The organism is Haemophilus sp. HN_Hi10 (assembly GCF_049821985.1).
Lineage (GTDB): Bacteria > Pseudomonadota > Gammaproteobacteria > Enterobacterales > Pasteurellaceae > Haemophilus > Haemophilus influenzae_D.
In genome coordinates, this window is sequence record NZ_CP187495.1 from 401,967 (window position 1) to 459,471 (window position 57,505).

The following is a 57,505-nucleotide window of genomic DNA, read 5'->3' on the forward strand; positions in this document are numbered from 1 at the left end:
AGTAGGTGTACCATATATCATCGTATTCTTAAACAAATGCGATATGGTAGATGACGAAGAGTTATTAGAATTAGTAGAAATGGAAGTACGTGAACTTCTTTCTCAATATGACTTCCCAGGTGACGACACGCCAATCGTACGTGGTTCAGCATTACAAGCATTAAACGGCGTAGCAGAATGGGAAGAAAAAATCCTTGAGTTAGCAAACCACTTAGATACTTACATCCCAGAGCCAGAGCGTGCGATTGACCAACCGTTCCTTCTTCCAATCGAAGATGTGTTCTCAATCTCAGGTCGTGGTACAGTAGTAACTGGTCGTGTAGAACGTGGTATCATCCGTACAGGCGATGAAGTAGAAATCGTCGGTATCAAAGATACAGCGAAAACTACTGTAACAGGTGTTGAAATGTTCCGTAAATTACTTGACGAAGGTCGTGCAGGTGAAAATATCGGTGCATTATTACGTGGTACCAAACGTGAAGAAATCGAACGTGGTCAAGTATTAGCGAAACCAGGTTCAATCACACCACACACTGATTTTGAATCAGAAGTATACGTATTATCAAAAGATGAAGGTGGTCGTCATACTCCATTCTTCAAAGGTTACCGTCCACAATTCTATTTCCGTACAACAGACGTAACTGGTACAATTGAGTTACCAGAAGGCGTGGAAATGGTAATGCCTGGAGATAACATCAAAATGACAGTAAGCTTAATCCACCCAATCGCGATGGACCAAGGTTTACGTTTCGCAATCCGTGAAGGTGGCCGTACAGTAGGTGCAGGCGTTGTAGCGAAAATCATCAAATAATTGATGGATTCCTGAATGTCTTAAAGATAAAAGACAGAAAAAACAAAAAGAAAAGTGTGGGGAAAATTCTCCGCACTTTTTTATTTTATATATGTAAATATTTACTAAATTATTTGATTTTTATAGTGATAGTTGTGGTAAATAATTCTCAGTGATTCCAACAAGTTCTTCTATTGAAATTAATTTTATCTTGCTGCTTTGAGGTAAAAGTGCGGTAAGATTTCTTGCTAAAATATCTTGTTTCAATATCATGCAATTCCCTTTACATTTGACAAAATAATCAGGGTATTTTACTGCCAATAACACACCATCTTGCCATAATACTACCGCATCTTTTTCTGTGATGTATAAAAAGTAATCATCTAGTTCAGTTTTGGGATAATCTGATTGAGAAAATGTATAAAGCATAATATTCCTTAGAAAGTAAATAATTTTTCTGTTTGATTAAGCTTTTCTATCAATAAAGAGCGGTCAATTTTTTCACAAGATAGGATGAGTTGTTTATCCTCTAGCTTAAATTTCTGTAAAGACGCTGTGCAGATAAAGCGTTGTTCTACATCATATAAATCTAATAATTTAAAGGTTCTAATGAAGTCTTTCTGTTGAATGATCTCAGGTTGTTGATGATTAATAAGATTTAGTACTCCATCATCTATAAAAAATACGCCAATGTCATCTGGATCACAAAAAGCTGTTGCGGCAAGAATTGCATCTAAGCCTTCTCGTGAAATGGATGTGCCATGTGGAGATGTGCGAAATAAAAAGGCTATTTTCATAGGGTTATCACTCGATCTGCGTTTAAACTCGCTGCCATAAATTCTCCAAGACCTGCAATTATGAATTCTTTTGCAAGATTATTCTGACCTGTAGTTGGTGTAGTTAAGTTATCAACAACACCTCGTCTTTGAGATGCTGCAACACATAAATGCAAAGGAACATTGTGGGTAATGGAAAAAACTTGCCAATGTTTTTGTAAATTAACTTCATCATTGGCTGGATACACTAATGCATTTCCGTTACTCACTCCATCTTGAAAGAAAAAAATCTGTGAGATTTCGTGTCCTTTTTTGATTAAGGCTTCTGCAAATTGATAAGCTAAAAATGCCCCTTGTTTTCCGTAAATAGGGCTTTTGACGGCGATAACATAGCGCATTATTCTTGCTCTTGTTTGATTTGTCGGATGTACAGGTAAACCGTATGTCGGGAAATATCTAAACGTTCTGCGACTAAATTAATCGCATCTTTAATATCAAAAATACCTTTTTCGTAAAGAGAAAGGACGATTTGTCGGTTTTTAGTATTATTGGCAACAGCGCGATCTACATTGACTTCTTCTATTGTTTTTTCAATAGTCTGCGCAACCAAGTCTTCCACTGAACTGGCAAAATTAACCGAAGATGTTTCATTCGTATGCTCCGTTGGCATAAAGCATTGTAAAAATTGAGACACGGGTACATCTAAATTGATATTGATACAAAGCAAACCAATAATACGTTGAGTTTTATTACGAATGGCAATAGTGACTGATTTCATCAGTACGCTACCTTTTGCTCGTGTAAAATAAGGCTTTGAAACACTTTCGCTTTGCATATTTCGTAGCGAACGTAAGGCAAGATCGGTAATTGGCGAACCAACTTGTCGATTCGTGTTATGTCCGTTGGCAATACAAATAGCAGAATGTTCAATATCTTCTAAAGAATGAAGCACGATTTCGCAGTGCTCACCAATCAGTGCGCTGACACCATCAACGACCGCTTTGTAGGAATTTATGATAGCGTGATCTTCGTCAGTGAAAGGATATTTATCGTTTAATGTCATAGCTTTAGGTTAAAAGTGCGGTAAAAATTTCGCTCGTTTTTATAATAAAAAGCACGCATTAAAGAATGCGTGCTGTTAAACTTATCCGTTATTTTTCTGCTTTTGGATTGACGTCTAATACTTCTACATCAAAAATTAATGTTGAATTTGGTGGAATAGATGCACCAGCACCTTGTTCGCCATAGCCTAATTCAGGGGCAATAACTAATTGAATTTTTCCGCCTTTTTTCACTAATTGAAGACCTTCAGTCCAGCCTTTAATCACTTGATCAAGTTGGAATTCTACAGGTTGTCCGCGCTCGACAGAGCTATCAAATACTTTTCCATTTGGTAATTTACCCGTGTAATGTACTTTAACCGTATCTGTTGCTTTGATTGCATCGCCTTTACCTGCGTTTTCAATTTTGTACATTAAACCAGATTGCGTCGTTTTTACATCTTTACCTTTAGCAAATTCAGCACGGAATTTATCGCCTTCTTCTTTTGCTTGTTTAGCAATCGCTTCTGCTTTTGCTTTTGCTGCAGCCGCTAATTTTGCTTCAATAGATTCTAAGGTTTTTTGGATTTTTTCATCTTTACGCACATCCACTTTGCCTTCTAAAGCATCTTTTAAGCCATCTAAAATACGAGTATTATCATATTTGATAACATCTTTATGGGAATCAACAAGATCTTTCATTTGACTGCCCATTAACGTACCTACAGCATAAGATGCCGCTTTTTCATCGAATGTGTTATCTTCTGCAAAAACTTGACCAGAAATTACCGCACTTACCATTAATGCTGCGATAGATAATTTTTGAATTTTTAACATATAAGTTAATCCTTTATAATGAATGAAATACTACGGGGAATAGATTAAATTGCTTTCTATCTATTCTCAACTTTTTTTTAGAATTTAGAGAAAAATTTATGCAAATTCAACAAATGTTAGAAAATCGCATTGAAGAACTTGAAATGAAAATTGCATTTCAGGAACAGTTATTAGATGAATTAAATCACGTTTTAGTTCAACAGCAATTTGATATAGATAAAATGCAAGTCCAATTGCGTTATATGGCAAATAAATTAAAAGATTTTCAACCCTCTAATATTGCAAGCCAATCTGAAGAAACGCCACCGCCCCATTATTAATTTCTGTAATGTAAAGAATGAAAAGTAATTGTAGGCTGGGCGTAAGCCCACGCGGGATATAACAAACGCGTGGGCTTATGCCCACCTTACGGAAATTATATAAAAATATTCTGACATCACGCCTTAATGAGTGGGTCTGAGACCTTTTACAACAGGCTACAGCTGCTACTCGCATTTCCATATTTTCCTTACATACTCGATATTGTTTTTCTTCTTGCCATTAAAAATTATCGGCTGAATTATGCATAAAACTATGGTATAGTCCAAGCCATTAATTCCATTCTTTGAAGTTAATTTTTCCACAGGGAAAATCGAATGAATATCCGTGATTTAGAATATCTTGTTGCCTTATCTGAATATAAACATTTCCGTCGTGCTGCTGATTCTTGTAATGTGAGCCAACCCACATTAAGTGGGCAAATTCGTAAGTTAGAAGATGAGCTTGGTATTATTTTGTTAGAACGTACTAGCCGTAAAGTATTATTTACTCAATCTGGAATGTTATTGGTTGAGCAAGCTCGTAAAGTGCTTCGAGAAGTAAAACTATTGAAAGAAATGGCAAGTAATCAAGGTAAGGATATGACAGGGCCGTTGCACATTGGTTTAATTCCAACTATTGGGCCTTATTTACTTCCTTATATTGTTCCAACATTAAAAGCGGCATTTCCTGATTTAGAAGTTTTTCTTTATGAAGCACAAACGCAGCAATTATTAGAACAATTGGAAACAGGGCGTTTAGATTGTGCGATTGTTGCTACAGTGTCAGAAACAGAATCTTTTATTGAAGTGCCTATTTTCAACGAGAAAATGTTACTTGCCGTATCAGAGCATCATCCTTGGGCTGTAGAAAGTAAAGTGCCTATGAATCAATTAAATGGTCAAGAAATGTTAATGCTTGATGATGGCCATTGTTTGCGTAATCAAGCATTAGATTATTGCTTTACTGCTGGTGCAAAAGAAAATTCCCATTTCCAAGCAACTAGCCTTGAAACTTTGCGCAATATGGTAGCGGCAGATGCTGGTATTACGTTTATGCCTGAATTGGCGGTACTTAATGAAGGTACGCGTAAAGGTGTGAAATATATTTCTTGTCATTCGCCAGAACCATCACGAGCTATCGTTTTGGTTTATCGTCCCGGCTCGCCATTACGTAATCGTTATGAACGTATTGCAAGAGTGGTAAGTGATGAGGTTAAATCTATTCTTGGTAGGTTGAAATAATGGCTGGTGTTCGTGCTGTTCAAAAAGAAAAGACTCGCCGCGCTTTAGTGGATGCGGCATTTAATCAACTTAGCGCAGAAAAAAGTTTTTCTAATTTAAGTTTACGAGAAGTGGCGCGCGAGGCTGGAATTGCGCCTACATCTTTCTATCGTCATTTTAGCGATATGGATGAACTTGGCTTAGAAATGGTGGATGAAGCAGGTTTGATGTTGCGCCAATTAATGCGTCAAGCGCGTAAACGTATTGATGCGGGCGGTAGCGTTATTTCTGTTTCTGTGGATACGTTTTTTGAATTTATTACTAATAGCACGAACGTTTTTCGCTTGTTATTACGCGAAAGTTCAGGCACTTCCCAAGCTTTTCGTACTGCGGCAGCACGAGAAATTAAGCATTTTGTTGATGAGTTAGCAGAATATATTTCCTACAAACATCAATATTCGCAATATGTTGCTTATGTTCAAGCGGAAGGCATCGTAACAATCGTATTCACTGCAGGGGCGAATGCTTTAGATATGAGTAAAGCTGAGCGTGAGCAACTTAAAGCGCGTGTGATTTTGCAATTGAGAATGCTTGCAAAAGGTGCTGATTTTGCAGCGAATAAGGAAAGAGGCAAGTAAGATAGTTTTTATATCTAGTCAATTAATTTTTCTTTGTGCTTAGGTATTTGCTATCTTTTATTCTTCCAAGTTATTTTTCATACCAAATTTTATTTATATAAAGGGTAATAAAACCTGATGGAGTTTCTACCCGCACTTCGTCGTCTAATGTTTTTCCGATTAAAGCTCGAGCAACTGGGGAATCAATGGAGATCCAATTTTTCGCAGGGGCAAATTCATCACAACCGACGATACGATATTGCTTGATTTCGCCTTCTTCATTTTCTAATTCCACCCACGCACCGAAGAAAACTTTTCCCTCTTGCTTTGGGTTGTAATCGACAATTTGTAGCATTTCCAATCTTTTAGTTAAAAAACGTACACGACGATCAATTTCACGTAAGCGACGTTTACCATAAATATATTCGGCATTTTCGCTACGATCGCCTAGTGCGGCTGCATCTGAGACGGCTTGAGTAACTTTTGGGCGTTCTTCTTTCCACAAAAACTTGAGTTCTTGGTCAAGCGTAAGCCAGCCTTGACGGGTAATATAATTTGATTTTGCCATAATAAAATAAAAGAATGTTTTTTGAATTATATTTGAGCCAGCCCGCTAAAACCAGTATTCTATCTTCGTTTTTTTATAATAAAGAAGTACGACAATGTTAAATCAACAAATTAGCCAAATTATTGCGGCAGAATTAACCGTTCAACCCCAACAAATCCTTGCTGCTATTCAATTATTAGATGATGGCAACACCATTCCATTTATTGCACGTTATCGTAAAGAAGCCACAGGTGGCTTGGATGACACCCAACTTCGCCATTTTGAAACCCGTTTAATTTATTTGCGTGAATTAGAAGATCGTCGTCAAACCATTTTGAAATCCATTGAAGAACAAGGGAAATTGAGCGATGAATTGCGTGATAAAATCCATGCAACACAAAGCAAAACCGAATTAGAAGATTTGTATTTGCCGTACAAACCTAAACGCCGCACCAAAGGGCAAATTGCCATTGAAGCAGGTCTTGAGCCATTGGCTGATTTACTTTGGAGCGAGCCAAAAAATGATCCAGAATTAACCGCACTTTCCTTTGTTGATGCTGAAAAAAGTGTAGCTGATAGCAAAGCTGCGTTAGACGGTGCACGTTATATTTTAATGGAGCGTTTTGCTGAGGATGCAGGTTTATTAGCGAAAGTCCGTGATTATTTAGCGAAAAATGCGGTTATCTTATCGAAAGTGATTGAAGGCAAAGAAACGGAAGGGGCAAAATTCCAAGATTATTTCGATCATCAAGAATTATTGAAAAATGTGCCTTCTCACCGTGCATTAGCCATGTTCCGTGGACGTAATGAGGGTATTTTACAATTAAGCTTAAATGCTGATCCTGATGCAGAAGAGGGAACTCACCAAAGTTATTGTGAAGAAATTATTCGTGATTATTTAGATGTACGTTTCACGGGGCAGCCTGCGGATAAATGGCGTGAGCAAGTGATTGCGTGGACGTGGAAAATCAAAGTGTCGTTGCATTTAGAAACGGAATTAATGGCGAGTTTACGTGAAAAAGCGGAAGAAGAGGCCATTGATGTTTTCGCTCGAAATCTGACCGCACTTTTAATGGCTGCACCCGCTGGCGCGAAAAGCACCATGGGCTTAGACCCAGGCTTGCGTACAGGGGTTAAAGTTGCGGTGGTGGATAACACAGGTAAATTATTAGATACCACCACTATTTATCCACACACGGGGCGTGAAGCCGAAGCACAAGTGGCTATTTTCAGCTTGATCCGCAAACATAATGTGGAATTAATTGCTATTGGTAATGGTACAGCTTCTCGTGAAACCGAACGTTTTGCGAAAGAAGTCATTAAAGAAATTAAAGAAAATAAACCGCAAACTGTTGTAGTGAGCGAAGCGGGCGCATCGGTTTATTCTGCTTCTGAATTTGCCGCAAATGAATTCCCGAATTTAGATGTATCTTTACGTGGTGCAGTCTCTATTGCCCGTCGTTTACAAGATCCATTAGCAGAATTAGTGAAAATCGAACCGAAAGCCATTGGTGTAGGGCAATATCAACACGATGTAAACCAAACCCAATTAGCACGTAAACTTGATGCGGTGGTGGAAGACTGTGTAAATGCGGTGGGGGTGGATTTGAATACGGCATCCGCGCCATTACTCGCTCGTGTGGCTGGAATGACAAAAACCTTAGCACAAAACATTGTGGAATATCGTGATGAAAATGGGCGTTTTGAAAGCCGTACAGAATTAAAAAAAGTGCCACGTTTAGGGCCAAAAGCCTTTGAGCAATGTGCGGGCTTTATGCGTATTGCAGGCGGGAAAAATCCACTTGATGCTTCAGGTGTTCACCCAGAGGCTTATCCTGTGGTCGAAAAAATATTGCAAGCTACCGCGCAATCTATCCAAGATTTAATGGGTAATTCGGGTGTGGTTCGTCAGCTTGATGCGAAACAATTTATTGATGAACAATTCGGTTTACCAACGGTTCAAGATATTTTTAAAGAATTGGAAAAACCGGGTCGTGATCCACGCGGCGAGTTCAAAACTGCTGTATTTGCTGAAGGGGTGAAAGAAATCACGGATTTAAAATCTGGAATGATTTTAGAAGGAACTGTTACTAATGTAACCAATTTTGGCGCATTTGTGGATATTGGTGTTCACCAAGACGGTTTAGTGCATATTTCATCATTAAGCGATAAATTCGTGGAAGATCCCCATCAAGTGGTAAAAACAGGCAACATTGTAAAAGTCAAAGTGTTAGAAGTGGATGTGCCACGTAAACGCATTGCATTGACGATGCGATTAGATGAAAGTGCGGTCAAAAATGACAGTAAATCTGACCGCACTTTATCTGCCAGACCTCGTGGAAATACGCTGCGAGAGGAGCGTAGTTCAAGAGGTAATAATGCGATGGGCAATGCTTTTGCTGATGCGTTAAAAAATTGGAAAAAATAACAAGTTATGGGGCGAAATTATTCGCCCTTTTTTTATAGCTTTCCTTTCCCGAAAAGCATCGCCAAAACGGCGATTTTTTGCTATAATCCCGCCCAATTTTTATTTACAAAAGAATGAGATAAATTATGTCAGAAACGACCAATGATAACTATGGTGCATCGAGCATTAAAGTATTAAAAGGCCTTGATGCAGTGCGTAAGCGTCCTGGTATGTATATCGGCGATACCGATGACGGTACTGGTTTGCACCATATGGTATTTGAAGTGGTGGATAATGCCATTGATGAAGCCCTCGCTGGCCATTGTTCCGATATTATCGTGACAATTCACGATGATAATTCTGTGTCGGTACAAGATGATGGGCGTGGAATTCCTGTGGATATTCATCCTGAAGAAGGCGTTTCTGCAGCAGAAGTGATTATGACTGTGCTTCACGCTGGCGGTAAATTTGACGATAATTCTTATAAAGTATCGGGCGGTTTACACGGCGTGGGCGTATCTGTAGTGAATGCGCTTTCTGATAAATTACAATTAACTATTCGTCGTCAAGGTCATGTTCACGAGCAGTTCTATCATTTAGGGGAGCCACAAGCACCATTAACTGTAATTGGTAATACAGAAACAACAGGTACAACAGTGCGTTTCTGGCCAAGCTCAGATATTTTTGCTATCACAACCTTTGATTACAAAATCTTAGCAAAACGCTTACGTGAGCTTTCTTTCTTGAACTCAGGCGTATCTATTCGTTTAATTGATAAACGTGATGGCTCTGAAGATCATTTCCATTACGAAGGCGGTATTCAAGCATTCGTCGAATATTTGAACAAAAATAAAAACCCAATTCATCCTAAACCATTTTATTTTACCGCTGAGAAAGATGGCATTGGCGTAGAAGTTGCATTGCAATGGAATGATGGTGTAAATGAAAACGTGTATTGCTTTACCAATAATATTCCTCAGCGTGATGGCGGTACTCACTTAGCAGGTTTTCGTGGGGCTTTAACCCGTAGCTTAAATAGCTATATGGAAAACGAGGGTATGCTGAAAAAAGAAAAAGTGGCGACTTCAGGCGATGATGCACGTGAAGGTTTGGTGGCGATTATTTCAGTTAAAGTGCCTGATCCAAAATTCTCATCGCAAACTAAAGACAAACTTGTGTCTTCAGAAGTTAAAAGTGCGGTGGAATCTGCGATGAATGAAAAAATGCAGGAATATTTATTGGAAAATCCTGCAGATGCAAAAATCATTGTAAACCAAATTATTATGGCAGCTCGTGCGCGTGAAGCAGCACGCAAAGCCCGTGAAATGACGCGTCGTAAAGGGGCATTAGATATTGCAGGTTTACCGGGTAAACTTGCAGATTGCCAAGAAAAAGATCCTGCGCTTTCTGAACTTTACTTGGTGGAGGGGGACTCCGCAGGCGGCTCTGCAAAAGTTGGTCGTGATCGTAAAACTCAAGCAATTTTGCCATTGAAAGGTAAAATCTTAAACGTAGAAAAAGCACGTTTTGACAAAATGTTGTCTTCCCAAGAGGTGGGGACATTGATTACTGCCTTAGGCTGCGGTATTGGTCGTGATGAATATAACCCAGATAAATTACGCTATCATCATATCATTATCATGACCGATGCTGATGTGGATGGTTCTCACATTCGTACGTTGCTTTTAACGTTTTTCTATCGTCAAATGCCTGAGCTTATTGAACGTGGTTATGTTTACATTGCTCAGCCACCACTTTATAAAGTGAAAAAAGGAAAACAAGAACGCTACATTAAAGATGCGGATGAAATGGAGCAATATGAATTAACGCTTGCTTTAGATGGCGCAGAATTACATATCAGCGCAAATGCACCAGCAATGAATGCCCTTGTATTTGAAAAATTGGTAGCAGAATATAACAGCGTACAAAAACTTATCGGTCGTTTAAGCCGCCATTATCCAACCCCAGTGTTGCAAGGATTAATTTATCAGTCGCCAATTTCTGTTGAAATGATGAAAGACGAAAGTGCGGTGGAAAATTGGGGTAAATCTTTTGTTGAACAACTGACTGCAAAAGAAACAGAAGCGCATCAATATTCAGTGCGTACACAATTTAACGCAGAACGCCAAGTGTATGAAGCGGTGATTACGGTTCGTAAACACGGTATTGATACCGATTATTTCTTGAATTTTGATTTTGTTCACGGCAATGAATACGCGAAAATTGTTTCTCTTAATAAACAACTCAATGGTTTATTAGAAGAAGGCGCTTATGTTATTCGTGGCGAAAAAGTACAACCAGTGCGTACTTTTGAACAAGTCGTTGAATGGCTAGTGAAAGAATCTCGTAAAGGTCTTGAAGTACAACGTTATAAAGGACTTGGGGAAATGAACGCAGATCAACTTTGGGAAACCACAATGGATCCAAATTCACGTCGTATGTTGAAAGTTTCCATTAAGGATGCCGTTGCAGCGGATCAACTCTTCACAACCTTAATGGGAGATGAAGTGGAGCCACGCCGTGAATTCATTGAACTGAATGCTTTGAGAGCAAATTTGGACGTGTAAATTTCCGTCTATTTATATTCATAACTGAAAGGGCACCAAAGTGCCCTTTCTTCGTTTATCTTGTTATTTCATCTCAGGATGGCTATTGGTTTTTTGAACTGAAGTGAGTAAACTAAGTGCAATCATTTTCTCAACGGAGAACCTTTATGAAACCTTATCTTATCGCTCCCTCAATTCTTTCTGCTGATCTTGCACGTCTTGGCGATGACGTACAAAACGTACTTAACGCGGGCGCGGATGTTATTCATTTTGATGTTATGGATAATCATTATGTACCTAATCTCACTTTTGGGCCTGCAGTATGTCACGCCTTGCGTGATTATGGCATTACCGCACCGATAGATGTGCATTTAATGGTAAAACCCGTCGATCGTATTATTCCCGATTTTGCTAAAGCAGGTGCAAACTACATTACTTTCCACCCAGAATCTAGCGAACATATTGACCGCTCTTTGCAGCTTATTCGTGATTGTGGTTGTAAATCTGGATTAGTTTTTAATCCTGCGACGCCGTTGAGTTATTTAGATTACGTTTTGGATAAAGTGGATGTGGTTTTATTAATGTCAGTGAATCCCGGATTTGGCGGACAATCTTTTATACCAGCAACGTTGAAGAAATTACAACAGGCTCGTAAGATCATTGATGAAAGTGGTTATGACATTCGTCTTGAAGTAGATGGTGGTGTGAAAGTTGATAACATCGCAGAAATTGCCGCGGCTGGAGCAGATATGTTTGTAGCAGGTTCCGCAATTTTTGGTAAGCCAGATTATAAACAAGTTATTGACCAAATGCGTATACAGTTAGCGAGAGTTAGTGCATAACTGTCATTTTAATGGAATAGGATTGCAACAAAATAGAGAAAAACAATGAATACACAATTTAAACTTATTGGCTTTGATTTAGATGGCACCTTGGTAAATAGCCTGCTTGATTTAGCACTATCCGTAAATTCTGCTTTGGCTGAATTTGATTTACCGCAAGCACCTGAAGAATTAGTTTTAACCTGGATCGGCAATGGTGCGCCTGTATTAATTGCCCGAGCGTTAGATTGGGCGAAAAAACAAACAGGAAAAGTGCTAACTGAAACAGAGGTTAAGCAAGTAACGGAACGTTTTAATTTTTATTATGGCGAGAATTTATGTAATGTTAGTCGCCTGTATCCGAATGTAAAAGAAACCTTAGAAACCTTGAAAGAAAAAGGCTATGTCTTAGCGGTTGTTACCAATAAACCCACAAGACATGTTCAACCTGTGTTGGCAGCGTTTGGCATTGATCATTTATTTAGTGAAATGTTGGGCGGTCAATCCTTACCTGCAATTAAGCCACATCCAGCTCCACTTTATTATTTATGCGGAAAATTTGGTTTTGAACCACGCCAAGTGCTTTTCGTGGGCGATTCTAAAAATGATATTATTGCGGCTCACGCTGCGGGCTGTGCAGTTGTTGGTTTAACTTACGGCTACAATTACAATATCCCTATCAGCGAATCCAATCCAGATTGGGTGTTTGATGATTTTTCCCAGCTATTAAGTATTCTTTAAGTTTTCTATCTAATAAAAAGTGCAGTTAATTTTTACCGCACTTTTGTTATCTACTTAATTGATTTTAAAGAATGTTTGAAAATTCTTCTAACATTTCTTTTGGCCATACGCTTGATTGCACTTCACCGATATGTTTTTTACGAAGTAAAAGCATTGCTAAGCGAGATTGACCAATACCACCGCCGATAGTTAATGGTAATTTTCCGTTTAATAAATCTTGGTGCCAATCCATTTTTAAACGGTCTTCATCGCCCGTTAGATCAACTTGTAAGCGTAATGCACTTTCATCTACTCGGATACCCATTGAGGAGAGTTCAAAGGCTTTGCCTAATTGGTCATTCCATACCAAAATGTCGCCATTTAAGCCTTTGTAGCCATTTTCAGATTCTGTTGTCCAGTCATCATAATCTGGTGCGCGGCCATCGTGAGGTTTGCCATCTGAAAGTTTGCCACCAATTCCAATCAAGAATACTGCGCCGTATTCTTTACAAATTGCGTTTTCACGTTCTTTACTGCTTAAATCTGGATAGCGTTTGACTAAATCTTCGCTATGCACAAAGGTAATCTGTTTTGGAAGAATGGAAGGAATATCAAAACGTGCTTCTACGGCTAATTCCGTTAAACGAATAGCACGATAAATAGAATTTACCGTTTCTTTTAAGTATGTGAAATTACGATGACCTTCAGGAATCACTTTTTCCCAGTCCCATTGATCCACATAAACAGAGTGAGTTGGGTCAAGAGAATCTTCATCTGGGCGTAATGCTTTCATATGAACAAACAAGCCTTCGCCTTCTTTAAAGTGGAAGCGAGCCAATGTATGGCGTTTCCATTTCGCAAGAGAATGCACAACTTCAAACACCGCATTTGGAATACATTTCACATTAACCTGTACGGCTTTTTCAATGCCTGATAAGTTATCTTGCATTCCGTTACCCACTTGGCTCAAAATTGGGCCTTGCACTTCAATAATGCCAAGTTGCTCAATAAGATTTTGGGTAAAAGTGTTCTTTACAAAGCTAATTTCTTGTTGTTGTAAAATAAATGTCTTTTTCATTTTGATAACCTTTTTTAACGAGGAGTAATATTTTTGAGTATTATTCAGTAAATGATGATTTTATTTCAAGTATTTTGTTTACTTTCTTTTTCTGGTTGAATATTATCCAATTCATTGGGAAAAAATTAAATAAAATCTAAAGGAGAAGGTTTTATGCACAACATCGATAGTTTAGATCAAAAAATATTACGTGTACTCACTAAAGATGCGAGAACACCATACGCAGAAATGGCTAAAAATTTTGGAGTTAGTCCAGGAACGATTCATGTGCGAGTAGAAAAAATGCGTCAATCGGGCATTATTAAAGGCACAAAAGTGATCATTGATGAACGCAAATTAGGCTATGATGTATGTTGTTTTATCGGCATTATTCTAAAAAGTGCAAAAGATTATGAAAAGGTAATCAAAAAGCTAGAAAGTTTTGATGAAGTAGTGGAAGCCTATTATACAACGGGCAATTACTCGATTTTCTTAAAGGTGATGACGCACACAATCGCAGAACTACATTCTGTTTTGGCGACCAAGATTCAGTTAATAGATGAAATTCAATCCACTGAAACCTTGATTTCAATGCAAAATCCAATTTTGCGAGATATTAAACCTTAAAAACACAGAAAGTGCGGTAAAATTTTATTCAAATTTATCTTGATGTTTAAATTTCAATAAATCTCTCCGCTCTTTTTTATTTGGGCGACGATCAGGATGGGGCATTGAAAGGGAATTATTTTTTCTTGCCCACGCGATTTCTTCTCTTTTTTTCATGCTACTTTCGGTTTCTTGATAAAGTAATTGCGCTTCTGGCACACCTCGGCGTTGATCGCTTAACGCAAGGATTTGAATTTCTTTTTCTTCGTTTCCTTGACGAAGTTTTAACATTGCACCCACTTCTACAATTTTACTTACTTTCGCACGTTGATTGTTGTAATGCACTTTACCACTTTCAATCATCGCTTTAGCAATGCTCCGTGTTTTGTAAAATCGGGCAGCCCACAACCATTTATCTAAACGAATACCTTCTTTTTCTGCCATTATTTTCTCCTTATTTTGATTCGACAAAATAGTACCACAAAGTATGTTGATGAACTGTTATTAAAAATTTTATTCTTTAATAGGATTTTTATTAAATGAAAAAAAATTAAAACAGGTTAATTTAAATATTTTTCAATAAAACAAATTTTATGTTAAAAAAACTTGAAAAATGGTCAAGTTTTTGACAAGGTTGAGCGGTTTTCTTTTTTAAGCTCAAGGAACAATTTATGCATAACGAAAACTTAAAAGAATTGACCGTTAGAGGAATTATCCTCGGCGCATTGATTACGGTAATTTTCACTGCATCCAATGTGTATCTCGGTCTAAAAGTGGGGGTGACATTTGCGTCATCTATTCCATCTGCTGTGATTTCTATGGCAGTACTCAAATTTTTCAAAGATTCTAGCATTCTTGAAAATAATATGGTGCAAACTCAAGCATCTTCAGCTGGTACGCTTTCTTCTGTGATCTTCGTCTTACCTGGTTTATTAATGATGGGTTACTGGCAAGACTTCCCATTCTGGCAAACTATGTTGATTTGTTCTGCTGGTGGTACATTGGGTGTCTTGTTCACTATTCCACTACGCCGTGCGATGGTGGTAAATAGTGATTTACCTTATCCTGAAGGTGTAGCGGCTGCAGAAATCTTAAAAGCGGGTAATCATACAGATGGCGACAGCGGAGTGAAAGATATTGCTTACGGTGGTGTTTTAGCGAGCTTAGTTGCATTTTTAACTAACGGTTTACGCGTTATGGCTGATGGTGCAAGTGCTTGGATTCAAACGAGTAAAGCAGCGTTCCAATTACCAATGGGTTTCTCTCTTGCATTACTTGGTGCGGGTTATTTGATTGGTATCGTGGGCGGTATCGCTATGTTAGTGGGTGTTATTTTGACTTGGGGTGTGGCTGTGCCATATTTCACAATGTCAGGAGATATTGCCGCGGATGCAAGTTTAATTGATGCTGCGATGACTGTTTGGAAAACCAAAGTACGTTATATTGGTGTGGGTACAATTGGTATTGCTGCGATTTGGACATTGCTGATTTTAATGAAACCAATGATTGAAGGGATGGTTCATTCTTTCCGTATGCTGAAAGGTGGACAAGAGGCATCGGAAAATCGTATTGATATTGACCTTTCTCCAAAAACAATGATTTATATCTTAATTGCGACGGTTGCGTTAATTGTTATTTCATTACATCACTTTATTGCAGCGGCACCAATTTCGCCTGAGCTTTCCATTTTATTAGTGGTAGTTTGTACTTTCTTAGCTGTATTTATCGGCTTCTTTGTGGCAGCGGCTTCTGGTTATATGGCAGGTTTAGTAGGCTCATCTTCAAGCCCAATTTCTGGTATCGGAATTATTTCTGTTATCGTGATTTCATTAGTATTGGTGTCAATCGGTAATGCCTCGGGCTTATTTGAAACCGTAGATGGTCAGAAATTTTTAACCGCACTTACATTGTTTACGGCATCTATTGTAATCACTACCGCCTGTATTTCTAATGATAATCTACAAGATTTAAAAACAGGTTTATTAGTTGAAGCGACACCTTGGCGCCAACAAGTCGCATTAATTATCGGCTGCTTTGTAGGTGCGCTTGTTATCGCACCAGTATTGGAAATCTTATATCACGCATATGGTTTCAGCGGTGCATTGCCACGCCCAGATATGGATCCGTCACAAGCCTTATCTGCGCCACAAGCAACGTTAATGACCACCATTTCTCAAGGTATTTTCACAAATAAATTGGAGTGGACTTATATCTTAACTGGTGTAGGTTTAGGTGCAGTGTTAATTACGATTGATGCATTCTTGAAAAAAGTCAGCAACAAAGCCTTTGGCTTTCCAGTCATTGCTGTGGGGATTGGTATTTACTTACCGCCATCAATTAATATGCCTGTGATTGTCGGGGCATTCTTAGCGTGGATTATGGCCCGCCATATTGCAAAACTTGGAAACAAAGAAATGTCAGCTAAAGCAGAACGTTTCGGTACGCTTTTCTCTGCAGGTTTAATTGTAGGCGAAAGTTTAATGGGTGTCATTTTAGCATTTATTATTGCGGCTTCTGTTACCACCGGTGGTTCTGAAGCGCCATTATCCTTAAATCTTGAAAATTGGGATACGATTGGCGAGTGGTTAGGTTTAATCGTATTTATCGTGGGCATTGTGATTTTTGCATCTCGCGTATTACGTGCGAAAAAATCTGATTAATCCTTAAATTTATTTTAGAATAGGTTATCTTCTGGATAACCTATTTTTCATTATGAAATTTTACTTAAAAACACTTATTTTTTTCCCTCTGATTTTACAGGTCATCGTTACCGCACTTTTGATTTGGTTCGATGATGATTCAAGTGGTGTTATCGTTCCTTTTTCTAGCTATGCTCTCACAGCATTTCTTCTCGCCACAATTCCCGCATTTTTAACCGCACTTTTAGCCGCAAAATTCCGTTACACACGTTATAATATTGCCTCGATTGTATTAGTTTCATCGATCATTTCATTTGTTTATTGCAATATGGCATCTTATTTTTATTTGTTATTGCTCGGCGAACAAGAAACGTCCTTTTGGGGCTGGTTGACCGAAGGGGGGTTATCTCTCGGATTAGTGAGCACATGCGGAATGGTATTTTATGCTCTATTTGTTATGCCGTGGTTGCTGCCAAAAACAAGAGAATGATTTTATGCTGACGTTAAATGAACATTTACTCAACCAAATCTTGCTGATTGCTTATCAAGCAGGTAAGCATTTGCAACAGTTTTATCAAAAACAGGTTCATGTTGAATTGAAAGAAGACAACACGCCTGTGACGGAAGCGGATCTTTTTGTGAGCCAATTTTTAACAGAAAAATTGACCGCACTTTTCCCTAATGTCCCAGTTCTTTCGGAAGAAAATTGCCATATTTCCTTTGAAGAACGTAAAAATTGGAAAGAATATTGGTTGATTGATCCTCTTGATGGCACACAACAATTTATTAATCGTACCGATCAATTTTCTGTGTTGATTACCTTAGTTCGTAAAAATAAACCAGTGTTAAGCATTATTCATGCACCAATTTTATCGACAACTTATTATGCAATGCGTGATTTCGGCGCGTTTAAAAAACAACTGGATCAGGTAAAAAAACTCACTAAAAACACGACAAATTTTGACCGCCCTTTACGAATTGCGGTAGGTGCAACGACTTCACAAGAAAAAGTGCGGTCGATTTTGCCGAAGGATTTTCCTTGTGAATTTGTTGTGGTTGGTTCAAGTAGCTTAAAAAGCGGTTTGGTGGCTGAAGGCGCAGTAGATTGTTATGTTCGTTTAGGACAAACAGGCGAATGGGATACCGCTGGGGCAGAAGTTCTGCTTGCTGAAACTCACGGTGCCATTTTTGACTCTCATTTTGAGCCTTTAACCTATAACCAGCGTGAAACCTTGATTAATCCGCATTTTGTCATGGTGGGCGATCAATCACTCGATTGGCGTTCTGTCTTTCAATTTAATTGATTGGTTCGATTGGTTTTTTTCTCTAGAATACGGCATTATTTTCGATATTACTCGGAATCTTATAAGGAATAATTATGCAAACAGATAATAACTGTATCGTCATCTTTGGCGCGTCTGGTGACTTAACTCACCGTAAACTCATTCCAGCTCTTTATAATCTCTACAAAATCGGGCGTTTGAGTGAAAACTTTTCCGTTCTAGGTGTTGCTCGCTCTGACCTGAACGATGAAACTTTCCGCGAAAAAATGCGTGAGGCGTTAATTCATAATGAAGAAACAACACCTGACACTTTAGATGCTTTCTGCTCTCATCTTTATTATCAAGCAGTGAATACATCTGATGCTCAAGATTATGGCAAACTTGTTCCACGCTTAGACGATCTTCACGATAAATATCAAACCTGTGGTAACACCCTTTACTATATGTCTACTCCACCAAGTCTTTATGGCGTGATTCCTGAGTGTTTGGCTGCACATGGTTTAAATACGGAAGAATATGGCTGGAAACGTATTATCGTTGAAAAACCTTTTGGTTACGATGAAAAAACAGCGCAAGCATTAGACGTACAAATCCACCGTTTCTTTGAAGAACACCAAATTTATCGTATCGACCATTATTTAGGTAAAGAAACCGTTCAAAACTTGCTCGTATTACGTTTTTCAAATGGTTGGTTTGAACCGCTTTGGAACCGTAATTTCATTGATTATGTAGAAATTACTGGTGCAGAATCTATTGGCGTGGAAGAGCGCGGTGGCTATTATGATGGTTCTGGCGCAATGCGAGATATGTTCCAAAACCATTTATTGCAAGTCTTAGCGATGGTGGCAATGGAACCACCAGCGATTATTAACGCGAATTCAATGCGTGATGAAGTTGCAAAAGTGATGCATAGTTTGCGTCCATTAACTTCGGAGGATATGGAGAATAACCTTGTTTTGGGTCAATACACTGCGGCTGAAATTAACGGCAAAATGGAAAAAGGCTATCTAGAAGAAAAAGGTGTGCCTGCAGATTCTCGTACTGAAACCTACATCTCATTGCGTTGTGAAATTGAAAACTGGCGTTGGGCTGGCGTGCCGTTCTATGTTCGTACGGGTAAACGCTTACCAGCTCGTGTGACTGAAATTGTGATCCATTTTAAAACTACGCCACATCCTGTATTCAGCCAAAATGCACCAGAGAATAAATTGATTATTCGTATTCAACCTGATGAAGCTATTTCAATGCGTTTTGGTTTGAAAAAACCAGGTGCAGGTTTTGAGGCGAAAGAAGTATCAATGGATTTCCGTTATGCAGATTTAGCAGGCACGCAAGTATTAACCGCTTATGAACGTTTATTGTTGGATGCGATGAAAGGCGATGCAACCTTGTTTGCTCGTACTGATGCTGTGCATGCTGCATGGAAATTTGTGCAACCGATTTTAGATTACAAAGCGAATGGCGGTCGTATTCACGAATATGAAGCTGGCACTTGGGGGCCTGTTGCAGCTGATAAATTAATCGCAAAACAAGGCAAAGTGTGGCGTAAACCAAGTGGATTGATGAAGAAAAAAGTTTAACTAATCTAATGTAGGGTGGGCTTTAGCCCACCGCTCTTACTAACATAATAAATTGTGGGCTAAAGCCCAACGGAAAATCAATGAACTATATCAGCTTCCCAACTGCTCAACATGCAGTCGATAAAATTGCACAAGAATTTGTGATTTATAGTCAATTAAATCATCCCGTACATATTTCCCTTTCTGGTGGTTCAACGCCTAAGTTGTTATTTAAAACCTTAGCCAAATCACCTTATGCGGAACAAATTAACTGGAAAAATCTGCATTTTTGGTGGGGAGATGATCGTATGGTTCCGCCATCTGATCCTGAAAGCAATTATGGCGAAGTGCAGAAACTCTTATTCGATCATATTCAAATTCCAACGGAAAATATCCATCGAATTCGTGGTGAAAATGAACCGCACTTTGAACTAAAACGCTTCGAAGAAGAATTAAGTGCGGTCATTCCAAACGGTGTTTTTGATTGGATTATTTTAGGCATGGGGATTGATGGTCATACCGCCTCTCTCTTCCCACATCAAACTAATTTTGATGATGAAAACCTAGCTGTCATTGCTAAGCACCCTGAAAGCGGTCAAATCCGCATTTCTAAAACAGCCAAACTCATTGAACAAGCCAAACGTATTACCTATTTAGTCACTGGCGAAAGCAAAGCAGATATTTTAAAAGAAATCCAAACGACACCAGCTAAAAACTTGCCTTACCCTGCAGCAAAAATTAAAGCAAAAAATGGGGTGACGGAGTGGTATTTGGATAAAGCCGCGGCAAGGCTGCTCTAATGGAAATTTTAGCCTATATTTTAACTGCACTTGTCACCCTTGAACATTTCTACATTCTCTATTTAGAAATGTTCACCATTGAAAGCAAAAGTGGTGTTCGCCAATCAAGGGTTATACAACGGCTTTTTGGCAGCAGGGATTATTTTTGGTTATGCCATCAACCAAATTTCGGTGATTTATTTCTTTTTAGGTTGTGTGATTATCGCCGCAGTTTTTGGGGCGGTTACGACGAAGAATAAGGGGATATTGGTAAAGCAGGGGTTGTTGCCTGCAGTGTTGGCAATAGTTTTGCAAATGGTTGCATAAAATTGATCGCTTGTAGGGGCAAATTACATTTGCCCTATAAAAACAATTACAGCGGAATGTATGACTACGAAATATAATGCAGGTATTCATCATCGAAGATCGATTCGTTTAAAACATTATAATTATCGTTCTGAAGGATTTTATTTCATCACCATTTGTTGTAAAAATAAAGAATGTCTATTTGGGCATATCATTAATCAACAAATGCAATTAAATGATTTAGGGAATTACGTAAAACAGTGTTGGGAAAATATTCCAATGTTCTTTCCACAAGTACGAATTGATGAATTTGTTATTATGCCAAATCATTTACACGGTATTATTGAAATTATTGAACAGGTAAAGGGCAAATGTAATTTGCCCCTACAATCGAGAGTAACGCAGTTGCCACAAAAGGGAACATCTCAAACAATTGGCTCAATAGTTCGTGGATTTAAAGCAGGTGTAACATCTTGGGCAAGAAAAAATAGTGAAATTTTTGATGTTTGGCAGCGAAATTATTATGAACATATTATTCGTGATGAAAAATCCTATTTGCAGATTTATGAATATATTCAAAATAATCCTATTTTATGGGAACAAGATCAATTATATGTAGATTAAAAGGGCAAATGTAATTCCCTCCTACAATTTATCTACATCATAGACAAACATGTAGGGGCTAATTATATTAGCCCTCATCATAAACAAAGATTTAGTAATCCAACAGGAGAAAACAATGTCAGTAAAAGGCGACATCGGTGTTATCGGCTTAGCCGTAATGGGGCAAAACCTCATTTTAAATATGAATGATCATGGCTTTAAAGTGGTGGCATATAACCGTACCACTTCAAAAGTGGATGAATTTTTACAAGGTGCAGCAAAAGGCACGAATATTATTGGCGCATACTCTTTAGAAGATTTAGCTTCTAAATTAGAAAAACCACGTAAAGTGATGTTAATGGTGCGCGCGGGTGATGTGGTGGATCAATTCATTGATGCGTTACTACCGCACTTAGAAGAAGGCGACATCATTATTGATGGTGGTAACTCAAACTATCCGGATACAAATCGTCGTGTAAAAGCATTGGCGGAGAAAGGTATTCGCTTTATCGGTTCGGGTGTGTCTGGTGGCGAAGAAGGGGCGCGTCACGGGCCTTCAATTATGCCGGGCGGTAATCAAGAAGCGTGGCAGTATGTGAAACCTATTTTCCAAGCAATCTCAGCTAAAACAGAACAAGGCGAACCTTGTTGTGACTGGGTCGGCGGCGAAGGTGCTGGTCATTTTGTGAAAATGGTTCACAATGGTATTGAATATGGCGATATGCAGTTAATTTGCGAAGCATACCAATTCTTAAAAGAAGGTTTAGGCTTAAGCTATGAAGAAATGCAAGCCATCTTCGCAGAATGGAAAAATACTGAACTTGATAGCTATTTAATCGATATTACCACTGACATTCTTGGCTATAAAGATGCAAGTGGAGAACCTTTAGTCGAAAAAATCTTGGATACTGCGGGTCAAAAAGGGACAGGTAAATGGACAGGTATCAATGCGTTAGATTTTGGTATTCCATTAACTTTAATCACTGAATCCGTTTTTGCACGCTGCGTGTCTTCCTTTAAAGATCAACGTGTTGCGGCTAATCAATTATTCGGCAAAACTATTACACCAGTTGAAGGCGACAAAAAAGTATGGATTGAAGCGGTACGTAAGGCATTATTAGCGTCAAAAATTATTTCTTACGCACAAGGCTTTATGCTGATTCGTGAAGCCTCTGAACAATTTGGTTGGGATATTAACTATGGTGCAACGGCGTTGTTATGGCGTGAAGGTTGTATCATTCGTAGCCGTTTCTTAGGTAATATTCGCGATGCTTATGAAGCAAATCCAAATCTTGTTTTCTTAGGTTCAGATAGCTACTTCAAAGGCATTTTAGAAAACGCATTAAGTGACTGGCGTAAAGTGGTGGCAAAATCTATCGAAGTGGGTATCCCAATGCCTTGTATGGCGTCTGCGATTACTTTCTTAGATGGCTATACTTCAGCACGTTTACCAGCAAACTTATTGCAAGCACAACGCGACTACTTCGGTGCTCATACTTATGAACGCACAGATAAACCTCGTGGCGAGTTTTTCCACACCAACTGGACTGGTCGTGGCGGTAACACAGCATCAACTACTTATGATGTGTAGTTAAAAACATCAATAAGAATTACCGCACTTTAAACTGTTGCCATAAATTTGGATAGTTTATTAATTTGCTGAAATATTGGGCTCTACATAATGTAGAGCTCAATTATTTATACTAAGGGTATACTTTATTGATGGCAGCGATCGTAAAGCGGTTGTAATTGTTGAATGGTGTGCGTAATAAATAAAACGGGATCTATTTGATTTAACTCGGCTTTTTCAATACTTTTCCCAATGCACCAAAAATCCTCATCTGAACGTAAGATCAGATTTTTTTCAGAAATGACCTTCACTTGGCGAAAATCATCATATTCACTTTCATCCTCTCGCCAAATCTCAAAATCAGCAAATTGTTTGAAATCAAATTGATCAAGCCACTGATTATATTGTTGCACATTAATTTGTGAGCGATCTGCACGATAGCAATGCCAATCTAAACACACTCTTAGTCGGCGACGATTTAATAGCACAGAAAAGATTGCGGCAGAATTTTGGTTAAACTCGTATTTAAAATAAGCGAAGAAATGAGCCCGCACTTGCCAACCATTGGTCCAGCTTTCAATATGCGGTTTCGCAAAAAGCGTACCGAGTTGTGCTGAAACAGATTGAATTATCGCTTTCCAATTATCCCAATGTAATTTGTAATCCGCTTTAATCGCTGGAATATCTTCTAGGCAGAATTTTTTCATTTGGGCGAATTGGTAGAAAGGAATGTTGAACAGTTCGCAAGATTCAGTCGTAAGCGAGAGCATAGTGTTTCCTTAAAAATCACTGTAATTTTTGACCGCACTTTGAGTGAAGAACTGCTTGTCTTCCCAACGCAACATAGTCATTCGATTATTCCACACACAACCAGTATCTAAGGCATAAATACCTTTTGGAGTAGACTCATCCACTAAACTTGCCCAATGCCCAAAGACAATGGGAATCTGTTTATAAAGTGGATTATCTAAATTAAACCAAGGCGTGAGCTCCGCTGGTGCATCTTTTAAAGGGGATTTACAGGCAAAATCAAAGCGATGATCCAAATAGCAAAAACGCATTCGAGTGAAAGCATTAATAATGTAGCGATGACGTGCTAAGCCCTGTAAATCTGGCGACCAGCGATCAGGCTGTTCAGAATACATATTTTCAATGAGATAATGAAAATCGCCGTGCTGTAAAATTTGTTCAACTTCAGCCGCACAAGATTTCGCAGTTTTCAAATCCCAATCTGGGGAAATGCCTGCGTGTGACATCAGGAAGTTTAACTTTTCATTATGCACAAGTAATGGCTGATGACGTAACCAATGAATCAGCTCATCAAAATCGAGTGCATTAAAAATGGCATCAACACGATCACGCGGTTTCACTTTTTTAATGTCCAGTGCGGTCGCAATTAAATGTAAATCGTGATTGCCTAGTACGGTTTGCGCTGCATTACCAAGTGATTTTACAAAACGAAGACATTCAAGTGATTTATCCCCACGCGCCACAAGATCTCCCACAAGATAAAGTTTATCTTGCGTAGGATTGAAATCTACACGTTCTAATAAAAGCTGTAATTCATCATAACAGCCTTGCAAATCACCGACGAAATAGGTTGCCATTTTTGACCGCTCTTTTATAAATAAATTTTGAAAATTTTAACACAGACTTTTATTGTTGATTTATTCTTTTTGTATAGTAGAATGGGAAAAATTTAGTTATTTCCATTTTTATTTAAATATGAGTGCTATTGAAAATATTGTCATTAGTATGGAAAATGCAACTGAACGTCGCAAACATATTACTAAGCAATTTGAATCAAAAAAACTTTCATTTAGTTTCTTTAATGCGTACACTTATCAATCAATCAATCAATCAATCAATCAATCAATCAATCAATCAATCAATCAATCAATCAATCAATCAATCAATCAATCAAACTCCATATTACATAATATAGAGAAATCTAGAATACTTACTAAAGGAGAAAAAGGCTGTTTAATTAGCCATTTCTTATTATGGAATAAGTGTGTGAATGAAAATTTGGAATATCTCAAAATTTTTGAAGATGATGTAATTCTTGGCGAGAATGCGGAAGTATTTTTGAACCAAAATGAATGGTTAAAAACACGTTTTGATTTTAATGATATTTTTATTATTCGTTTAGAAACTTTTTTACGGCCAGTTAAACTTGAGAAACAAACTAAAATTCCACCTTTTAATTCTAGGAACTTTGATATTTTAAAATCAACTCACTGGGGGACGGCAGGTTATATTATTTCTCAAGGTGCGGCTAAATATGTAATTGAATATTTAAAGAATATTCCTTCTGATGAAATTGTTGAAGTTGATCAACTTATTTTTAATAAATTAGTTGATGTTGATAATTATATTGTCTATCAACTGAATCCAGCAATTTGTATTCAAGAACTCCAAGCGAATCAAAGTAAAAGTGTATTAACAAGCGGATTGGAAAAAGAACGACAAAAACGTCCAAAAATCCGTAAGAAAAAGACATTGAAACAGCGTTTAACTCGGATAAAAGAAAATATTATACGAGCTTTAAATAGAAAAAAATGGAAAGAACAACAACGTATTAAAGAAATACAAGGTAAAGAAATTGTTCGTTTTATGTAGAAAGCCAAGGTGTAACAAGGGTTACACCTTTATTATTTTTACTCTTCTGAATCTAAGATTTCATCTTTATTGACATCTGCTGGTGGATTATCCGCTAACCAGTTCGCTAAACGTGCATAATCTGCGATAGCCAGATTTTCTGCACGTGCATTTAAATCAATACCAAGTGCGGTCAGATTTTCAGGTGAAAATAGAGTTGAGAGTGCATTGCGTAATGTTTTACGACGTTGATTGAACGCTTGGGAGCAAACACGGTTCAACCAATATAAATCTTTTACAGGGTGCGGCAATTCCTTATGCGGAATTAAACGCACAACGGCTGAATCTACTTTCGGTGCAGGTTTGAATGCCGAAGGCGGTACTTCAAGCACAGGCATCACTTGGCAGAAATATTGCGCCATAATCGTTAAACGACCATAAGCTTTGCTATTTGGTGCGGCACATAGGCGTTTTACCACTTCTTTTTGCAGCATAAAGTGCATATCTTGAATCACATCATGATATTTAAACAAGTGGAACATCAATGGCGTAGAAATGTTGTAAGGTAAGTTACCAAACACACGTAATTTTTGCCCTTTTTCTGCTAAATTTTCTTTTGTGTAAAGCGCACCAAAATCAAATTGCATCGCATCTGTTTCAATAACAGTGAGCTTTTGATGTAAAAATGGATGGTGACGTAAACGTTCTGCAAGGTCTCGGTCAAGCTCTACCACAGTCAGATGCTCGACAAGTTCACCAACAGGCTCTGTTAATGCACCAAGCCCTGGACCAATTTCCACTAAGAATTGATTAGGTTGTGGGTAAATCGCCGCCACGATACCTTGAATGACAGAAGTATTATGTAAAAAGTTTTGTCCGAAGCGTTTACGCGCCGTATGACCTAAGTGTTTTTTTGAATTCATAAAAATAATCTAATAAATGATAAAGTTTGTGGTTGGTATCTTTAAATATCTAGCCACTCTGGTTTTATTTCTTTCGGAGAGATCTCATTAACATTATCGTGATAATAAAGAATATGACATGTATTCTTGGAATTGGGATGCCAATGCGTAAAATTTTCTTTGTCTTGCGAGTAAAAACAAATCATAGGTTTATTTAACCCCGAAGCAATATGAATAGTTGATGTATCAACCGAAATAAGTAGGGCGCAGTTTCTAATCAATTCAATTGTATGATAGATCGTTGTGTGAGGCTTTGAATAAACAAATACATCATCAAATTGATTAGCGATTTTACTTAAATGCTTATGAGTATCTGGTGTTGAAAGTAAGACCAATGGACATTTATGATGACTTCTAATATATGCTAAGTAATCTATAATGTGAGTATCGTTAAATTTTCTATTTTTCCCCGCACCATAAAAGTTAATTGTAATAAAGTTATTTAACTGGTTATCAGTAATAAACTGAAGAATTTCTTTTTTAATTAAGTCATCTTGCGGAACGTCATAGCGATCATCACTTAGACTAATATTTGACTGAGCTAAAGCTTCTTTGTAAATTTCTGAAAAATGGTCGTCTTTAGTAATATTTACATTAAAAATATTATAATCTGCTTTTCTATAGCCGATATAATTACGGGCATTGAGTATTCTCAATAACAATAAGTCTCGGTTTCTAAGAATAATAGTTGGATCAATAACAACATCGTATCTTTCTTTTCTAATAAGTAGTGCCGTCTTGACGTAATCGAGAATGTTTCTTTTCTTTACAAGATAAATCTCATCAATGTTATGGTTTCTTTGAAACAGATAAGCGTTCTGTTTCGTGCAGATGACACCAATTTTTATCAAAGGATTAAATTTCTTTATTTCCCGAAAAACAAAAGAACTCACGATATAGTCGCCAATTTTTCCATCTTGTCGCAAAAATAAGAAACTCTTAGGATATTTTAAACTTTGAGGATTGTTTGCTCTTGATGATTTATCGAGCATCCATTTCCCCACTTTTAACCTTAGGGCTTTTAGCTTATTCATATCGATGCTCAATTTGATTTATTTCTGAATCAGAACTGAGTCCTCTAAATACACAGGGAGGTTCGACGCCATAAGCACGAATATATGTTTTTTGAATTAACCCAGTCAAATAGTCTGCTGGCATCCTTATAGGATAAGCGTAGTTAAGCAATTTCTTAGCACCAGATAGTGTAATCAAGTAAGCCGCAGCACAAATAATGCATCTTTTAGAATTTTTGGAGGGAGCTCTATAATGAGCAAGTCGATAGCCTTCGTAAAGTTTTTTCTTAAAAGGATACGATTTAGCTTTACCATGATCTAAAAAGATTAAGTCATAGTTTTTTTTAACTTTATTTAATGCATCTTGAACAATTTCTTTAAGAAAATGTGAGATTATCGCATCATCTTCTAAAATAATTGCACTTTCAATTTTATTTTCTACAATATGCTCGTATGCTCGTATATGGCTGATTGCGCATCCAATTTCACCTAGTGTTAAAGGTTTTGGGGATAAATAATGTTTTGGGTAAAACTCATAATCAACGGAGTCTAATATTTCTTGCGGTAATGTTTTCCCATAAGTTGCATCAAAAAATTCAAATTCTAATCCAAGTCCTAAAAGTCGTTTTGAAATAATTGCTCTTCTTGATGAATTTTTTAAACTAATAACAATAATTTTTGGAAATTGCATTTGATCTAAACCTTTAGTTGTTATACAAGAATAGACTACGTTGGATCTCTTTGAGGGCAGTGTAACTTGTTATTATTAATGTGCAAAGTTATTTTTCTATTTCCTGCCATTTTATCTTTCTTCCTTTCGCTAAAACGGCTATAATCCGCCCGTTTTTCTTAACTTTTCCGCCTAAAGTGCGGATAAAAAATTGATTATTTTTAGAGGATACAATGGCGAAAGAAGATTGCATTGAGATGCAAGGCACAATTTTAGAGACTTTACCGAATACTATGTTCCGCGTGGAGTTGGAAAACGGTCACGTGGTTACTGCGCATATTTCAGGAAAAATGCGTAAAAACTATATCCGTATTTTGACTGGGGATAAAGTGACTGTAGAAATGACGCCTTATGATTTAAGTAAAGGACGTATTATTTTCCGCAGCCGTTAATTGCAGAATATGTGAGATAGACCGATATATATCGGTCTTCTTTTTTGCTCAAAAAGAACTCAAACTGGTTGCGGAACGTAAAAAAATCGGTATAATCCGCAACCCTTAGCCACATTGAATTTTTCGTTCCTTGCCTTTGCAGATTGGTGGCTAATCTACGTCAAAGGCTGATTAACCCGTAAGGAGCAGTAATGCGTCACTACGAAATCGTGTTTATGGTTCATCCGGACCAAAGCGAGCAAGTACCAGGTATGATCGAACGTTACACCGGTTCTGTAAAAGAAGCTGGTGGTCAAGTTTATCGCCTAGAAGATTGGGGTCGTCGCCAATTAGCGTACCCAATTAATAAATTACACAAAGCACACTATGTGCTTATGAATGTAGAAGCGCCTCAACAAGTCATCGACGAGCTAGAAACGACTTTCCGTTATAACGATGCTGTATTACGCAGTCTTGTTATCCATACTAAGCACGCCGTAACCGAAGCGTCCCCAATGAAAGCGGCTAAAGAAGAACGTAAACCTTTAGCTGAAGTTGAAAACAACGATTTTGAGGATGCTGAAGAGTAATTTGAAAATTGATAATCGTTTTTCGGTTATGGGAGTCGTTTCTCAGTTACCAAAGCGATTAAAGAGCCCTAGTGGAATTGAGCATTGCAAGTTTTTGTTAGAACATCGTTCTGATCAGATTGAGAGTGGTTTTACACGTCAAGCTTGGTTAAAAATGCCAGTTCAAATTAGTGGTAATCAATTGATAGAAAAAACTCAAAGCATTACGGTCGGTAGTAAAATTTTGGTGGTGGGATTTATTACCTCACATAAAACCCAAAGTGGGTTATGCCAATTAGTTTTACATGCCGAGCAAATCGAATTTATAGATTAGGAGACTAGCCAAATGGCACGTTATTTCCGTCGTCGTAAGTTCTGCCGTTTCACAGCGGAAAATGTTGTTGAAATCGATTACAAAGATATCGCTACATTAAAGAACTATATTTCAGAAAGCGGCAAAATTGTACCTAGCCGTATTACCGGTACTCGTGCGAAGTACCAACGTCAATTAGCTCGTGCAATCAAACGCGCTCGCTATTTAGCGTTACTTCCATACACTGACAATCATCAGTAATTAAGGAGACACGGTAATGCAAGTAATTCTTTTAGATAAAATTGCTCACTTAGGTCAAGTGGGCGATCAAGTAAATGTTAAATCAGGTTTTGCACGTAACTTCTTAATCCCACAAGGTAAAGCAGTTATGGCAACTAAAGCTAACATTGAACACTTTGAAGCACGTCGTGCAGAATTAGAAGCGACAGCGGCAGCAAATCTTGCAGCAGCTCAAGCTCGTGCAGCAGAAGTTACTGCATTAGGTTCTGTGACTATCGCATCTAAAGCAGGTGATGAAGGTCGTTTATTCGGCGCAATCACTACTCGTGATGTGGCAGAAGCAGTAACTGCAGCAGGCGTTAAAATTGCGAAAAGTGAAGTTCGTTTACCAAACGGTCCAATCCGTACTCTTGGTGACCACGATGTTCGTTTCCAACTTCACGGTGAAGTATTTGCAACATTAGATGTAATTGTTGTTGCAGAATAATTTGTCAGATAGACAAAATAAAACCCAGTTTAAAACTGGGTTTTTTTATTTTTATCATATATAAATTTAGAATAGGGTAATAAAAATGTATTTTAAGTCTGAATTAATATAGTATTTTAACTACTCTTTGATAATATAACGATGATTATTCATATTACTATTTTGCTCAGTATTTTTGCTAAGTAAGTTCTGAAATGGTATTGAAGATATAAGGTGGGTGGGGACAATAAATGAAATATTAGTAGGTTAAGATCCTTTATTTGTATGTGTAAATTTTCAATATGTTGGTTAAATACTATGATAAGATGGATAAAACTAGCTACTTCTCCACATTTTCTATTGATTAATATTAATTTTGTATTTTTAGATGCAATTGCTGATAAAATCAGAATAATGAATTTCTCTTTTGTTAATAAATTTTAACAAATGTTAAAACCCTATGAACAGCCGGCTAAAGATAACCCAATTGAAGTATTTTTGTTTGATAATGTGATATAACAGGCGTAAAATCGCATATTTCCATTAACTCGGGAATTTTTATACTTTTAATTAATTTAAGGATACAACAATAAGCTTATTTTCAGAACCATCTAAACGTCGTTATGGCGTTGCAATTTTTGTTGGTATTATTGCAGGTCTTATTTACATTCCCTGCATTAGGTTTAACCCCGCCAGTAGCAGAATGGCCATTATATGAACATATCTCAGAATTAGTTGGTCATATCTTTTGGTTCTGGACAATTGAGGTCATTCGTCGTGATTTGCGTAATCGCATTACTCGCCAACCAGACGTTGATGAAGTAAATCACAATAGATAATTCTTTTCTAAATTTAAAAAGCCACAATCAAATGATTGTGGTTTTTTATGCCATCATTTTAGATAGCTTTAATTGGTGGACATAATTAGAAAGCGTGGTATAGTTTAAACACTTTTCACTTAATCTAAATAAAGAGGATTTTATGACAGTTACATTAGCAGGAAACCCTATTGAAGTTAGTGGACATTTCCCTCAAGTGGGCGAAATAGTAGAAAACTTTATTTTAGTCGGTAATGATTTAGCCGATGTTGCATTAAACGATTTTGCAGGTAAACGCAAAGTCCTAAATATTTTTCCAAGCATCGACACCGGTGTGTGTGCGACTTCAGTACGCAAATTTAACCAACAAGCAGCAAAATTAAGTAATACTGTTGTGCTTTGTATTTCAGCAGACTTACCTTTTGCTCAAGCTCGTTTTTGTGGAGCAGAAGGGATTGAAAATGCCAAAACAGTTTCGACTTTTCGTAACCATGCATTACACGTACAATTAGGTGTAGATATTCAGACTGGTCCGTTAGCAGGTTTAACTTCTCGTGCGGTTATTGTGTTAGATGAACAAAACAATGTTTTACACAGCCAGTTAGTTGAAGAAATTAAAGAAGAACCAAACTATGAAGCTGCATTGGCAGTGTTAGCGTAGTAGATAGAAGATTTAAAACAAGAACCGCCGAGAGGCGGTTTTTTTATTATGCTAATAATCTATTTCTTTGAGTAAAAAATCTAGAGATTGTATGAAATATGCTTGTTCTGATTACTTAAAGTTATCAAACAGTTCAATAAAAATATATTTAGATACAAAATGTTTACGCTTATTTAAGAAAAACTCCCCATCTTTTTTTAAGATAAATGGGGAAAAATATTAAAGAGTTATAAACCCATCATAAACATGGGTCGCCTCGCCTGTCATATAAAGTGGATGACCAACACCATTCCATTCGATCATTAGCGAACCGCCTGGTAAATCTACTTGGACATTGTTGTTTAATAAGCCTTGCATAATTCCAACTGCAACAGCTGCACAAGCACCACTTCCACAGGCTTGAGTTTCTCCTGCACCACGTTCATAAACTCTAAGCTTAATATGTTCTTTGTTGATGATTTGCATAAAACCAGCATTGACACGCTCAGGAAAGCGTTCGTGGCTTTCTAGTAAGGGACCAAGTTGTTCAACATTGGCTGTTTGAATATCATCTACTTGTACAACACAATGAGGATTGCCCATTGAAACTGTACCGCATAATACGGTTTGAATATCTGTACGCAGAATATAATTTTTCTCAAATTTATTTGCGGTAAATGGAATTTTTGCAGGTTCCCAAATTGGTTCGCCCATATTCACACGAATTTGATTATCATCTTTTACCGTTAAAATCATATTACCCTTTTGTGTACTAACCGAGATGTCTTTCTTGTTAGTTAATCCTTTTAATGTCACAAAACGAGCAAAACAACGAGCTCCATTTCCGCATTGTGAAACTTCACTTCCATCAGCATTAAAAATTCTATAATGAAAGTCGAGTTCGGGATCGTAAGGAGCTTCAACAATTAAAAGTTGATCAAACCCAATTCCACAATGGCGATTGGCTAAACGTTGAATCGTTTCCGGAGTAAAAAACACATTTTGAGTGACTCCATCAACCACAACAAAATCGTTACCTAATCCGTGCATTTTGGAAAACTGCATTTTTCCATCCTTTGTATAAATTCAAGATTTTTGCATTATAAAGAGCAGCAAAAATCATGGCAAATAAAGAACTCTAGTATAAGCAAAGTGCGGTAAAAATACCGTAAATTTTTACCGCACTTTATTCATTCTTGGTATCAGATTACATCCAAGCGTTATTACGAATAATTCCTACTGCAATACCTTCAATTTCAAAATTTTTTTGTTCTTCAAGATTGACAACTATAGGATCAAATTCTTCATTTTCTGCGTGTAGATAAATGATAGAACCTTTTTTCTCAAGACGTTTTACTGTTACTTCATCTTCAATACGTGCAACCACAATTTGTCCGTTACGTACATCCTTAGTACTATGCACAGCTAGTAAATCACCATCTAAGATACCAACATTTTTCATTGATAACCCATAGACTTTAAGTAAGAAGTCGGCTTGTGGTTTAAACATATCTGCATCTACTCGATATGTCGCTTCAATATGTTGCTCTGCAAGAATCGGTTCTCCAGCAGCTACGCGTCCTACAAGCGGTAAACCGTCAAATTCATCATTCGAACTATTGTCTAAAATACGAATACCACGAGATGCGCCGGGAATAATTTCAATTGCACCTTTACGTGAAAGTGCTTTTAAATGTTCTTCTGCGGCATTTGCAGATTTAAAGCCTAATTCACGAGATATTTCTGCCCGTGTTGGTGGCATACCTGTTGTTTCCAAATGGCGTTTTAATAAATCCAACACTTCTTGTTGGCGTGCGGTTAATGGTCTCATATACACTCCTGTTTTTAAATACAGATAACTGGTATTGTATACAGATTATGTAAAGTTGCAACTGTTATTTTTTAAATCTGTGTATTAAGTTACATTTTGTCGCCAAATTTTCTAAATTAGTTGAGATCGGATGTGTTAAAATATTTGAGTTTTTAGATGATAAAAACACCAAAGAACTAAAAATAGTTCTATTCACAAACTGCTTTTAAACGTCTATAAGATCGACAAACTTATAACAAAGAGAAAATTTATTATGGCAAATTTTATAAATATGTATCGCCAATTATTGAGCTTGCCGCTGTCTGCATTGGTGAAAAATAATCCTATTCCCGCCAATCCAATCGAAGAGCTTTCACTTAATATTCATCAACCTATTGTTTATGTTTTGCCTTATACATCTCAAACTGATTTCGTTATTTTCCGCCGAAATTGCTTAGCGTTAGGCTTGCCCGATCCCGCAGAGAAAAATGAAATTAATGACGTTAAGTTACCACGTTATGTATATTTAGACGAAGGTCGTCGAATTTTTAAATCGAAAGGTGCGAAAGACGAGACCACCACCATTTTTAATAAATACCTTGAATTACACCGCACTTCTGAAAGTTTAGATGTGCAACTTATTCCTGTTTCTGTTCTTTGGGGACGCTCTCCCGGACAAGAAGATAAATCAGATTTGCCCAATTTGCGTTTATTAAATGGTATACAAAAAACATTTGCAGCAATTTGGTTTGGACGTGATACTTTTGTGCGTTTTTCTCAAGCGGTTTCATTACGTTATATGGTAGTTGAACATGGCTCAGATGAAAAAATTGCACAAAAGCTGGCTCGAGTTGCAAAAATGCACTTCGCAAAACAACGTATTTCAGCAACAGGCCCTCGTTTACCAAATCGTCAAGCAATGTTTAATAAACTATTGCAATCAGAAGCAATCCGACGCGCAATTGAAGATGAAGCAAAATCAAAAAATATCAGTATTGAAAAAGCACAAAAAGAAGCACATAAAATTTTAGATGAAATTGCAGCTGATGTCAGCCATTCAAGTTTACGTGCAGTAGATCGTTTTTTACGTTGGCTTTGGAATAAACTTTATTCGGGTATTGATGTGCAAAATGCGGATCGTGTCCGTAAATTAGCGTTAGAAGGTCATGAAATTGTTTATGTGCCTTGCCACCGTAGTCATATCGATTACTTATTGCTTTCTTATGTGCTTTATCATCAAGGTCTTGTTCCGCCACATATTGCGGCAGGAATTAACTTAAATTTCTGGCCTGTAGGTAGAATGTTTCGTAGTTGGGGCGCATTTTTTATTCGCCGCACTTTCAAGGGAAATCGGCTATATTCTGCCATTTTTCGCGAATATTTATCAGAACTATTCCATCGAGGCTATTCCGTTGAATATTTTATTGAGGGCGGTCGTTCTCGTACAGGTCGTTTACTTGCACCAAAAACAGGTATGATGTCTATGACACTTCAAGCATTGCAACATAGTCAAACTCGCCCGATTTCGATTGTTCCTGTTTACGTTGGTTATGAACACGTATTAGAAGTAGACACTTATGCAAAAGAGTTACGTGGTGCAGCGAAAGAAAAAGAAAATGCGGGTTTAGTGCTTCGTGTAATTAAAAAATTACGTAATCTTGGTCAAGGTTTTGTAAATTTTGGCGAGCCAATCACGCTTTCAAACTATTTGAGCCAACATTTCCCTAATTGGAAAGAGCAAAATCACGAAGAAAAACCACAATGGTTTACACCCGCGGTAAATAATATTTCTAAACAAGTGATGATTAATATTAACAAAGCAGCTGCAGTTAATTCAATGAACCTTGTGGGTACAGCACTACTTTCATCTCGTCAGCGAGCTCTTTCACGTGAGCAACTGTTAGAACAACTTGGCAGCTATCAACAATTGTTACAAAATGTTCCTTATTCAACGGACGTAGTGCTACCAAATGTGACACCGCAAGCAATGTTAGAACACGTATTAGCTTTAGATCGCGTAGGTGTATTAATTGAAAAAGATAATTTTGGCGAAATTGTACGCTTAGAGCGTTCATCTGCTGTACTAATGACTTATTATCGTAATAATATTCAGCACCTATTTGTATTACCATCTTTAGTTGCAAGTATTATTTTGCATTACGAAGCGATCCAAAAAGATTTATTATTAGATGCGATTAGAAAAATTTACCCTTTCTTACAAGGCGAATTGTTCTTACATTTCAATGAAGATGAATTGAATGTACAAATCCATCAAATCATTGATGAATTTGCACGCCAAAGCGTTATTAATTCAAATGATAACTTCTTATCTATTAATAAATCAAAAGTACGAATTTTACAGCTTTGGTCTGCTGCGGGAATGCGTGAAATCTTGCAACGTTATTACATTACTGTCACTATTTTACAAAAACAACCTGTTATTTCTCGAGCTGAACTTGAAAAAGAAAGCCAGCTTGTTGCTCAACGTTTATCCGTATTACACGGCATAAATGCACCAGAATTCTTTGATAAAGCGGTTTTTTCAAGCTTTATTGCAAACTTGAAAGAACAACGTTACTTTGATGAATCTGGTTATGCTGTTCTTGATAAAATAGAAGAGTTAGCTTCAACGCTTTCCCATTTGATTTCAACAGAAATTTGCTTAACTGTGAAAGGAACAATTGAAAAAGCTGAGGATCATTCTTCATAAAAAATACTGAGGGCATCATTGATGCCCTTTCTTTTATATAAATGATTTAGATCGCATTTAACAAGAAAATTATACTTAATCAATGCAATTTTAATCTTGGTTTTAAATAACGATTTAATTTATCAACGAGAATAATCAAACCAATTTTAATACAACCGTGCAAAGCGTGTTGGTGCATTCGATACAAAGAAACATAAGCAAACTGAGCAAATTTACCTTGAACGGTAAGTGGATTTTTACCAAACTTATTGGTTAGACTACCAAGTGCGGTAAAATCTGACAGCGAAACTAAAGTACCTTTGTCGTTATATTTAAAAGATTTCAGTGGTTTATTTTCAAACAATGCAAAAATATTTTTTGCACAAGCCTTTGCCATTTGATGTGCAGCTTGCGCTCTTGGCGGAACCAATTTACCATTTGATTGTATTAATGCAGCACAATCACCAATTGCAAAAATACTATCATCAACAGTAGTTTGAAGTGTATCTTTAACCACTAATTGATTGATACGATTAATTTCCAATCCATCAAATTGCTGCGTTACTGTTGAAACGCGAACCCCAGCCGCCCAAACAATAAGATCAGCCTTAATTTCCCCACCATCTTTGGTAATAAGTGTATTTGGCTGAGCTTCAGTAATCATTGTGTTTAATTGAACATTGGTGCCCATTTCTTTTAATTCATCTAGCACTGCAGCAGATAAATTTTCAGGTAATGCTGGCAATAAACGTGTTCCCGCTTCGACTAAAGTAACTTGTAAGCAAGAGCTATCAATTTTACCATAACCGTAAGAAGATAAATCTTCAGCGGCATGATAAAGTTCTGCAGTTAATTCCACACCAGTTGCTCCACCTCCCACAATAGCAATATTTACTTTATTTTCGTCTACTAATTTTTGTTTAAACTCTTCTTCGCCAATATCATCTAACGCGCGGTTTTCTGAAAATTTTAAAAATAATTCCAACAGTTTATGTTGAAAACGTAAAGCCTGTTTTGAACTATCTAAAAAAATACAATTATCTGCCACACCTTTTGTATTGAAATCATTAGATTTACTTCCAATGGCAATCACTAAATAATCGTAAGGAATTCGACGAGCAATGACAAGCATATCGCCCTCTTGCCCATAAACAGGTGCAAGTTCAACATATTTTTGTTCGCGATTAATACGTATAATTAAACCTTGCTCAAAACTGAAAAAATGATTTTTACCGTGCGCACGATAACTTAAAGAATCAACGCCATCATCCATTACACCAGTTGCAATTTCATGCAATAAGGGTTTCCATAAATGGGTGGCATTGCGATCAACCAGCGTTACTTTAGCTTGTTTTTGACGACCTAATTTATTACCCAAAAATGTCGCTAATTCAACACCGCCAGCACCCCCACCAACGATCACGACGTTTTTCATAAAGCTCTCCTAAAAGTTTAAAGTGTTAAAAATGTTACATTAATGTAATGATAACATAACAACGAAACAGGGCGGAAAACTTTCATAAAAATAACCGCACTTATATATCAAAGTGCTCTACCTCTTAAAGTTAGACCAAATAATCAATTAATCAAGGTGTAAATTTTTTATTTTCCTTTCTTTACCCAATATTTGAACGGTGGTTTTTCCACTTCACTTTGCAGTAAGGTGTGATCCATAAATTGACAGAAACTTGGAATATCTCTTGTTGTTGCAGGATCATCAGCAATAACCAAAAGTATTTCTCCATCGTTAAGATGACGAATATTTTTACGAACAAGCATGACAGGTTCTGGGCAACGTAATCCTAAAGCATCTAGGATTTGTGTGACGGAAATTTCAGACATATTCTTTTTTCTTTTGAAAAACAGAGCTATATCATACCGCGCTTACGGCAAAATTTCGACAAATCCCAGTCATCAGTGATAGACTAGTGTCATTGAAATTACCTTGAAAAAAGAAATGGCGGAATACCTCGTTCCTAAAAGTGCGGTTGTTTTTGAAGAAGAAATTAAAAAAAGCCGTTTTATTACTTATTTACAGCACACCGAAGGTTTAGAAGATGCAAGAGCTTTTTGGGCAAAGATTAAACAAGAACATCCAAATGCTCGGCATCATGGTTGGGCTGCCGTAGCAAGCAAGCCATCAGATTCTCTACAATTTGGTTTTTCTGATGATGGCGAACCTGCTGGAACGGCAGGAAAGCCAATGTTGAGTGCATTGCAAGGTAGTCAATTAGGTGAAATCAGTGCGGTGGTGGTTCGCTATTATGGCGGTATTTTGCTTGGAACGGGCGGATTGGTTCGTGCTTACGGTAATGGCGTTCAACAAGCGTTAAAGCTGATTGAAAGCGAAATTAAAGTTGAACGAACCCTTTTTAAACTTAATTGTGACTATGGGCAGCTAAATTTAGTCCAACAACTTTGTGAAAAATATCAGGTTGAGATTTTATCTCAAGATTTTCAGGTAAATATTCATTTGATTTTAGGTATTAGTGAAAAAACAATAAAGGCGTTTTCTTCAGAATTAACGGAAAAGTCTTCAGGTAGATTAGTTATTCAACTTTTAGAGATAGGCGAATAGTTGTGCGTATTTTATCGATTATCCGAATTATTGGTATTCTTGTGATGTGTTTTTCAGGTACGATGCTAGTTCCTGCATTTGTTGCTCTGATTTATGGCGATGGGGGCGGTAAGGCATTTATGCAGGCTTTTGTGTTGAGTTTGACGGCAGGCACATTGCTTTGGTGGCCATGCCATCATCATAAGCAAGAATTACGATCTCGTGATGGTTTTTTGATCGTTGTGGCTTTTTGGTTAGTTTTAGGAAGCTTGGCAACATTGCCTCTTTTATTGTTCGATTCACCACATTTAACTATTGCTTCAGCCGTATTTGAAGCATTTTCTGGCTTAACTACTACTGGTGCAACGGTAATGAAGGGGCTGGATAATTTACCTAAATCTATTTTGTTTTATCGTCAGTTTTTACAATGGTTAGGTGGTATGGGGATTATCGTATTGGCTGTGGCGATAATTCCGCTGTTGGGAATTGGTGGGACACAATTATATCGAGCAGAATCTTCAGGCCCTCTTAAAGATCAAAAATCTTTGCCTAAAATTTCAGAAGTGGCAAAAGCTCTATGGATTATTTACGCTTCATTAACTGTTCTTTGTGCCATTGCATATTGGCTGTCAGGAATGAATCTTTTTGATGCCATTGGGCATAGTTTTTCAACAATTTCAAATGGAGGATTTTCAACGCACGATGCAAGTATCGGTTATTTTAATCAAGCTTCCATTTATTGGGTTACAACAATTTTTATGCTGATTGGCGGTGTTAATTTTAGTTTACATATTTCTGCTTTTCTTGCATTAGGTAAAAGAAATATTTGGCGAAATTATTGGAAAGATCCCGAATTTCGTTTTTTTCTAACAATGCAAATTATTTTTATCGGTATTGTATCTCTATCTTTATATAGTTACGGTTTAGTTTCAGATATGAACGAGGCTGTAACAAAAGGTGCATTACAATTAACATCAATGTCAATGACTGCTGGTTATACGATTTTTGATATTGATAATCTTCCTCCATTTATTGGGCTTTTACTGGTAATTTCTGCGGTAATTGGTGGTTGTGGTGGTTCAACAACTGGGGGATTAAAAGCGATACGAACACTTATATTGTGGAAACAAATCGATCGAGAACTGCATAGTTTAATCCATCCAAATTTAGTACAACCAATTCGAATAGGTAAAAATCGTCTAGCACCAAGAATGATAGAAAGTATTTGGGCATTTTTCATTATTTTTATACTAGTTTATTGGGGGTGTGTTTTTGCTGTTATTCTTTGTGGAATGAATGTTTTTGATGCGATGGGGGCCGTATTCGCCACATTAACGAATGCAGGACCGGGACTTGGTTTTATTCACGAAAGTTTTATTGATGTTCCAGAAAGTGCTAAATTAGTCTTTAGTTTTGCTATGATCTGTGGACGTTTAGAAATGTTTTCATTAATCGTGCTGTTTATTCCAAGCTATTGGAAAAAATAATAATTGGAAAATTATTGTATTTTTGACCGCACTTTTTAATGAAATGTTTATATTTCCATCAAAAGATTATTTTTTTAAATATTTTTACAAAAAGTACTTGCAAGGGTTTTGAAAATCCCTATAATGCACCGCACACAACGACGCACTGTTGTGAAGTTTTTTAAGTTTCCAAGTGCGTCGTTCTTTTTTGCTCTTTAACAATATATCAGACAATCTGTGTGGGCACTTGTTGATTGACTTGTTTTAAAACTATTTTTTAATTTTGAAGTCTTAATAGGTGCTTAACTGAAAATTCATCATTACTTTTTTAAGTAGTGTTTTATTTATAGCTAAGTAGTTTATTGAGCGATTGAACTTGAATTGAAGAGTTTGATCATGGCTCAGATTGAACGCTGGCGGCAGGCTTAACACATGCAAGTCGAACGGTAGCAGGAGGAAGCTTGCTTTCTTGCTGACGAGTGGCGGACGGGTGAGTAATGCTTGGGAATCTGGCTTATGGAGGGGGATAACGACGGGAAACTGTCGCTAATACCGCGTAGAATCGGAAGATGAAAGTGCGGGACTGTAAGGCCGCATGCCATAGGATGAGCCCAAGTGGGATTAGGTAGTTGGTGGGGTAAAGGCCTACCAAGCCTGCGATCTCTAGCTGGTCTGAGAGGATGACCAGCCACACTGGAACTGAGACACGGTCCAGACTCCTACGGGAGGCAGCAGTGGGGAATATTGCGCAATGGGGGAACCCTGACGCAGCCATGCCGCGTGAATGAAGAAGGCCTTCGGGTTGTAAAGTTCTTTCGGTATTGAGGAAGGTTGATGTGTTAATAGTACATCAAATTGACGTTAAATACAGAAGAAGCACCGGCTAACTCCGTGCCAGCAGCCGCGGTAATACGGAGGGTGCGAGCGTTAATCGGAATAACTGGGCGTAAAGGGCACGCAGGCGGTTATTTAAGTGAGGTGTGAAAGCCCCGGGCTTAACCTGGGAATAGCATTTCAGACTGGGTAACTAGAGTACTTTAGGGAGGGGTAGAATTCCACGTGTAGCGGTGAAATGCGTAGAGATGTGGAGGAATACCGAAGGCGAAGGCAGCCCCTTGGGAATGTACTGACGCTCATGTGCGAAAGCGTGGGGAGCAAACAGGATTAGATACCCTGGTAGTCCACGCTGTAAACGCTGTCGATTTGGGGGTTGGGGTTTAACTCTGGCGCCCGTAGCTAACGTGATAAATCGACCGCCTGGGGAGTACGGCCGCAAGGTTAAAACTCAAATGAATTGACGGGGGCCCGCACAAGCGGTGGAGCATGTGGTTTAATTCGATGCAACGCGAAGAACCTTACCTACTCTTGACATCCAACGAATCCGATAGAGATATTGGAGTGCCTTCGGGAACGTTGAGACAGGTGCTGCATGGCTGTCGTCAGCTCGTGTTGTGAAATGTTGGGTTAAGTCCCGCAACGAGCGCAACCCTTATCCTTTGTTGCCAGCGATACGGTCGGGAACTCAAAGGAGACTGCCAGTGATAAACTGGAGGAAGGTGGGGATGACGTCAAGTCATCATGGCCCTTACGAGTAGGGCTACACACGTGCTACAATGGCGTATACAGAGGGAAGCGAAGCTGCGAGGTGGAGCGAATCTCATAAAGTACGTCTAAGTCCGGATTGGAGTCTGCAACTCGACTCCATGAAGTCGGAATCGCTAGTAATCGCGAATCAGAATGTCGCGGTGAATACGTTCCCGGGCCTTGTACACACCGCCCGTCACACCATGGGAGTGGGTTGTACCAGAAGTAGATAGCTTAACCTTTAGGAGGGCGTTTACCACGGTATGATTCATGACTGGGGTGAAGTCGTAACAAGGTAACCGTAGGGGAACCTGCGGTTGGATCACCTCCTTACCAAAGACGAGAGACAGCGAGTGCTCACACAGATTGGCTGATAATTGTAGACAAATGAGCAGGAGAAAACATTACCCTTGGGTCTGTAGCTCAGGTGGTTAGAGCGCACCCCTGATAAGGGTGAGGTCGGTGGTTCAAGTCCACTCAGACCCACCACTCTGAGAGTGAGTGAAGCGAAAGGTGTAGTGTAAATAAATAATAACTAAAAGGTAAATAATTAGTTATTAAATTATGATGAAATGGGGATATAGCTCAGCTGGGAGAGCGCCTGCCTTGCACGCAGGAGGTCAGCGGTTCGATCCCGCTTATCTCCACCACTTATCATCGTTAAGTAAATTAGAAAAAGATAAATTAATAATGTATTAAGGTAGTGATTAAACTATTTTAAATATTAGGTTATTTTATTCTTAGTTTTAAGTTTAATTTTAAATTTAATTTTAATTTTAATTTTAATTTTTTTTAGTTTATTTAACGATGATAACTGAAAAGTTTTATCAACTGTTCTTTAAAAAATTGGAAACAAGCTGAAAACAAGAGATTTTCGAGAGAAAGTCTGAGTAGGCAAGATAGGAAAGTGAAAGAGAGAACTGAAAAGGAAACTCTAAAAACAAAACCTGTTTTGCATAAAATCTTGATTGAACAAAAGCAATCAAGTGTTTAGTTGAATGAAGATACGCATCAAATTGACCGCACTTTGAAGTGAAAACTTAAAGTGATTGAAAACATTTGAGGTTGTATAGTTAAGTGACTAAGCGTACAAGGTGGATGCCTTGGCAATCAGAGGCGAAGAAGGACGTGCTAATCTGCGAAAAGCTTGGATGAGTCGATAAGAGGCGTTTAATCCAAGATATCCGAATGGGGAAACCCAGTAGATGAAGAATCTACTATTAACAAGTGAATTCATAGCTTGTTGAGGCAAACCGGGAGAACTGAAACATCTAAGTACCCCGAGGAAAAGAAATCAACCGAGATTTCGTCAGTAGCGGCGAGCGAAAGCGAAAGAGCCAGTAAGTGATAGCAGTATAGTTAGGAGAATGTGTTGGGAAACACAATCAAAGAGGGTGATAATCCCGTATCTAAAAACCATATTGTGGTACTAAGCTAACGAGAAGTAGGGCGGGACACGTGATATCCTGTTTGAAGAAGGGGGACCATCCTCCAAGGCTAAATACTCCTGATTGACCGATAGTGAACCAGTACTGTGAAGGAAAGGCGAAAAGAACCCCGGTGAGGGGAGTGAAATAGAACCTGAAACCTTGTACGTACAAGCAGTGGGAGCCTGAAAGGGTGACTGCGTACCTTTTGTATAATGGGTCAGCGACTTATATTTTGTAGCGAGGTTAACCGAATAGGGGAGCCGAAGGGAAACCGAGTCTTAACTGGGCGAAGAGTTGCAAGGTATAGACCCGAAACCCGGTGATCTAGCCATGGGCAGGTTGAAGGTTGGGTAACACTAACTGGAGGACCGAACCGACTAATGTTGAAAAATTAGCGGATGACTTGTGGCTGGGGGTGAAAGGCCAATCAAACCGGGAGATAGCTGGTTCTCCCCGAAATCTATTTAGGTAGAGCCTTGAGGTGACACCTTTGGGGGTAGAGCACTGTTTCGGCTAGGGGTCCATCCCGGATTACCAACCCGATGCAAACTACGAATACCAAAGAGTGATACTCAGGAGACACACGGCGGGTGCTAACGTCCGTCGTGGAGAGGGAAACAACCCAGACCGCCAGCTAAGGTCCCCAAGTCTATATTAAGTGGGAAACGAAGTGGGAAGGCTTAGACAGCTAGGATGTTGGCTTAGAAGCAGCCATCATTTAAAGAAAGCGTAATAGCTCACTAGTCGAGTCGGCCTGCGCGGAAGATGTAACGGGGCTGAAATATAGCACCGAAGCTGCGGCATCAGACGAAAGTCTGTTGGGTAGGGGAGCGTTCTGTAAGCGGATGAAGGTTAATCGAGAGGTTAGCTGGACGTATCAGAAGTGCGAATGCTGACATAAGTAACGATAAAACGGGTGAAAAACCCGTTCGCCGGAAGACCAAGGGTTCCTGTCCAACGTTAATCGGGGCAGGGTGAGTCGGCCCCTAAGGCGAGGCTGAAAAGCGTAGTCGATGGGAAACAGGTTAATATTCCTGTACTTGGTAAAGCTGCGATGTGGGGACGGAGTAGGTTAGGTTATCGCACTGTTGGATATGTGCGTTTAAGTTGGTAGGTGGGAAGTTTAGGCAAATCCGGACTTCTATTAAACACTGAGAGATGATGACGAGGCTCTAAGGAGCTGAAGTAACTGATACCACACTTCCAGGAAAAGCCACTAAGCGACAGGCTTTACTAAACCGTACTGAAAACCGACACAGGTGGTCAGGTAGAGAATACTCAGGCGCTTGAGAGAACTCGGGTGAAGGAACTAGGCAAAATAGCACCGTAACTTCGGGAGAAGGTGCGCCGGCGTAGATTGTAGAGATTTACTCTCGAAGGTTGAACCGGTCGAAGATACCAGCTGGCTGCAACTGTTTATTAAAAACACAGCACTCTGCAAACACGAAAGTGGAGGTATAGGGTGTGATGCCTGCCCGGTGCTGGAAGGTTAATTGATGGTGTAATCGAAAGAGAAGCACCTGATCGAAGCCCCAGTAAACGGCGGCCGTAACTATAACGGTCCTAAGGTAGCGAAATTCCTTGTCGGGTAAGTTCCGACCTGCACGAATGGCATAATGATGGCCAGGCTGTCTCCACCCGAGGCTCAGTGAAATTGAAATCGCCGTGAAGATGCGGTGTACCCGCGGCTAGACGGAAAGACCCCGTGAACCTTTACTATAGCTTGACACTGAACATTGAATTTTGATGTGTAGGATAGGTGGGAGACTTAGAAGTAGTCACGCCAGTGATTATGGAGTCATCCTTGAAATACCACCCTTTAACGTTTGATGTTCTAACGAAGATTGCGGAACGTGGTCTCGGACAGTGTCTGGTGGGTAGTTTGACTGGGGCGGTCTCCTCCCAAAGCGTAACGGAGGAGCACGAAGGTTTGCTAATCACGGTCGGACATCGTGAGGTTAGTGCAATGGTATAAGCAAGCTTAACTGCGAGACAGACAAGTCGAGCAGGTACGAAAGTAGGTCATAGTGATCCGGTGGTTCTGAATGGAAGGGCCATCGCTCAACGGATAAAAGGTACTCCGGGGATAACAGGCTGATACCGCCCAAGAGTTCATATCGACGGCGGTGTTTGGCACCTCGATGTCGGCTCATCACATCCTGGGGCTGAAGTAGGTCCCAAGGGTATGGCTGTTCGCCATTTAAAGTGGTACGCGAGCTGGGTTTAGAACGTCGTGAGACAGTTCGGTCCCTATCTGCCGTGGGCGTAGGAGAATTGGTTGGGGCTGCTCCTAGTACGAGAGGACCGGAGTGGACGCACCACTGGTGTTCCGGTTGTGTCGCCAGACGCATTGCCGGGTAGCTAAGTGCGGAAGAGATAAGTGCTGAAAGCATCTAAGCACGAAACTTGCCAAGAGATGAGTTCTCCCTGTCTTTAAGACAGTAAGGGTTGTTTAAGACGAAGACGTAGATAGGTCTGGTGTGTAAGTGATGTGAGTCATTGAGCTAACAGATACTAATTGCCCGAGAGGCTTAACTATACAACGCTCAAGTGTTTTTGGGAAAAGAGCGAAAGAGAAGAGAAATTAACTAAACTAAACTAACTATTCAGCTTGTTGCCGATAAGAAGAGAGACGAAAAAAGTGAAGTCGTAAAAGAGAAGAAACAAAGAGAGAAGTTATCAAAGAATTATCCCGGCGGCGATAGTGCGGTGGAACCACCTGAGACCATACCGAACTCAGAAGTGAAACGCTGTAATGCCGATGGTAGTGTGGGGTTTCCCCATGTGAGAGTAGGGCACCGCCGGGTTATCAAATACAAATCTAAATCACATAAAAAAAGAAGAACCCCAGTCGAAAGGCTGGGGTTTTTGTTTTTTAGAAGTTTATACTTTAACAAAATAAGTTTAGATAAAGTTTGTATTTGTTAGTGAGAAAATCCCCCACCAATGATACAATCCACCAAATTTTTTCAAAAGGATAACCTTAAATGGCTCGTAAGAAAAAAACGCGCAAAATTAGTGATATTATGCCAATCCGCAAAGCGGATAAAAAACCGGAAATGCCGAAATCGCGTTCGGGTAAAAAACTCACACGTTATGAATTAGATGCTAAAGCTCGTGAAGATAAGAAAAAACGTAAGCATAAAGGTTTAGCTTCTGGATCTCGTCATAGTGCGGTTGAAGAAAAAGCGAATAAACTTCAAAATGAAATTAAAGATCCAAAAATTGGTAGTAAGAAAAAGATACCGTTGGTTGTTGAATTTGTTAATAAGCCCGAAAAAGGTCAAGTAATTCCTGTAATAAAACAGGCGAAAAAACAAGATCCAATGAAAGAGCTTGAAAATCTGGAAAATAATGAAATTCTTAATGAATTATTGGATGCTTTAGATGCAGGTAAAGCTATTAGTAAAGCAGATCAACAATTTGTAGATGAATGCTTAGATAGAATTTCTGAATTAATGGAAGAACTTGGCATTGAAGACGAAGATGAAAGTGAAGATGATTTATACCGCACTTTTGAACGCATTGATATTAACCAATTTAGATAATTTATGATTTGGATACTTATTGTAATTGCATTTTCTTTATTGATTGGATTAAGTTTATATACAATACGTTTATTAAAACAGTTAAAAATTCAAAAGGAATTGATTGCTAAAGCTAAGAATAATCGGGTTATACGATTAAAAGAGAGTATTGATATTATTGCTAGAGCAATGCAGTCTGGAGAATGTAATCTTTCTGAAGGCGTAATTCGTCTTACAATGCTATTAAGGCCTTTTGGTAAGAATTTATCATCTTATCCTGCGATGGCTAATTTATATGAAGTGGTGCGTGATATGCCTACACATGATGATCGTAAACTACTTGATAAAAGAGAAAGAATGCGTCTGGATTTAGCTCGAGAAAGTTCAGAAGCACAGTTTGAAAAAAATATTAAACAAGAATTGTATATTTTATTAGAAGATATTAAATCTATTGAGCTAATTTAAATATTATAATTTTAAAGAAAAATGCGCTAAGTCTCTCCTAGCGCATTTTTTATGATTATTTTTTTAACGATTTTGTTCAAAAAATAATACCGTTGCGGCAACACGAGAATGAACATTTAATTTACGCAATAAATTACGGATATGTACTTTCACGGTTTCTTCTGAAATAAACAGTTGTGCTGCAATTTGTTTATTTGATAAGCCTGTCGCAATTTGACGAAGTACGCCCATTTCACGATCCGTTAAGCTGTCTAACGGATTCTCTTCGTGAGTACGTTCTAACAATAAATTTTTAATAGAATCACTCAGAATGACTTCGCCTTGTGCAATACGCTTGATTTGCTCTAGCAATGTATCTGGTTCCGTATCTTTTAATAAATAACCATCTGCACCAGCATCAATTAAAGTATAAATATCATTTTTTGCATCAGACACTGTTAAAATTAAGATGCGTGCATCAACGCCTTCTGTGCGTAATCCTTTGAGTGTATCTAACCCAGAAAGTCCTTTCATGTTGAGATCTAAAATGATCACATCAGGTGATGTTTGTAACGCCACTGAAATCCCTTCTGTGCCGCTGCTTACGTCAGCCACCACTTCAAAGTTATCGTCTAATTCTACAAGTTGTTTAATGCCACGACGCATTAACGGATGGTCGTCAATCAATAAAACTTTTAGTTTATCTTGCATAATTTCTCCTTTAGTGGTTAGAAGTCCACTTTAAAAAGCATGACATTTTATAAAGAATTCAATTCTATGCCAATCTAGAATAGAAAAAAATTTGATTTATCTCACAAACTTACTATTTGAGGTAGGTTTATTGATGGATAAAAATAGAAAAGTGCGGTAGAAAAATAGATAATTTTTTACCGCTCTTTTTTAAGATAAGAAATATTAAATGGTCGATTCCAATGCCCAAAGTTCCTGTAAGGTTTCTCGGCGACGAATTAGATAGGATTGATCGCCATCTACTAAAACTTCTGCAGTGCGAGGTCTTGAGTTATAGTTTGATGACATACTTGTGCCATAGGCACCAGCAGAACATTGAGCAATATAATCCCCTTCGGCAATTGAAAGCTCACGTTGTTTTCCTAAGAAATCTGATGTTTCACAAACAGGCCCTACAACATCATAAATCGCTTTTTCTCTTGCTAAAGTGCGGTCAATTTCTATGATGTTCATATAGGCTTCATACAATGCTGGGCGAATCATATCATTCATTCCTGTATCGGTAATCGCGAAATTACGGCTTTCATTGCTTTTTAAGTATTGTACTTTTGCTACTAGAATCCCTGCATTTGCAGAAATTGCTCTGCCGGGTTCAAGAATAATTTCAAGTTCAGGATAATTTTTTAGTTTTTCTAACAATGCATTTGCGTAATCGCTTGGATGCGGTGGTGTTTCATCCGTATAAGTTACGCCTAAACCACCGCCCAGATCGAGATGTTTTAATGTAATTCCATCCTCTTTTAATTGTTCCATTAGGACAATTAAGCGATCTGTGGCATCTAAAAATGGTTGTAATTCAGTGAGCTGTGAGCCTATGTGGCAATCCATCCCTGTTATTTTTATGTTTGGCAGCGTTGAGGCTAATTTATATACTTCTCGGGCTTCATCTACACTTACGCCAAATTTATTTTCCTTTAATCCTGTTGAAATATAAGGGTGTGTATGCGCATCAACATCTGGATTTACACGTAAAGAAATAGGTGAGATTTTACCCATTTCTCCCGCGATTTGGTTAATGTGCTTGAGTTCAGAAACTGATTCCACATTAAAGCAACGGATTCCAACTTCTAATGCGCGCATAATTTCTTCTCGAGATTTCGCAACGCCAGAAAAGACCACTTTTGACGCATCGCCACCTGCTGCCAGTACACGCTCAAGTTCGCCTTGCGAGACAATATCGAAACCTGAACCAAGTTTTGCCATAATATTTAACACGCCAATATTTGAGCAAGATTTCACGGCAAAACAAATTAGGTGAGGGTGCTTACCGAAAGCAGAGTCAAAAGCGTGCCAATGACGTTCAAGTGTTGCCCGAGAATATACATAGAGAGGCGTGCCAAATTGTTCAGCAAGTTGTTGAACTGGAATATCTTCGGCATAAAGTTTGTTGTGTTTATATTGGAAAAAATTCATGTTGTGTGCCTGTTTTAGTTATTTTTGGAATTATCATTGGATAATAGATTATTGAGTTTGTTGAGCTTGATCTTTTTCAGGAAAATATAAAGAACCTTTTACGCCACATCCTGTAGCTAATATGCACACTGAACTAAGTACTAAAATTAATAGTAATTTTTTCATTTTTTCTTTCTCACTTATCGGTAAATCCGCCTTTCACAAGCTTGAGAAAGGCTTTATAATTTGTCGCATTCTATCAGATTTAAACAGGAAAATTTTATGAATATTGCAGAATTTCACCAAAATATAGAACAAATTTGGCAAAAAATTGAAGAAGAATTGGAAAATCAAGGTGCAGATGTAGATTGCGAAACGCAAGGTTCTGTATTTACAATCACTTTTGATAATCACACTAAAATAGTGATTAACAAACAAGAGCCACTGCTTGAGCTTTGGATTGCAAGTAAATTAGGCGGTTTCCATTTTGCATTTAAAAATGGCGACTGGGTGTCTAATGATGGAAAACGTTTTTGGGATTGTTTCGTTGAGGCCTGTGCTGCACATGGCGAGAACGTGCAGTTCTAAAATGCAGGATTCTCCTTTACCATCAAAAACAATAGAAAAACCGACCGCACTTTCTGTTTTGAAATCGGTTTTTGGTTATCAATCTTTCCGTAAAGGGCAGGAAGAAGTGATCAATGCCGCTTTAAACGGACAAGATGCTTTGGTGGTAATGGCAACGGGGAATGGTAAATCGCTTTGTTACCAAATTCCCGCCCTTTGTTTTGAGGGTTTAACGTTAGTGATTTCTCCGCTGATTTCTTTGATGAAGGATCAAGTGGATCAGCTGCAAGCTAATGGAATTGAGGCGGATTTTCTTAATTCTAGTCAGACTTTAGAACAGCAGCAACAAGTACAAAATAAGCTTATTTCTGGGCAACTTAAACTGCTTTATGTGTCGCCAGAAAAAGTGATGACGAACAGTTTCTTTCAACTTATTTCTTATAGTAAAGTCAGCTTTATTGCAATTGATGAAGCACACTGTATTTCTCAATGGGGGCATGATTTTCGCCCTGAATATACCCAGCTTGGCGGTTTAAAAGCGAGTTTCCCTGATGCGCCGATTATGGCACTTACGGCAACGGCAGATTACGCAACTCGTCAAGATATTTTGACACATCTTAATCTAGAAAATCCGCATAAATATATTGGTAGTTTTGATCGACCAAACATTCGTTATACCTTGGAAGAAAAATATAAACCAATGGAGCAATTGACACGTTTTGTGTTGGCTCAAAAGGGCAAGAGTGGGATTATTTATTGCAACAGTCGAAACAAGGTTGAGCGAATTGCGGAAAGTTTACGCAATAAAGGTGTCTCTGCTGCTGCTTATCACGCGGGAATGGAAACGGCACGGCGTGATCGTGTGCAACAGGATTTTCAGCGTGATAATGTGCAAGTAGTAGTCGCAACCATTGCTTTTGGAATGGGGATTAATAAATCCAATGTGCGGTTTGTTGCCCATTTTGATTTGCCTCGTAGCATTGAATCTTATTATCAAGAAACAGGTCGGGCAGGACGTGATGATTTACCTGCTGAGGCGGTTTTGTTTTATGAACCAGCGGATTACGCTTGGTTACAAAAAATTCTTTTAGAAAAACCAGAAACGCCACAGCGTCAGATTGAGCAGCATAAATTAGAAGCTATTGGAGAATTTGCAGAAAGCCAGACTTGTCGCCGTTTAGTTCTTCTCAATTATTTTGGTGAGCATCGACAAACACCATGCAATAACTGTGATATATGCCTTGATCCTCCTAAAAAATATGATGGATTAGTCGATGCGCAAAAAGTAATGTCTACTATTTATCGAGTGGGGCAATGTTTCGGTGCGCATTATGTGATAGTGGTGTTGCGTGGAATGCATAATCAGAAAATTATTGAACGCCAGCACGATAAACTTTCAGTGTATGGTATCGGAAAAGATAAAAGCAAAGAGCATTGGCAGTCCGTCATTCGCCAGCTTATTCATTTGGGTTTTGTGCAACAGGTCATCAGTGAATTAAATCCAACGTTGCAGCTTACCGAAAGTGCGAAAGTGATTTTGAAAGGCGAAGAACCGTTAGAATTGGCAATGCCTCGTATTTCTTCAATCAGTAAAATTGTCCGTAATCCACAACGCCAAAGTGTTGCAAATTACGATAAGGATTTATTTGCACGCTTGCGTTTCTTACGCAAACAAATTGCCGATAAAGAAAATATTCCGCCATACATTGTCTTTAATGATGCGACGTTGCAAGAAATGGCACAATATATGCCAACGAACAATATTGAAATGTTGCAAATTAATGGCGTGGGTTCAATTAAATTAGAACGCTTTGGGCTGCCTTTTATTAAACTTATTCAAGAACATAAGGCAATTTTGGCGAATGCGTAAAATAATGACTAAGTGTTAAAAGTGCGGTTAAAAATGACCGCACTTTTTGTTATACTTGCGCCAATTTTTTCAGTTCTTAGAATTTAAGGTTAAACAATGCGTACAAGTCAATATTTATTCTCCACCCTTAAAGAAACGCCAAATGATGCTCAGGTCGTGAGCCACCAATTAATGTTGCGTGCAGGTATGATTCGCCCAATGGCATCAGGTTTATATAACTGGTTACCGACGGGTATTCGCGTATTGAAAAAAGTAGAAAAGATTATTCGTGAAGAGATGAACAAAGGTGGTGCAATTGAGGTATTAATGCCTGTTGTGCAACCTGCGGAATTATGGGAAGAGTCTGGTCGCTGGGAGCAATATGGCCCTGAGCTTCTTCGTTTTGAAGACCGCGGAAACCGTAACTTTGTGTTAGGCCCAACCCACGAGGAAGTGATTACAGATTTAATACGCCGAGAAGTTTCTTCATATAAACAGCTTCCACTTAACTTATATCAAATTCAAACGAAATTCCGTGATGAAGTGCGTCCTCGTTTTGGGGTAATGCGTTCGCGTGAATTTATTATGAAAGATGCGTATTCTTTCCACACTACCCAAGAAAGTTTACAAGCAACCTATGATGTGATGTATCAAGTGTACAGTAAAATTTTTAACCGATTAGGCTTAGATTTCCGTGCGGTACAAGCGGATACGGGTTCTATTGGTGGTTCTGCTTCTCATGAGTTCCAAGTGTTAGCTTCAAGCGGTGAAGATGATGTTGTGTTCTCAACAGAATCGGATTTTGCAGCGAATATTGAGCTTGCTGAAGCGGTAGCCATCGGTGAGCGTCAAGTGCCAACTGCAGAAATGACATTGGTTGATACGCCAAATGCGAAAACTATCAATGAGCTTATAGAACAATTCAATCTGCCGATTGAAAAAACCGTGAAAACCTTGATTGTGAAAGGTGCAGATGAAAACCAACCGCTTGTTGCCTTGATTATTCGTGGCGATCACGAATTAAACGAAATCAAAGCACAAAAACACCCGTTAGTAGCAGATCCTCTTGAGTTTGCGGACGAAACTGAAATTAAAGCGAAAATTGGTGCGAGCGTGGGATCGTTAGGCGCGGTAAATCTTAATATTCCTGCAATTATTGACCGCACTGTGACGTTAATGTCTGATTTTAGTTGTGGTGCGAATATCGATGGAAAACATTACTTCAATGTGAACTGGGAACGCGATGTTGCAATGCCAGAAGTTTTTGATTTACGCAACGTAGTGGAGGGCGATCCAAGTCCAGATGGTAAAGGCACGCTTCAAATCAAACGTGGTATTGAAGTGGGACATATTTTCCAATTGGGCAAAAAATACTCTGAAGCGATGAAAGCGACCGTTCAAGGCGAAGACGGTAAACCACTTGTGATGACAATGGGTTGTTACGGTATTGGCGTAACTCGTGTGGTGGCTTCAGCAATTGAACAGCATCATGATGATCGCGGTATCATCTGGCCATCAGACGAAATCGCCCCATTCACTGTAGCGATTGTGCCGATGAATATGCACAAATCTGAAAGCGTACAAAAATACGCTGAAGAACTTTACCGCACTTTACAATCACAAGGCGTTGATGTGATTTTTGATGATCGTAAAGAACGCCCAGGCGTGATGTTTGCCGATATGGAACTTATCGGTGTGCCGCATATGGTAATAATCGGCGAGAAAAACCTAGACAATGGAGAGATTGAATACAAAAACCGCCGTACGGGTAAAAAAGAAATGATTAGTAAAGATCAGCTGCTCAGTGTTTTAAATGAAAAGTTAGGTAATCTCTAATCAGCATTTTATTTTGTATATTGTGACAAAAGAGCGGCTAGAAATAGCCGCTTTTTTGTTGATTTAATTTATATTGAAAAGAGTTTAATCCAAACTAAATGCTCGAATATAAGGAAGTTTTCCTTTTTCTAGCATTTCTTGAATGCCACTTTGATGGTCATTGCTGCCTAAACCTCTTAATTCTAAGGTTATGCCAATGCTATTATCATAAATAATTTCATTACGTGTTTGGTTTTGGTGGTTTGTGACATTGCGTTTTACACCAACACCTGCAGCCCAACAGCAACTGTTATATTGAATGCCTAGATATTGTTCTACAGGTTTGTTTAAAGCCAAATCTTGATAATAGCGTCCTACTACAGCCCAATTATTGGCAATTTCCCAGCCTACAACCAATCCCACTTGTTGGATATCTTGTTGATAAGCGTTAGCCGATTTACCCAAGTTTTGGTCAATATATTCTTGGTTAGAGTATCGATAATTTAACTGAATTAAATTATTTTTTTCAGGATTATATTCTAGTGATGTATTCGCTAATGATGTTGAATTGGTATGGGTATCAAATTGATAGCTACCACGCCAATGCCATTTATCACTAATTTTCCAATTAGATTCTAATGCCCAAGCAGATGATGAAGTCGGGGTTTTATTTGCTGGGTTTTCATCAATACGAGAATTACTTAAGTAATAAATTTGACCGGCTGATAAATTAAAGCGTTCTTCGCCATCAATATCATAAAAATGCGTTGTACCACCCAAGGTAACTTGATTCGCCGATGAAATTCGGTCTAAACCACTATAACGGTGATCGCGGAATAGCGAATAGTAATCTTGTTGTACTAATGCTGAGTCGTAACCAAATCCTAAATATTCATTATTAAGTGTTGAACCAATATTGCTTTGATTTCGGTAAGGACGATATAAATACTGTACGTGCGGTTCAAAAGTTTGTGTATAGTCTTTTAAGAACTTTGTATCACGCACTAATACGCTTTGTAAATCAACTTTAAATTGTGGAATAACTCGATTTACAGTTTTTTGTACGTCCTCTGCATTTTTTCCTGAACCTTTTTTCTGCTCGTAGCGAGTCGCATAAAGTTTCGTTTCAATATTCAAACTGCCGTATTTATTTGACATTAAAGAATTTAGGCTAGGCTCTGCATGGAAACGCCATGCAGTTGGCATCAATTCACTGTCATTATCAAAACGAACTGCTTGTGAATGTAATTTGAAATTTAACCATCCATTCGCCAAATCATATTTGTGATAGTTGAAATCTAATTGTGGTACTGCACGGTAAGGGCCGATGTTTACAATATCATCAAAAATTTGGAACTGACGCGCAGAAAGAGAAAAATTATAATTGGGTTGGTAATAGGCTATACGAGCATATTGGTTCGCATAACCATCTGTACTGCGTCCATAAATAGAATCAAAATCGTTGAAATAACGTTTATCGCTTACTCGGGTGTAATCAATATTTAGACGCCAATTTTGTAAAAAACTAGAATTGTGATTCCAATAGAACAAATGACGTTTTCGATTATTACTAGCATATTCAGAGTAACGATCGCCACCTAGATATTCGCCCGCCACTTTACCTTCGCCAATAGAGGTTAAATAGCGAAATTCCCCATTTGCTTGCCAACCACGGCGAGACATATATTTTGGGGTAAAAGTAAGATCGTAATTAGGTGCGATATTCCAATAAATGGGTTGTGCATACCAAAGGCCATCTCGGCTAGATGTCCCCACACTTGGAATCAATAAGCCAGAACGACGACGATCTCCAATGGGTAATTGTAAGTAAGGGGTATAAAAGACGGGAACGCCATGTACTTTGAAACGAGCATGCCACATTTCAGCATATTCTTCTTTCACGTATTGACGGATTTCTGACGCATCTACTGCCCAAGCATTGTCGCCGTGCAAACAGGACGTAAAGGTTGCATTCTTCATTACACGATAATTATTATGCAGTGTTATATTATCAGCTTTGCCACGTCCCTGACGACCGACAAATTCATATTCTGAATTTGTTAAATTGCCATCGTGACTATCTAAATTAAACTCTGCATCGTTACCCAACATATTGATTTGATTATCTTTATAATCAAATCCATTGCGGACATAAGCCATACGCAAAGGCGTTGGCTGGTTTCCAGATTGTTTTACCTGCACGGATTGCGCTAACAAATGGCGATTGCCTTGTTTCAAATCTACATTACCTTGATAGGTAGCATCATTTGGCTGATTAATTTCTGCATTATCCGCTTCAATATATACAGGCAGAGAATTCACATCACCCGTCACGACTTCACCTCTAAATTTTGGCACGCCCATTAAACATTGTTCATGCAAATCCGCCAAACTTTGTTGGCTATAAAGTGCGGTCAAAATAGCAAGTGAAATTAAAGTGTGTTTTTTATTCATCGTCTTGTTTTAATTTGTCAGAAAATTGGTCAGATTATACTGGAAAAAGCGCAAGGCGAGTAATATTTTTCAAGAAGCGATTAATAGAATATCCACTGGGTTATGATTAAATTTTTTGTCTATTGAACCATCAATACGCCAAGACAGCCCATATCTTCTAACATTAAATTCGATACTCCAAATAAGAATGGGTAGTTGCCAGAAGATACTTGATCAAATTTCACTAAAATTTGAGTTTTGTTTTTTACCCAAACTGTATCTTTCCAAGCTAATTCTTCTGCTTGAAATTGATGTTCTCCTTGGCTTTCCACCACAAATTTGGCACCTTGAATAGTAAATCCAACAGGTAAACTTGCATTTAAAATCCAGCGTTCAATGGTGCCTTTACGAGCCATAACATCAACCTTGCGTGGGTCAAAACGTCTTTGGTTTATTAAACCGTTTGTGACATCAATATTAAATTCTCGAGTTTGTGCAACGGCTTGTTGTAACATTGCTGGCGCATCCGTTTCGAAAGTTAGATTCGGTTGTTTATTAAATGCTGACATTTCTCCCTTGGCACGCAATTCAAGGACGGTGTTATCTGCCAGTTCATCGCCTGAGAACAACATATTTTTAATTTTGTCGTACAAGCTACGTTTACTTCCGCTAATGAGAGATACGTTGTCAATTTCATTCATATTAACGAGTATTTCTGCACGTTCTCCTGGCGAGAGAACCAAAGATTTGACCGATTTAGCTTTTGGTAAGAAACCTAAATCTTGTGCAATAAGCAGCATTTCTTGATCATTATCCAAGCGTAAATCATAAGCACGAGCCAATGATGCATTGAGCAAACGTAAACGAATCCAACCCCGTGCGACATCTAAATATGGTGCTTCAATACCATTCACTAATAAGCGATTGCCTACAAAGTGCGGTTGATTTTGTTTGAATAATTGGAGACCATCATTGTTAAATTCCATATCTTGTAAAATCAATGGAATGTCATCTACGCCGTATTTATTGGGAAGATTCGCTTTTAGGCTTTGGTCATCTTCAATTAACCACATTCCAACTAAGCCACGATAGGTTTGATAGGCGGAGTTAGCTAATGTCGCAGAACGATACCAACAGCTTGCTGCGGGCTGTTCAATAGGCACGATGGGTGCCCAAGACTCGCCTTTTTTGAGAACTCGAGCTGCCCCGCCAAACAGTTCGCCTGATGCTTGTAAACCTTGAATAGATAAAGCAACTGATTGTGGCAAATTGTTATGATAATTAAGTTTGGCAAAGCTACCTGATTTGATTTTAATGGTTGGGCCAAGATAATTACCGTTGAATCCCCATACTGTCACATTGTGTGAGCCATCTAACGGATAATTCATTTCCTGCATGGTTAATACAATCGGGCGACCGCGACGGACTTCAATTAGTGGCGGCACA

55 protein-coding genes, 2 tRNA genes and 3 rRNA genes (2 of these 60 only partly in view) are annotated in these 57,505 nt (G+C 38.3%); 38 read left to right on the top strand and 22 right to left on the bottom strand.

The features are described from left to right. Nucleotides 1–811: the 3' portion of an elongation factor Tu gene (gene tuf, locus ACPT8Q_RS01995; protein ID WP_005667564.1), read on the top strand. Its footprint begins 374 nt before the window's first position; the window shows 811 of its 1,185 coding nt (coding positions 375–1,185); its start codon lies off the left edge, out of view; its stop codon occupies nt 809–811. A gap of 120 nt (nt 812–931) precedes the next feature. Here tuf and ACPT8Q_RS02000 read toward each other — a convergent pair whose 3' ends face one another. The 5 genes from ACPT8Q_RS02000 to fkpA form a co-directional block, all read right to left on the bottom strand. Next, on the bottom strand, nt 932–1,219 hold the full coding sequence (locus tag ACPT8Q_RS02000; protein ID WP_042593277.1) for a DsrH/TusB family sulfur relay protein: 288 nt from the start codon (nt 1,217–1,219) through the stop codon (nt 932–934). An 8-nt stretch (nt 1,220–1,227) separates the two neighbouring features. Further along, complete coding sequence (tusC, locus tag ACPT8Q_RS02005; protein WP_042593278.1) at nt 1,228–1,587, bottom strand: sulfurtransferase complex subunit TusC; 360 nt, start codon at nt 1,585–1,587, stop codon at nt 1,228–1,230. Further along, on the bottom strand, nt 1,584–1,964 hold the full coding sequence (gene tusD / locus ACPT8Q_RS02010; RefSeq protein WP_005649571.1) for a sulfurtransferase complex subunit TusD: 381 nt from the start codon (nt 1,962–1,964) through the stop codon (nt 1,584–1,586). The genes tusC and tusD overlap by 4 nt, the downstream gene beginning before the upstream one ends. Next, nucleotides 1,964–2,629 carry a helix-turn-helix transcriptional regulator gene (locus ACPT8Q_RS02015; RefSeq protein ID WP_042599427.1) on the bottom strand — a complete coding sequence of 222 codons (666 nt, stop codon included), beginning with the start codon at nt 2,627–2,629 and terminating at the stop codon, nt 1,964–1,966. The genes tusD and ACPT8Q_RS02015 overlap by 1 nt, the downstream gene beginning before the upstream one ends. Before the next feature lie 88 nt (nt 2,630–2,717). Then, the gene (gene fkpA, locus ACPT8Q_RS02020; protein ID WP_048942763.1) at nt 2,718–3,443 is read right to left on the bottom strand and encodes an FKBP-type peptidyl-prolyl cis-trans isomerase; all 726 of its coding nucleotides are present in this window, start codon (nt 3,441–3,443) and stop codon (nt 2,718–2,720) included. Between the two features lie 98 nt (nt 3,444–3,541). Between fkpA and ACPT8Q_RS02025 the strand changes: the two genes are divergently transcribed. The 3 genes from ACPT8Q_RS02025 to fabR all read left to right on the top strand — a co-directional run bounded on the left by ACPT8Q_RS02025 (nt 3,542) and on the right by fabR (nt 5,601). Then, entirely contained in the window at nt 3,542–3,763 is a 222-nt protein-coding gene (locus tag ACPT8Q_RS02025) for a SlyX family protein (RefSeq protein WP_050949391.1), read from the top strand. 315 nt (nt 3,764–4,078) lie between these two features. Beyond that, complete coding sequence (gene oxyR / locus ACPT8Q_RS02030) at nt 4,079–4,984, top strand: DNA-binding transcriptional regulator OxyR (RefSeq protein ID WP_050949392.1); 906 nt, start codon at nt 4,079–4,081, stop codon at nt 4,982–4,984. Continuing rightward, a complete protein-coding gene (gene fabR / locus ACPT8Q_RS02035; RefSeq protein WP_005629669.1) occupies nt 4,984–5,601 on the top strand; it encodes an HTH-type transcriptional repressor FabR in 618 nt (205 codons plus the stop codon). The genes oxyR and fabR overlap by 1 nt, the downstream gene beginning before the upstream one ends. A 70-nt stretch (nt 5,602–5,671) precedes the next feature. Here the strand turns inward: fabR and greB are convergent, their stop codons facing one another. Then, entirely contained in the window at nt 5,672–6,148 is a 477-nt protein-coding gene (greB, locus tag ACPT8Q_RS02040) for a transcription elongation factor GreB (protein ID WP_050949393.1), read from the bottom strand. A 94-nt stretch (nt 6,149–6,242) separates the two neighbouring features. Between greB and ACPT8Q_RS02045 the strand changes: the two genes are divergently transcribed. The 4 genes from ACPT8Q_RS02045 to ACPT8Q_RS02060 all read left to right on the top strand — a co-directional run bounded on the left by ACPT8Q_RS02045 (nt 6,243) and on the right by ACPT8Q_RS02060 (nt 12,642). Then, on the top strand, nt 6,243–8,555 hold the full coding sequence (locus ACPT8Q_RS02045) for a Tex family protein (RefSeq protein ID WP_061671431.1): 2,313 nt from the start codon (nt 6,243–6,245) through the stop codon (nt 8,553–8,555). A 125-nt stretch (nt 8,556–8,680) separates the two neighbouring features. Then, entirely contained in the window at nt 8,681–11,101 is a 2,421-nt protein-coding gene (gene gyrB / locus ACPT8Q_RS02050) for a DNA topoisomerase (ATP-hydrolyzing) subunit B (RefSeq protein WP_050949395.1), read from the top strand. A 146-nt stretch (nt 11,102–11,247) separates the two neighbouring features. Then, entirely contained in the window at nt 11,248–11,922 is a 675-nt protein-coding gene (gene rpe, locus ACPT8Q_RS02055) for a ribulose-phosphate 3-epimerase (RefSeq protein WP_050949396.1), read from the top strand. Between the two features lie 45 nt (nt 11,923–11,967). After that, nucleotides 11,968–12,642, top strand: a complete 675-nt coding sequence (locus ACPT8Q_RS02060) for a phosphoglycolate phosphatase (protein WP_425627539.1) — start codon at nt 11,968–11,970, stop codon at nt 12,640–12,642. 64 nt (nt 12,643–12,706) lie between these two features. Here the strand turns inward: ACPT8Q_RS02060 and asnA are convergent, their stop codons facing one another. Then, nucleotides 12,707–13,699: an aspartate--ammonia ligase gene (gene asnA / locus ACPT8Q_RS02065; RefSeq protein WP_005692036.1), complete on the bottom strand. Its 993-nt coding sequence runs from the start codon at nt 13,697–13,699 to the stop codon at nt 12,707–12,709. Between the two features lie 153 nt (nt 13,700–13,852). Here asnA and asnC point away from each other — a divergent pair, with 153 nt between their 5' ends. Next, the gene (asnC, locus tag ACPT8Q_RS02070; protein WP_005649540.1) at nt 13,853–14,305 is read left to right on the top strand and encodes a transcriptional regulator AsnC; all 453 of its coding nucleotides are present in this window, start codon (nt 13,853–13,855) and stop codon (nt 14,303–14,305) included. Between the two features lie 24 nt (nt 14,306–14,329). On the opposite strand, the gene hslR is transcribed toward asnC, so the two are convergent. Continuing rightward, a complete protein-coding gene (hslR, locus tag ACPT8Q_RS02075; RefSeq protein ID WP_050949398.1) occupies nt 14,330–14,728 on the bottom strand; it encodes a ribosome-associated heat shock protein Hsp15 in 399 nt (132 codons plus the stop codon). A 227-nt stretch (nt 14,729–14,955) separates the two neighbouring features. On the opposite strand from hslR, the gene ACPT8Q_RS02080 reads away from it, so the two are divergent. The 8 genes from ACPT8Q_RS02080 (at nt 14,956) to gnd (ending at nt 23,044) form a co-directional block, all read left to right on the top strand. Continuing rightward, complete coding sequence (locus tag ACPT8Q_RS02080) at nt 14,956–16,944, top strand: OPT family oligopeptide transporter (protein ID WP_061671432.1); 1,989 nt, start codon at nt 14,956–14,958, stop codon at nt 16,942–16,944. A gap of 52 nt (nt 16,945–16,996) precedes the next feature. Then, on the top strand, nt 16,997–17,413 hold the full coding sequence (locus ACPT8Q_RS02085; protein WP_050949401.1) for a hypothetical protein: 417 nt from the start codon (nt 16,997–16,999) through the stop codon (nt 17,411–17,413). Nucleotides 17,414–17,417: 4 nt separating this feature from the next. Beyond that, entirely contained in the window at nt 17,418–18,227 is an 810-nt protein-coding gene (cysQ, locus tag ACPT8Q_RS02090) for a 3'(2'),5'-bisphosphate nucleotidase CysQ (protein ID WP_050949402.1), read from the top strand. A 74-nt stretch (nt 18,228–18,301) separates the two neighbouring features. Beyond that, entirely contained in the window at nt 18,302–19,786 is a 1,485-nt protein-coding gene (gene zwf, locus ACPT8Q_RS02095; protein ID WP_038440511.1) for a glucose-6-phosphate dehydrogenase, read from the top strand. Between the two features lie 80 nt (nt 19,787–19,866). After that, nucleotides 19,867–20,565, top strand: a complete 699-nt coding sequence (gene pgl / locus ACPT8Q_RS02100) for a 6-phosphogluconolactonase (protein ID WP_015701735.1) — start codon at nt 19,867–19,869, stop codon at nt 20,563–20,565. A gap of 78 nt (nt 20,566–20,643) precedes the next feature. Then, the gene (locus ACPT8Q_RS02105; RefSeq protein ID WP_015701734.1) at nt 20,644–20,871 is read left to right on the top strand and encodes a DUF1304 family protein; all 228 of its coding nucleotides are present in this window, start codon (nt 20,644–20,646) and stop codon (nt 20,869–20,871) included. A 60-nt stretch (nt 20,872–20,931) separates the two neighbouring features. Beyond that, nucleotides 20,932–21,474 carry a transposase gene (locus ACPT8Q_RS02110; RefSeq protein ID WP_061671433.1) on the top strand — a complete coding sequence of 181 codons (543 nt, stop codon included), beginning with the start codon at nt 20,932–20,934 and terminating at the stop codon, nt 21,472–21,474. Between the two features lie 115 nt (nt 21,475–21,589). Beyond that, entirely contained in the window at nt 21,590–23,044 is a 1,455-nt protein-coding gene (gnd, locus tag ACPT8Q_RS02115) for a decarboxylating NADP(+)-dependent phosphogluconate dehydrogenase (RefSeq protein WP_061671434.1), read from the top strand. Nucleotides 23,045–23,169: 125 nt separating this feature from the next. Here gnd and ACPT8Q_RS02120 read toward each other — a convergent pair whose 3' ends face one another. Both ACPT8Q_RS02120 and apaH read right to left on the bottom strand, forming a co-directional pair. Then, nucleotides 23,170–23,793 (bottom strand): glucose-6-phosphate 1-dehydrogenase family protein, encoded by a 624-nt coding sequence (locus tag ACPT8Q_RS02120; RefSeq protein ID WP_061671435.1) that lies wholly within the window; start codon nt 23,791–23,793, stop codon nt 23,170–23,172. A 9-nt stretch (nt 23,794–23,802) separates the two neighbouring features. Beyond that, nucleotides 23,803–24,630 (bottom strand): bis(5'-nucleosyl)-tetraphosphatase (symmetrical) ApaH, encoded by an 828-nt coding sequence (apaH, locus tag ACPT8Q_RS02125; RefSeq protein ID WP_061671436.1) that lies wholly within the window; start codon nt 24,628–24,630, stop codon nt 23,803–23,805. A gap of 118 nt (nt 24,631–24,748) precedes the next feature. On the opposite strand from apaH, the gene ACPT8Q_RS02130 reads away from it, so the two are divergent. Beyond that, complete coding sequence (locus ACPT8Q_RS02130) at nt 24,749–25,645, top strand: glycosyltransferase family 25 protein (protein ID WP_425627540.1); 897 nt, start codon at nt 24,749–24,751, stop codon at nt 25,643–25,645. 38 nt (nt 25,646–25,683) lie between these two features. Here ACPT8Q_RS02130 and rsmA read toward each other — a convergent pair whose 3' ends face one another. Genes rsmA through ACPT8Q_RS02145 form a run of 3 tightly spaced genes read right to left on the bottom strand, consistent with a single transcriptional unit; the run spans nt 25,684 to nt 28,290 of the window. Next, nucleotides 25,684–26,547 carry a 16S rRNA (adenine(1518)-N(6)/adenine(1519)-N(6))-dimethyltransferase RsmA gene (gene rsmA / locus ACPT8Q_RS02135; protein ID WP_061671438.1) on the bottom strand — a complete coding sequence of 288 codons (864 nt, stop codon included), beginning with the start codon at nt 26,545–26,547 and terminating at the stop codon, nt 25,684–25,686. Between the two features lie 41 nt (nt 26,548–26,588). Then, complete coding sequence (locus ACPT8Q_RS02140; RefSeq protein WP_080447053.1) at nt 26,589–27,620, bottom strand: glycosyltransferase family 9 protein; 1,032 nt, start codon at nt 27,618–27,620, stop codon at nt 26,589–26,591. Beyond that, entirely contained in the window at nt 27,613–28,290 is a 678-nt protein-coding gene (locus ACPT8Q_RS02145; protein ID WP_061671440.1) for a glycosyltransferase family 25 protein, read from the bottom strand. The genes ACPT8Q_RS02140 and ACPT8Q_RS02145 overlap by 8 nt, the downstream gene beginning before the upstream one ends. Nucleotides 28,291–28,502: 212 nt before the next feature. On the opposite strand from ACPT8Q_RS02145, the gene infA reads away from it, so the two are divergent. The 7 genes from infA (at nt 28,503) to tpx (ending at nt 31,767) form a co-directional block, all read left to right on the top strand. Continuing rightward, nucleotides 28,503–28,721, top strand: a complete 219-nt coding sequence (gene infA / locus ACPT8Q_RS02150; protein WP_005627617.1) for a translation initiation factor IF-1 — start codon at nt 28,503–28,505, stop codon at nt 28,719–28,721. 191 nt (nt 28,722–28,912) lie between these two features. Continuing rightward, nucleotides 28,913–29,290 carry a 30S ribosomal protein S6 gene (rpsF, locus tag ACPT8Q_RS02155; RefSeq protein ID WP_050949412.1) on the top strand — a complete coding sequence of 126 codons (378 nt, stop codon included), beginning with the start codon at nt 28,913–28,915 and terminating at the stop codon, nt 29,288–29,290. Beyond that, nucleotides 29,277–29,603, top strand: coding sequence for a primosomal replication protein N (gene priB / locus ACPT8Q_RS02160; RefSeq protein WP_005639404.1), 327 nt, complete (start codon nt 29,277–29,279; stop codon nt 29,601–29,603). The genes rpsF and priB overlap by 14 nt, the downstream gene beginning before the upstream one ends. Before the next feature lie 12 nt (nt 29,604–29,615). Beyond that, complete coding sequence (gene rpsR / locus ACPT8Q_RS02165; RefSeq protein WP_005598105.1) at nt 29,616–29,843, top strand: 30S ribosomal protein S18; 228 nt, start codon at nt 29,616–29,618, stop codon at nt 29,841–29,843. Nucleotides 29,844–29,859: 16 nt separating this feature from the next. After that, nucleotides 29,860–30,309 (top strand): 50S ribosomal protein L9, encoded by a 450-nt coding sequence (gene rplI / locus ACPT8Q_RS02170; RefSeq protein ID WP_005660979.1) that lies wholly within the window; start codon nt 29,860–29,862, stop codon nt 30,307–30,309. Nucleotides 30,310–30,911: 602 nt separating this feature from the next. Next, nucleotides 30,912–31,127 (top strand): DUF1440 domain-containing protein, encoded by a 216-nt coding sequence (locus ACPT8Q_RS02175; protein WP_050949413.1) that lies wholly within the window; start codon nt 30,912–30,914, stop codon nt 31,125–31,127. Nucleotides 31,128–31,269: 142 nt separating this feature from the next. Beyond that, nucleotides 31,270–31,767, top strand: coding sequence for a thiol peroxidase (gene tpx, locus ACPT8Q_RS02180; protein ID WP_050949414.1), 498 nt, complete (start codon nt 31,270–31,272; stop codon nt 31,765–31,767). Nucleotides 31,768–31,986: 219 nt separating this feature from the next. Here tpx and dapF read toward each other — a convergent pair whose 3' ends face one another. After that, a complete protein-coding gene (gene dapF / locus ACPT8Q_RS02185) occupies nt 31,987–32,811 on the bottom strand; it encodes a diaminopimelate epimerase (protein ID WP_005648501.1) in 825 nt (274 codons plus the stop codon). A gap of 142 nt (nt 32,812–32,953) precedes the next feature. Further along, nucleotides 32,954–33,577 carry a transcriptional repressor LexA gene (lexA, locus tag ACPT8Q_RS02190; protein ID WP_005648504.1) on the bottom strand — a complete coding sequence of 208 codons (624 nt, stop codon included), beginning with the start codon at nt 33,575–33,577 and terminating at the stop codon, nt 32,954–32,956. Nucleotides 33,578–33,830: 253 nt separating this feature from the next. Here lexA and plsB point away from each other — a divergent pair, with 253 nt between their 5' ends. Then, nucleotides 33,831–36,266 (top strand): glycerol-3-phosphate 1-O-acyltransferase PlsB, encoded by a 2,436-nt coding sequence (gene plsB / locus ACPT8Q_RS02195; protein ID WP_050949415.1) that lies wholly within the window; start codon nt 33,831–33,833, stop codon nt 36,264–36,266. Between the two features lie 79 nt (nt 36,267–36,345). On the opposite strand, the gene ACPT8Q_RS02200 is transcribed toward plsB, so the two are convergent. Both ACPT8Q_RS02200 and tusA read right to left on the bottom strand, forming a co-directional pair. Next, entirely contained in the window at nt 36,346–37,680 is a 1,335-nt protein-coding gene (locus ACPT8Q_RS02200; protein ID WP_021034491.1) for an NAD(P)/FAD-dependent oxidoreductase, read from the bottom strand. Between the two features lie 167 nt (nt 37,681–37,847). After that, the gene (gene tusA, locus ACPT8Q_RS02205; protein WP_021034490.1) at nt 37,848–38,087 is read right to left on the bottom strand and encodes a sulfurtransferase TusA; all 240 of its coding nucleotides are present in this window, start codon (nt 38,085–38,087) and stop codon (nt 37,848–37,850) included. Between the two features lie 115 nt (nt 38,088–38,202). On the opposite strand from tusA, the gene ACPT8Q_RS02210 reads away from it, so the two are divergent. The 9 genes from ACPT8Q_RS02210 to ACPT8Q_RS02250 all read left to right on the top strand — a co-directional run bounded on the left by ACPT8Q_RS02210 (nt 38,203) and on the right by ACPT8Q_RS02250 (nt 47,274). Continuing rightward, nucleotides 38,203–38,823 (top strand): YigZ family protein, encoded by a 621-nt coding sequence (locus ACPT8Q_RS02210; RefSeq protein WP_050949416.1) that lies wholly within the window; start codon nt 38,203–38,205, stop codon nt 38,821–38,823. Between the two features lie 2 nt (nt 38,824–38,825). After that, nucleotides 38,826–40,289 carry a TrkH family potassium uptake protein gene (locus ACPT8Q_RS02215; protein ID WP_050847719.1) on the top strand — a complete coding sequence of 488 codons (1,464 nt, stop codon included), beginning with the start codon at nt 38,826–38,828 and terminating at the stop codon, nt 40,287–40,289. A gap of 357 nt (nt 40,290–40,646) precedes the next feature. After that, nucleotides 40,647–42,185: ribosomal RNA gene (locus ACPT8Q_RS02220) — 16S ribosomal RNA — on the top strand. A gap of 79 nt (nt 42,186–42,264) precedes the next feature. Then, a tRNA-Ile gene (locus tag ACPT8Q_RS02225) sits at nt 42,265–42,341 on the top strand. 85 nt (nt 42,342–42,426) lie between these two features. Then, nucleotides 42,427–42,502: transfer RNA gene (locus ACPT8Q_RS02230), tRNA-Ala, on the top strand. A 421-nt stretch (nt 42,503–42,923) separates the two neighbouring features. Then, nucleotides 42,924–45,821 (top strand): 23S ribosomal RNA (locus tag ACPT8Q_RS02235). Nucleotides 45,822–45,973: 152 nt separating this feature from the next. Beyond that, a 5S ribosomal RNA gene (rrf, locus tag ACPT8Q_RS02240) occupies nt 45,974–46,089 on the top strand. Together the 16S, 23S and 5S rRNA genes with 2 tRNA genes alongside form the textbook arrangement of a ribosomal RNA operon. 180 nt (nt 46,090–46,269) lie before the next feature. Further along, the gene (gene yihI, locus ACPT8Q_RS02245; RefSeq protein ID WP_061671326.1) at nt 46,270–46,830 is read left to right on the top strand and encodes a Der GTPase-activating protein YihI; all 561 of its coding nucleotides are present in this window, start codon (nt 46,270–46,272) and stop codon (nt 46,828–46,830) included. Between the two features lie 3 nt (nt 46,831–46,833). Further along, a complete protein-coding gene (locus ACPT8Q_RS02250; protein WP_061671325.1) occupies nt 46,834–47,274 on the top strand; it encodes a DUF2489 domain-containing protein in 441 nt (146 codons plus the stop codon). A gap of 63 nt (nt 47,275–47,337) precedes the next feature. Here ACPT8Q_RS02250 and ACPT8Q_RS02255 read toward each other — a convergent pair whose 3' ends face one another. The 3 genes from ACPT8Q_RS02255 to lptM all read right to left on the bottom strand — a co-directional run bounded on the left by ACPT8Q_RS02255 (nt 47,338) and on the right by lptM (nt 49,581). After that, nucleotides 47,338–47,964 carry a response regulator gene (locus ACPT8Q_RS02255; RefSeq protein ID WP_021034485.1) on the bottom strand — a complete coding sequence of 209 codons (627 nt, stop codon included), beginning with the start codon at nt 47,962–47,964 and terminating at the stop codon, nt 47,338–47,340. A gap of 204 nt (nt 47,965–48,168) precedes the next feature. Beyond that, nucleotides 48,169–49,416: a diaminopimelate decarboxylase gene (gene lysA / locus ACPT8Q_RS02260; protein WP_061671324.1), complete on the bottom strand. Its 1,248-nt coding sequence runs from the start codon at nt 49,414–49,416 to the stop codon at nt 48,169–48,171. 48 nt (nt 49,417–49,464) lie between these two features. Next, a complete protein-coding gene (gene lptM / locus ACPT8Q_RS02265; RefSeq protein WP_021034483.1) occupies nt 49,465–49,581 on the bottom strand; it encodes an LPS translocon maturation chaperone LptM in 117 nt (38 codons plus the stop codon). 96 nt (nt 49,582–49,677) lie between these two features. Between lptM and cyaY the strand changes: the two genes are divergently transcribed. From cyaY to proS, 3 genes are all read left to right on the top strand, one after another. After that, nucleotides 49,678–49,983 carry an iron donor protein CyaY gene (gene cyaY, locus ACPT8Q_RS02270; RefSeq protein WP_005629875.1) on the top strand — a complete coding sequence of 102 codons (306 nt, stop codon included), beginning with the start codon at nt 49,678–49,680 and terminating at the stop codon, nt 49,981–49,983. Nucleotide 49,984: 1 nt separating this feature from the next. Next, nucleotides 49,985–51,832 (top strand): DNA helicase RecQ, encoded by a 1,848-nt coding sequence (gene recQ / locus ACPT8Q_RS02275; protein WP_061832737.1) that lies wholly within the window; start codon nt 49,985–49,987, stop codon nt 51,830–51,832. 96 nt (nt 51,833–51,928) lie between these two features. Further along, on the top strand, nt 51,929–53,647 hold the full coding sequence (gene proS, locus ACPT8Q_RS02280) for a proline--tRNA ligase (protein ID WP_050948795.1): 1,719 nt from the start codon (nt 51,929–51,931) through the stop codon (nt 53,645–53,647). Between the two features lie 84 nt (nt 53,648–53,731). On the opposite strand, the gene lptD is transcribed toward proS, so the two are convergent. Then, on the bottom strand, nt 53,732–56,080 hold the full coding sequence (lptD, locus tag ACPT8Q_RS02285) for an LPS assembly protein LptD (protein WP_061671322.1): 2,349 nt from the start codon (nt 56,078–56,080) through the stop codon (nt 53,732–53,734). 119 nt (nt 56,081–56,199) lie between these two features. Further along, nucleotides 56,200–57,505 carry the 3' portion of a multicopper oxidase domain-containing protein gene (locus ACPT8Q_RS02290; RefSeq protein WP_425622300.1) on the bottom strand. Its footprint extends 104 nt past the window's final position, so the window shows 1,306 of its 1,410 coding nt (coding positions 105–1,410); its start codon lies beyond the right edge, outside the window — the gene reads right to left on this strand; the stop codon is at nt 56,200–56,202.

What these genes read in the sequence shown, in the direction of transcription:
- lexA (WP_005648504.1), bottom strand. Translation starts at nt 33,577, where the DNA reads ATGAGACCATTAACCGCACGCCAACAAGAAGTGTTGGATTTATTAAAA.
- ACPT8Q_RS02140 (WP_080447053.1), bottom strand. Translation starts at nt 27,620, where the DNA reads ATGAATAAGCTAAAAGCCCTAAGGTTAAAAGTGGGGAAATGGATGCTC.
- tusA (WP_021034490.1), bottom strand. Translation starts at nt 38,087, where the DNA reads ATGTCTGAAATTTCCGTCACACAAATCCTAGATGCTTTAGGATTACGT.
- lysA (WP_061671324.1), bottom strand. Translation starts at nt 49,416, where the DNA reads ATGAATTTTTTCCAATATAAACACAACAAACTTTATGCCGAAGATATT.
- ACPT8Q_RS02000 (WP_042593277.1), bottom strand. Translation starts at nt 1,219, where the DNA reads ATGCTTTATACATTTTCTCAATCAGATTATCCCAAAACTGAACTAGAT.
- yihI (WP_061671326.1), top strand. Translation starts at nt 46,270, where the DNA reads ATGGCTCGTAAGAAAAAAACGCGCAAAATTAGTGATATTATGCCAATC.
- cyaY (WP_005629875.1), top strand. Translation starts at nt 49,678, where the DNA reads ATGAATATTGCAGAATTTCACCAAAATATAGAACAAATTTGGCAAAAA.
- cysQ (WP_050949402.1), top strand. Translation starts at nt 17,418, where the DNA reads ATGCTGACGTTAAATGAACATTTACTCAACCAAATCTTGCTGATTGCT.
- ACPT8Q_RS02145 (WP_061671440.1), bottom strand. Translation starts at nt 28,290, where the DNA reads ATGCAATTTCCAAAAATTATTGTTATTAGTTTAAAAAATTCATCAAGA.
- ACPT8Q_RS02130 (WP_425627540.1), top strand. Translation starts at nt 24,749, where the DNA reads ATGAGTGCTATTGAAAATATTGTCATTAGTATGGAAAATGCAACTGAA.
- rpe (WP_050949396.1), top strand. Translation starts at nt 11,248, where the DNA reads ATGAAACCTTATCTTATCGCTCCCTCAATTCTTTCTGCTGATCTTGCA.
- ACPT8Q_RS02085 (WP_050949401.1), top strand. Translation starts at nt 16,997, where the DNA reads ATGAAATTTTACTTAAAAACACTTATTTTTTTCCCTCTGATTTTACAG.
- recQ (WP_061832737.1), top strand. Translation starts at nt 49,985, where the DNA reads ATGCAGGATTCTCCTTTACCATCAAAAACAATAGAAAAACCGACCGCA.
- gnd (WP_061671434.1), top strand. Translation starts at nt 21,590, where the DNA reads ATGTCAGTAAAAGGCGACATCGGTGTTATCGGCTTAGCCGTAATGGGG.
- lptM (WP_021034483.1), bottom strand. Translation starts at nt 49,581, where the DNA reads ATGAAAAAATTACTATTAATTTTAGTACTTAGTTCAGTGTGCATATTA.
- ACPT8Q_RS02025 (WP_050949391.1), top strand. Translation starts at nt 3,542, where the DNA reads ATGCAAATTCAACAAATGTTAGAAAATCGCATTGAAGAACTTGAAATG.
- ACPT8Q_RS02015 (WP_042599427.1), bottom strand. Translation starts at nt 2,629, where the DNA reads ATGACATTAAACGATAAATATCCTTTCACTGACGAAGATCACGCTATC.
- plsB (WP_050949415.1), top strand. Translation starts at nt 33,831, where the DNA reads ATGGCAAATTTTATAAATATGTATCGCCAATTATTGAGCTTGCCGCTG.
- rpsR (WP_005598105.1), top strand. Translation starts at nt 29,616, where the DNA reads ATGGCACGTTATTTCCGTCGTCGTAAGTTCTGCCGTTTCACAGCGGAA.
- rpsF (WP_050949412.1), top strand. Translation starts at nt 28,913, where the DNA reads ATGCGTCACTACGAAATCGTGTTTATGGTTCATCCGGACCAAAGCGAG.
- oxyR (WP_050949392.1), top strand. Translation starts at nt 4,079, where the DNA reads ATGAATATCCGTGATTTAGAATATCTTGTTGCCTTATCTGAATATAAA.
- fkpA (WP_048942763.1), bottom strand. Translation starts at nt 3,443, where the DNA reads ATGTTAAAAATTCAAAAATTATCTATCGCAGCATTAATGGTAAGTGCG.
- lptD (WP_061671322.1), bottom strand. Translation starts at nt 56,080, where the DNA reads ATGAATAAAAAACACACTTTAATTTCACTTGCTATTTTGACCGCACTT.
- gyrB (WP_050949395.1), top strand. Translation starts at nt 8,681, where the DNA reads ATGTCAGAAACGACCAATGATAACTATGGTGCATCGAGCATTAAAGTA.
- rplI (WP_005660979.1), top strand. Translation starts at nt 29,860, where the DNA reads ATGCAAGTAATTCTTTTAGATAAAATTGCTCACTTAGGTCAAGTGGGC.
- asnC (WP_005649540.1), top strand. Translation starts at nt 13,853, where the DNA reads ATGCACAACATCGATAGTTTAGATCAAAAAATATTACGTGTACTCACT.
- ACPT8Q_RS02045 (WP_061671431.1), top strand. Translation starts at nt 6,243, where the DNA reads ATGTTAAATCAACAAATTAGCCAAATTATTGCGGCAGAATTAACCGTT.
- greB (WP_050949393.1), bottom strand. Translation starts at nt 6,148, where the DNA reads ATGGCAAAATCAAATTATATTACCCGTCAAGGCTGGCTTACGCTTGAC.
- ACPT8Q_RS02200 (WP_021034491.1), bottom strand. Translation starts at nt 37,680, where the DNA reads ATGAAAAACGTCGTGATCGTTGGTGGGGGTGCTGGCGGTGTTGAATTA.
- pgl (WP_015701735.1), top strand. Translation starts at nt 19,867, where the DNA reads ATGAACTATATCAGCTTCCCAACTGCTCAACATGCAGTCGATAAAATT.
- ACPT8Q_RS02255 (WP_021034485.1), bottom strand. Translation starts at nt 47,964, where the DNA reads ATGCAAGATAAACTAAAAGTTTTATTGATTGACGACCATCCGTTAATG.
- ACPT8Q_RS02060 (WP_425627539.1), top strand. Translation starts at nt 11,968, where the DNA reads ATGAATACACAATTTAAACTTATTGGCTTTGATTTAGATGGCACCTTG.
- dapF (WP_005648501.1), bottom strand. Translation starts at nt 32,811, where the DNA reads ATGCAGTTTTCCAAAATGCACGGATTAGGTAACGATTTTGTTGTGGTT.
- infA (WP_005627617.1), top strand. Translation starts at nt 28,503, where the DNA reads ATGGCGAAAGAAGATTGCATTGAGATGCAAGGCACAATTTTAGAGACT.
- priB (WP_005639404.1), top strand. Translation starts at nt 29,277, where the DNA reads ATGCTGAAGAGTAATTTGAAAATTGATAATCGTTTTTCGGTTATGGGA.
- proS (WP_050948795.1), top strand. Translation starts at nt 51,929, where the DNA reads ATGCGTACAAGTCAATATTTATTCTCCACCCTTAAAGAAACGCCAAAT.
- apaH (WP_061671436.1), bottom strand. Translation starts at nt 24,630, where the DNA reads ATGGCAACCTATTTCGTCGGTGATTTGCAAGGCTGTTATGATGAATTA.
- hslR (WP_050949398.1), bottom strand. Translation starts at nt 14,728, where the DNA reads ATGGCAGAAAAAGAAGGTATTCGTTTAGATAAATGGTTGTGGGCTGCC.
- ACPT8Q_RS02120 (WP_061671435.1), bottom strand. Translation starts at nt 23,793, where the DNA reads ATGCTCTCGCTTACGACTGAATCTTGCGAACTGTTCAACATTCCTTTC.
- rsmA (WP_061671438.1), bottom strand. Translation starts at nt 26,547, where the DNA reads ATGAATTCAAAAAAACACTTAGGTCATACGGCGCGTAAACGCTTCGGA.
- zwf (WP_038440511.1), top strand. Translation starts at nt 18,302, where the DNA reads ATGCAAACAGATAATAACTGTATCGTCATCTTTGGCGCGTCTGGTGAC.
- asnA (WP_005692036.1), bottom strand. Translation starts at nt 13,699, where the DNA reads ATGAAAAAGACATTTATTTTACAACAACAAGAAATTAGCTTTGTAAAG.
- fabR (WP_005629669.1), top strand. Translation starts at nt 4,984, where the DNA reads ATGGCTGGTGTTCGTGCTGTTCAAAAAGAAAAGACTCGCCGCGCTTTA.
- ACPT8Q_RS02080 (WP_061671432.1), top strand. Translation starts at nt 14,956, where the DNA reads ATGCATAACGAAAACTTAAAAGAATTGACCGTTAGAGGAATTATCCTC.
- tusC (WP_042593278.1), bottom strand. Translation starts at nt 1,587, where the DNA reads ATGAAAATAGCCTTTTTATTTCGCACATCTCCACATGGCACATCCATT.
- ACPT8Q_RS02250 (WP_061671325.1), top strand. Translation starts at nt 46,834, where the DNA reads ATGATTTGGATACTTATTGTAATTGCATTTTCTTTATTGATTGGATTA.
- ACPT8Q_RS02110 (WP_061671433.1), top strand. Translation starts at nt 20,932, where the DNA reads ATGACTACGAAATATAATGCAGGTATTCATCATCGAAGATCGATTCGT.
- ACPT8Q_RS02175 (WP_050949413.1), top strand. Translation starts at nt 30,912, where the DNA reads ATGGCGTTGCAATTTTTGTTGGTATTATTGCAGGTCTTATTTACATTC.
- tusD (WP_005649571.1), bottom strand. Translation starts at nt 1,964, where the DNA reads ATGCGCTATGTTATCGCCGTCAAAAGCCCTATTTACGGAAAACAAGGG.
- tpx (WP_050949414.1), top strand. Translation starts at nt 31,270, where the DNA reads ATGACAGTTACATTAGCAGGAAACCCTATTGAAGTTAGTGGACATTTC.
- ACPT8Q_RS02210 (WP_050949416.1), top strand. Translation starts at nt 38,203, where the DNA reads ATGGCGGAATACCTCGTTCCTAAAAGTGCGGTTGTTTTTGAAGAAGAA.